The sequence below is a fragment of the Spirillospora sp. NPDC029432 genome (assembly GCF_040703975.1).
Taxonomy (GTDB): Bacteria; Actinomycetota; Actinomycetes; order Streptosporangiales; family Streptosporangiaceae; genus Spirillospora.
Genome location: NZ_JBEZWH010000025.1, coordinates 55,141 through 105,071 on the forward strand (window position 1 = coordinate 55,141; position 49,931 = coordinate 105,071).

General features: G+C 73.8%; 47 protein-coding genes and 2 rRNA genes (1 of these 49 running past the window's edge). 25 read left to right on the top strand and 24 right to left on the bottom strand.

Going from position 1 to position 49,931, the window contains the following annotated elements; genetic code table 11:
- Positions 1-143 carry the 3' portion of an NAD-dependent epimerase/dehydratase family protein gene (locus AB0881_RS21010; RefSeq protein WP_366618951.1) on the top strand. The gene continues 163 nt to the left of window position 1, outside the view, so only the last 143 of its 306 coding nucleotides appear in the window; its start codon lies beyond the left edge, outside the window; its stop codon occupies positions 141-143.
- Here AB0881_RS21010 and AB0881_RS21015 read toward each other — a convergent pair.
- The 4 genes from AB0881_RS21015 to AB0881_RS21030 form a co-directional block, all read right to left on the bottom strand.
- The gene (locus AB0881_RS21015) at positions 130-903 is read right to left on the bottom strand and encodes an ABC transporter permease (RefSeq protein ID WP_366618952.1); all 774 of its coding nucleotides are present in this window, start codon (positions 901-903) and stop codon (positions 130-132) included. The two genes, AB0881_RS21010 and AB0881_RS21015, sit on opposite strands and share 14 nt — an antisense overlap.
- Positions 900-1,859, bottom strand: coding sequence for an ATP-binding cassette domain-containing protein (locus AB0881_RS21020; protein WP_366618954.1), 960 nt, complete (start codon positions 1,857-1,859; stop codon positions 900-902). Before AB0881_RS21020 ends, AB0881_RS21015 begins: the two co-directional genes overlap by 4 nt.
- Before the next feature lie 39 nt (positions 1,860-1,898).
- Entirely contained in the window at positions 1,899-2,561 is a 663-nt protein-coding gene (locus AB0881_RS21025; protein WP_366618956.1) for a DUF4097 family beta strand repeat-containing protein, read from the bottom strand.
- Positions 2,562-2,785: 224 nt separating this feature from the next.
- Positions 2,786-3,703, bottom strand: coding sequence for a GNAT family N-acetyltransferase (locus tag AB0881_RS21030; RefSeq protein ID WP_366618958.1), 918 nt, complete (start codon positions 3,701-3,703; stop codon positions 2,786-2,788).
- A 199-nt stretch (positions 3,704-3,902) separates the two neighbouring features.
- Here AB0881_RS21030 and AB0881_RS21035 point away from each other — a divergent pair, with 199 nt between their 5' ends.
- Together AB0881_RS21035 and AB0881_RS21040 are read left to right on the top strand one after the other, a co-directional pair.
- Complete coding sequence (locus AB0881_RS21035) at positions 3,903-4,781, top strand: LysR family transcriptional regulator (protein WP_366618960.1); 879 nt, start codon at positions 3,903-3,905, stop codon at positions 4,779-4,781.
- A 193-nt stretch (positions 4,782-4,974) separates the two neighbouring features.
- On the top strand, positions 4,975-5,721 hold the full coding sequence (locus AB0881_RS21040; protein WP_366619032.1) for a helix-turn-helix domain-containing protein: 747 nt from the start codon (positions 4,975-4,977) through the stop codon (positions 5,719-5,721).
- 69 nt (positions 5,722-5,790) lie between these two features.
- Here AB0881_RS21040 and AB0881_RS21045 read toward each other — a convergent pair whose 3' ends face one another.
- The 3 genes from AB0881_RS21045 to AB0881_RS21055 form a co-directional block, all read right to left on the bottom strand.
- Positions 5,791-7,041, bottom strand: a complete 1,251-nt coding sequence (locus tag AB0881_RS21045) for an RNA polymerase sigma factor (RefSeq protein ID WP_366618962.1) — start codon at positions 7,039-7,041, stop codon at positions 5,791-5,793.
- A gap of 20 nt (positions 7,042-7,061) precedes the next feature.
- Positions 7,062-7,418 (bottom strand): YciI family protein, encoded by a 357-nt coding sequence (locus AB0881_RS21050; protein WP_366618964.1) that lies wholly within the window; start codon positions 7,416-7,418, stop codon positions 7,062-7,064.
- 87 nt (positions 7,419-7,505) lie between these two features.
- Positions 7,506-7,757, bottom strand: coding sequence for a hypothetical protein (locus AB0881_RS21055; RefSeq protein ID WP_366618965.1), 252 nt, complete (start codon positions 7,755-7,757; stop codon positions 7,506-7,508).
- Between the two features lie 30 nt (positions 7,758-7,787).
- Here AB0881_RS21055 and AB0881_RS21060 point away from each other — a divergent pair, with 30 nt between their 5' ends.
- Both AB0881_RS21060 and AB0881_RS21065 read left to right on the top strand, forming a co-directional pair.
- Positions 7,788-8,168 (top strand): VOC family protein, encoded by a 381-nt coding sequence (locus AB0881_RS21060; protein ID WP_366618967.1) that lies wholly within the window; start codon positions 7,788-7,790, stop codon positions 8,166-8,168.
- Between the two features lie 24 nt (positions 8,169-8,192).
- Positions 8,193-8,708 (top strand): GNAT family N-acetyltransferase, encoded by a 516-nt coding sequence (locus AB0881_RS21065; protein WP_366618968.1) that lies wholly within the window; start codon positions 8,193-8,195, stop codon positions 8,706-8,708.
- On the opposite strand, the gene AB0881_RS21070 is transcribed toward AB0881_RS21065, so the two are convergent.
- Positions 8,705-9,880, bottom strand: coding sequence for an MFS transporter (locus tag AB0881_RS21070; protein ID WP_366619034.1), 1,176 nt, complete (start codon positions 9,878-9,880; stop codon positions 8,705-8,707). The two genes, AB0881_RS21065 and AB0881_RS21070, sit on opposite strands and share 4 nt — an antisense overlap.
- 97 nt (positions 9,881-9,977) lie before the next feature.
- On the opposite strand from AB0881_RS21070, the gene AB0881_RS21075 reads away from it, so the two are divergent.
- Positions 9,978-11,867, top strand: a complete 1,890-nt coding sequence (locus AB0881_RS21075) for a RiPP maturation radical SAM C-methyltransferase (protein WP_366618970.1) — start codon at positions 9,978-9,980, stop codon at positions 11,865-11,867.
- Positions 11,864-12,379: a DUF5825 family protein gene (locus AB0881_RS21080; RefSeq protein WP_366618972.1), complete on the top strand. Its 516-nt coding sequence runs from the start codon at positions 11,864-11,866 to the stop codon at positions 12,377-12,379. Before AB0881_RS21075 ends, AB0881_RS21080 begins: the two co-directional genes overlap by 4 nt.
- Here the strand turns inward: AB0881_RS21080 and AB0881_RS21085 are convergent.
- Both AB0881_RS21085 and AB0881_RS21090 read right to left on the bottom strand, forming a co-directional pair.
- Positions 12,337-12,747 carry a hypothetical protein gene (locus tag AB0881_RS21085; protein ID WP_366618974.1) on the bottom strand — a complete coding sequence of 137 codons (411 nt, stop codon included), beginning with the start codon at positions 12,745-12,747 and terminating at the stop codon, positions 12,337-12,339. The two genes, AB0881_RS21080 and AB0881_RS21085, sit on opposite strands and share 43 nt — an antisense overlap.
- A gap of 44 nt (positions 12,748-12,791) precedes the next feature.
- A complete protein-coding gene (locus AB0881_RS21090) occupies positions 12,792-15,890 on the bottom strand; it encodes a BTAD domain-containing putative transcriptional regulator (protein ID WP_366618976.1) in 3,099 nt (1,032 codons plus the stop codon).
- Between the two features lie 68 nt (positions 15,891-15,958).
- Here AB0881_RS21090 and AB0881_RS21095 point away from each other — a divergent pair, with 68 nt between their 5' ends.
- Positions 15,959-16,975 (top strand): NADP-dependent oxidoreductase, encoded by a 1,017-nt coding sequence (locus AB0881_RS21095; RefSeq protein WP_366618978.1) that lies wholly within the window; start codon positions 15,959-15,961, stop codon positions 16,973-16,975.
- A 9-nt stretch (positions 16,976-16,984) separates the two neighbouring features.
- On the opposite strand, the gene AB0881_RS21100 is transcribed toward AB0881_RS21095, so the two are convergent.
- Complete coding sequence (locus tag AB0881_RS21100; protein ID WP_366618980.1) at positions 16,985-17,722, bottom strand: SDR family oxidoreductase; 738 nt, start codon at positions 17,720-17,722, stop codon at positions 16,985-16,987.
- Positions 17,723-17,816: 94 nt separating this feature from the next.
- Here AB0881_RS21100 and AB0881_RS21105 point away from each other — a divergent pair, with 94 nt between their 5' ends.
- From AB0881_RS21105 to AB0881_RS21120, 4 genes are all read left to right on the top strand, one after another.
- Positions 17,817-18,656, top strand: coding sequence for a LysR family transcriptional regulator (locus AB0881_RS21105; protein ID WP_366618982.1), 840 nt, complete (start codon positions 17,817-17,819; stop codon positions 18,654-18,656).
- Between the two features lie 63 nt (positions 18,657-18,719).
- Entirely contained in the window at positions 18,720-20,360 is a 1,641-nt protein-coding gene (locus AB0881_RS21110; RefSeq protein ID WP_366618984.1) for an alkaline phosphatase D family protein, read from the top strand.
- A gap of 377 nt (positions 20,361-20,737) precedes the next feature.
- Positions 20,738-22,258, top strand: coding sequence for an NYN domain-containing protein (locus AB0881_RS21115; RefSeq protein WP_366618986.1), 1,521 nt, complete (start codon positions 20,738-20,740; stop codon positions 22,256-22,258).
- A gap of 90 nt (positions 22,259-22,348) precedes the next feature.
- Positions 22,349-22,990: a tetratricopeptide repeat protein gene (locus AB0881_RS21120; RefSeq protein ID WP_366618988.1), complete on the top strand. Its 642-nt coding sequence runs from the start codon at positions 22,349-22,351 to the stop codon at positions 22,988-22,990.
- Between the two features lie 212 nt (positions 22,991-23,202).
- Here AB0881_RS21120 and AB0881_RS21125 read toward each other — a convergent pair whose 3' ends face one another.
- Positions 23,203-24,135, bottom strand: coding sequence for a hypothetical protein (locus AB0881_RS21125; RefSeq protein WP_366618990.1), 933 nt, complete (start codon positions 24,133-24,135; stop codon positions 23,203-23,205).
- A gap of 7 nt (positions 24,136-24,142) precedes the next feature.
- Here AB0881_RS21125 and AB0881_RS21130 point away from each other — a divergent pair, with 7 nt between their 5' ends.
- From AB0881_RS21130 to AB0881_RS21140, 3 genes are all read left to right on the top strand, one after another.
- Positions 24,143-24,295: a hypothetical protein gene (locus AB0881_RS21130; protein ID WP_366618992.1), complete on the top strand. Its 153-nt coding sequence runs from the start codon at positions 24,143-24,145 to the stop codon at positions 24,293-24,295.
- Between the two features lie 87 nt (positions 24,296-24,382).
- Positions 24,383-25,396 carry a hypothetical protein gene (locus AB0881_RS21135; RefSeq protein WP_366618993.1) on the top strand — a complete coding sequence of 338 codons (1,014 nt, stop codon included), beginning with the start codon at positions 24,383-24,385 and terminating at the stop codon, positions 25,394-25,396.
- Positions 25,397-25,410: 14 nt separating this feature from the next.
- Positions 25,411-27,489 (top strand): hypothetical protein, encoded by a 2,079-nt coding sequence (locus tag AB0881_RS21140; RefSeq protein WP_366619035.1) that lies wholly within the window; start codon positions 25,411-25,413, stop codon positions 27,487-27,489.
- Positions 27,490-27,496: 7 nt separating this feature from the next.
- Here the strand turns inward: AB0881_RS21140 and thpR are convergent, their stop codons facing one another.
- The 4 genes from thpR to AB0881_RS21160 all read right to left on the bottom strand — a co-directional run bounded on the left by thpR (position 27,497) and on the right by AB0881_RS21160 (position 31,595).
- The gene (thpR, locus tag AB0881_RS21145) at positions 27,497-28,075 is read right to left on the bottom strand and encodes an RNA 2',3'-cyclic phosphodiesterase (RefSeq protein WP_366618995.1); all 579 of its coding nucleotides are present in this window, start codon (positions 28,073-28,075) and stop codon (positions 27,497-27,499) included.
- Positions 28,076-28,181: 106 nt separating this feature from the next.
- Positions 28,182-29,417, bottom strand: coding sequence for an MFS transporter (locus AB0881_RS21150; RefSeq protein WP_366618997.1), 1,236 nt, complete (start codon positions 29,415-29,417; stop codon positions 28,182-28,184).
- Positions 29,418-29,437: 20 nt separating this feature from the next.
- The gene (locus AB0881_RS21155) at positions 29,438-29,923 is read right to left on the bottom strand and encodes a MarR family transcriptional regulator (protein WP_366618999.1); all 486 of its coding nucleotides are present in this window, start codon (positions 29,921-29,923) and stop codon (positions 29,438-29,440) included.
- Positions 29,924-30,062: 139 nt separating this feature from the next.
- A complete protein-coding gene (locus AB0881_RS21160; RefSeq protein ID WP_366619001.1) occupies positions 30,063-31,595 on the bottom strand; it encodes an NCS2 family permease in 1,533 nt (510 codons plus the stop codon).
- 149 nt (positions 31,596-31,744) lie between these two features.
- Between AB0881_RS21160 and AB0881_RS21165 the strand changes: the two genes are divergently transcribed.
- Positions 31,745-32,002 carry a DUF2530 domain-containing protein gene (locus AB0881_RS21165; protein WP_366619002.1) on the top strand — a complete coding sequence of 86 codons (258 nt, stop codon included), beginning with the start codon at positions 31,745-31,747 and terminating at the stop codon, positions 32,000-32,002.
- Between the two features lie 61 nt (positions 32,003-32,063).
- Here AB0881_RS21165 and AB0881_RS21170 read toward each other — a convergent pair whose 3' ends face one another.
- Both AB0881_RS21170 and AB0881_RS21175 read right to left on the bottom strand, forming a co-directional pair.
- A complete protein-coding gene (locus AB0881_RS21170) occupies positions 32,064-35,102 on the bottom strand; it encodes a hypothetical protein (protein ID WP_366619004.1) in 3,039 nt (1,012 codons plus the stop codon).
- Between the two features lie 10 nt (positions 35,103-35,112).
- A complete protein-coding gene (locus AB0881_RS21175; RefSeq protein WP_366619037.1) occupies positions 35,113-35,850 on the bottom strand; it encodes a DUF3027 domain-containing protein in 738 nt (245 codons plus the stop codon).
- Positions 35,851-36,150: 300 nt separating this feature from the next.
- Between AB0881_RS21175 and AB0881_RS21180 the strand changes: the two genes are divergently transcribed.
- Positions 36,151-37,629, top strand: coding sequence for an MFS transporter (locus tag AB0881_RS21180; protein ID WP_366619006.1), 1,479 nt, complete (start codon positions 36,151-36,153; stop codon positions 37,627-37,629).
- On the opposite strand, the gene AB0881_RS21185 is transcribed toward AB0881_RS21180, so the two are convergent.
- Both AB0881_RS21185 and AB0881_RS21190 read right to left on the bottom strand, forming a co-directional pair.
- Positions 37,514-37,909 (bottom strand): cold-shock protein, encoded by a 396-nt coding sequence (locus AB0881_RS21185; protein ID WP_366619008.1) that lies wholly within the window; start codon positions 37,907-37,909, stop codon positions 37,514-37,516. The two genes, AB0881_RS21180 and AB0881_RS21185, sit on opposite strands and share 116 nt — an antisense overlap.
- 200 nt (positions 37,910-38,109) lie before the next feature.
- Positions 38,110-38,784, bottom strand: a complete 675-nt coding sequence (locus AB0881_RS21190; RefSeq protein ID WP_366619010.1) for an HAD hydrolase-like protein — start codon at positions 38,782-38,784, stop codon at positions 38,110-38,112.
- A gap of 300 nt (positions 38,785-39,084) precedes the next feature.
- Here AB0881_RS21190 and AB0881_RS21195 point away from each other — a divergent pair, with 300 nt between their 5' ends.
- Complete coding sequence (locus AB0881_RS21195; RefSeq protein ID WP_366619012.1) at positions 39,085-39,534, top strand: hypothetical protein; 450 nt, start codon at positions 39,085-39,087, stop codon at positions 39,532-39,534.
- A gap of 67 nt (positions 39,535-39,601) precedes the next feature.
- On the opposite strand, the gene AB0881_RS21200 is transcribed toward AB0881_RS21195, so the two are convergent.
- Positions 39,602-40,105: a GNAT family N-acetyltransferase gene (locus AB0881_RS21200; protein ID WP_366619014.1), complete on the bottom strand. Its 504-nt coding sequence runs from the start codon at positions 40,103-40,105 to the stop codon at positions 39,602-39,604.
- Positions 40,106-40,273: 168 nt separating this feature from the next.
- On the opposite strand from AB0881_RS21200, the gene AB0881_RS21205 reads away from it, so the two are divergent.
- The 4 genes from AB0881_RS21205 (at position 40,274) to AB0881_RS21220 (ending at position 45,600) form a co-directional block, all read left to right on the top strand.
- Entirely contained in the window at positions 40,274-40,891 is a 618-nt protein-coding gene (locus tag AB0881_RS21205) for a helix-turn-helix domain-containing protein (protein WP_366619016.1), read from the top strand.
- A 108-nt stretch (positions 40,892-40,999) separates the two neighbouring features.
- Positions 41,000-43,360, top strand: a complete 2,361-nt coding sequence (locus tag AB0881_RS21210) for a helicase-associated domain-containing protein (protein WP_366619018.1) — start codon at positions 41,000-41,002, stop codon at positions 43,358-43,360.
- 73 nt (positions 43,361-43,433) lie between these two features.
- A complete protein-coding gene (locus AB0881_RS21215; protein ID WP_366619020.1) occupies positions 43,434-43,826 on the top strand; it encodes a hypothetical protein in 393 nt (130 codons plus the stop codon).
- 121 nt (positions 43,827-43,947) lie between these two features.
- Positions 43,948-45,600 carry a DNA repair helicase XPB gene (locus AB0881_RS21220; RefSeq protein ID WP_366619021.1) on the top strand — a complete coding sequence of 551 codons (1,653 nt, stop codon included), beginning with the start codon at positions 43,948-43,950 and terminating at the stop codon, positions 45,598-45,600.
- Between the two features lie 74 nt (positions 45,601-45,674).
- Here the strand turns inward: AB0881_RS21220 and AB0881_RS21225 are convergent, their stop codons facing one another.
- Positions 45,675-46,181: a hypothetical protein gene (locus AB0881_RS21225; RefSeq protein ID WP_366619023.1), complete on the bottom strand. Its 507-nt coding sequence runs from the start codon at positions 46,179-46,181 to the stop codon at positions 45,675-45,677.
- Between the two features lie 255 nt (positions 46,182-46,436).
- On the opposite strand from AB0881_RS21225, the gene AB0881_RS21230 reads away from it, so the two are divergent.
- The 3 genes from AB0881_RS21230 (at position 46,437) to AB0881_RS21240 (ending at position 49,526) form a co-directional block, all read left to right on the top strand.
- A complete protein-coding gene (locus AB0881_RS21230) occupies positions 46,437-48,128 on the top strand; it encodes a helix-turn-helix transcriptional regulator (RefSeq protein ID WP_366619025.1) in 1,692 nt (563 codons plus the stop codon).
- 92 nt (positions 48,129-48,220) lie between these two features.
- On the top strand, positions 48,221-49,060 hold the full coding sequence (locus AB0881_RS21235; protein ID WP_366619026.1) for an NAD(P)H-binding protein: 840 nt from the start codon (positions 48,221-48,223) through the stop codon (positions 49,058-49,060).
- Positions 49,061-49,160: 100 nt separating this feature from the next.
- Positions 49,161-49,526 (top strand): hypothetical protein, encoded by a 366-nt coding sequence (locus tag AB0881_RS21240; RefSeq protein WP_366619028.1) that lies wholly within the window; start codon positions 49,161-49,163, stop codon positions 49,524-49,526.
- A 42-nt stretch (positions 49,527-49,568) separates the two neighbouring features.
- Here AB0881_RS21240 and rrf read toward each other — a convergent pair.
- Both rrf and AB0881_RS21250 read right to left on the bottom strand, forming a co-directional pair.
- Positions 49,569-49,685 (bottom strand): 5S ribosomal RNA (rrf, locus tag AB0881_RS21245).
- A 154-nt stretch (positions 49,686-49,839) separates the two neighbouring features.
- Positions 49,840-49,931: ribosomal RNA gene (locus tag AB0881_RS21250) — 23S ribosomal RNA — on the bottom strand; the annotation flags it as partial.

Here is a 49,931-nt window from a genome sequence, read left to right on the forward strand (position 1 = left end):
GCGGACGTCCGCGGGGGCCGCGTCCACGCCCTCTTCGCCGTCCTGAATCCAGACAAGCTCACCCGCGTACAAAAGGGGTCAGGGCCGCCGGACCGGGTGGTCTGGCGGCCCTGTTCGGCCCGTTCATGGTCAGGCCTTGTTGAAGGTGTGCTTGGCCCAGAGGTAGGAGGCGAGTGCGATGGCGGTGCACCAGGTGGTGGCGATGGCGGCGCTGTTGCCGATTTCGGTGCCGAGGGTGAGGCCGCGGACGGTTTCCATGATGGGGGTGAAGGGCTGGTAGTCGGCGAACCAGCGCAGGGCGGTGGGCATGTCGTGGGTGGGGACGAAGCCGCTGCCGAGGAAGGGCAGCAGGACCAGCGGCATGGGGGCGTTGCTGGCGGCCTCGGGGGTGGAGGACTTCAGGCCGAGGGCGACCGACAGCCAGGTGATGGCGATGATGAACAGGGTGAGCAGTCCGGCGGTGGCGAGCCATTCGAGGGGGGTGGCGTTGGGGCGGAACCCGATCGCGAACGCGATGGCGATCAGGACAACCATGCCGAGTAGTTGCTGGACGACGCTGCCGACGACGTGGCCGGTCAGGACGGAGGCGCGGGAGATGCGCATGGTGCGGAAGCGGGCGATGATGCCTTCGGTCATGTCGGTGGCGACCATGACGGCGGTTCCGGTGGCGGCGGTGGCGGCGGCCATCAGCAGGATGCCGGGCAGGACGTAGTTGACGTAGGTGTCGCGGCCGCCGCCGATGCCGGCGCCGAGGGTGCCGCCGAGGACGTAGACGAACAGCAGCAGCAGGATCACGGGTGTGATGATCAGCTGGATGGTCATGGAGGGGTAGCGGATCAGGCGCTTGAGCTGGCGGCGGACCATGGTGGCCGAGTCGCGGGCGGCGAGGGTCAGGGTGCTCATCGGGTGGCCTCCTGCTTCTGGTTCTGCTGACCGGTCAGGGTGAGGAAGACGTCGTCGAGGTCGGGGGTGTGGACGCTCATCTCGGCGACGCCGATCGAACGCTCGTCCAGGGCGACGAGCAGTTCGCGGACCGCGTCCACACCGCCGTCGCTGGGGACCCGCAGGGTGAGCGTCTCGGGGTCGGCGATGCCGGTGCCGACGAGCACGTGGGCGGCGTCGAGCAGCCGCGCGTCGGCGAAGGTGAGCTGGATGTGGCCGCCGGGGATGAGCCGCTTGAGTTCGTCGGCGGTGCCTTCGGCGATCAGGGTGCCGTGGTCGAGCAGGGCGATGTGGTCGGCGAGCTGGTCGGCCTCTTCCAGGTATTGGGTGGTCAGGAAGATGGTGACGCCGGACGCGACCAGCTCGCGGACGATCTGCCACATGGAGCGGCGGCTGCGCGGGTCCAGGCCGGTGGTGGGCTCGTCCAGGAAGATCAGCCGGGGGTCCCCGACCAGTGTCATCGCCAGGTCCAGCCGGCGGGCCATGCCGCCGGAGTAGGTGGAGGCGGGCTTGCGGGCCGCCTCGACGAGGTCGAAGCGCTCCAGCAGCTCGGCGGCCTTGCGCTTCCCGTCCTTGCGGGACAGGTGGTGCAGGTCGGCCATCAGCAGCAGGTTCTCCTCACCGGTCAGCAGCTTGTCGACCGCGGAGTACTGGCCGGTGACGCCGATCGCGCCGCGCACGTCGTCGGCCTGGCGGGCCAAGTCGAACCCGGCCACCTGCACCTCGCCGCCGTCCGCCCGCATCAGCGTGGACAGGATCTGGACGGTGGTGGTCTTGCCGGCGCCGTTCGGGCCGAGCAGCGAGAAGATCGTGCCCTGGGGGACGTGCAGGTCGATGCCGTCGAGCACGACCTTGTCGCCGTCCTTACCGGGGTAGGACTTGCGCAGCCCGGTGGCTGCGATGGCCAGATTCGTCATGTTCCTGCTCCTTACGGGGGTGCGGGGGGTGCGAAGGGGTTAGAGGCTGCGGGCGGCGATGTCGCCGTGGGAGGTGGTGGCCCGGATGGTCAGCCCGGCGGCGCCGTCGTTCTTCAGGGCGTTGGTGACGCGGCCGTGGCCGGTGCCGGCGTCCATGGCGGCCGAGACGCCGGCCGCGGCGGCGACGGAGATGTCGCCGGACTGCGTGGTCAGCTCCAGGGTGCCGCCGGTGGCTTCGGCGATGCGGATGTCGCCGCGCTGGGTGCTGATCTCGGCGTCGCCGTCCAGCCGGCCGACCTCGACGTCGCCGTCGGTGGCGGCCAGGTGCACGCTCGTGGCCTCGTCCAGCTTGATCTGCCGGTAGGCGCCGTCGAAGGAGACCTCGCCGAGGCGTCCCACGGCGCGCAGTTCGGTGGCGGCCGCCTTCACCTCGACCCGCGAGCCGGCGGGCAGCTGAACGGTCACCTCGACCGCACCGCCGGAGCCGATGTACTGGTTCCTGACCGGAACCTTGACGCGCAGCACGCCGTCGGCGAAGTCGACCGTGCTCTCCTCGGCCGCCTTGACGTCGCGGCTCTTGGAGGGGCTGGCCGGCAGGACCTCGACGGTGGTGTCGGCGCGGTCGGCGGCGATGAACTGCACGCGGCCGGCGGGCACGTCCAGGCGGGCGGTGATCGGGGCGGGGGTGGCGTAGGTGTTCATTCTCGTTCTCCTTGTGGTGCGTTCGCTCTTTCTGACATCGCAAACGCTACGTTGCTTTTCTGGTTCCGACAACACTCACGTTGCGCTCGCACAGCATTTTCGCAGGTAGATTCCACTTAATCATTGCAACAACGCTGACAGATAATGCAACGATCAGGATCGTTCGTTGCATTGTGATGAAGGTGAAGGCTACGGGGAGGCCGCGGAGCGGGAGGGGCGGACGCTCAGGACGCGGGCCACGACTCCCTTCCGGACCCGACGTCGAGGCGGTACTCGTTGGTCCGGTGGTGCAGCCAGAACCCCAAGTGGCGGTTGACGGCCAGCAACTCGGCGTCGTCCCCGGGGCTGTCGGTGGCGACCTCGATGACCTGCGGGTACCGGTCGTACAGCAGGCGCAGCATCGTCGCCTTCACCCACAGATCCAGCCCCAGGCCGTGGTGGTCGCCGGCCGGCGGGCGGTCGTGCTGGGTCGCGCGGGGCCCGTCGCCGCCGGGGACCACCACCTCCGTGCAGCCGACGACCTTGCGGCCGTGCTCGGCGGCGACCGTCAGCAGCACATCGCCGGGAACGGCGCCGGCGCGGCCCGGTGGAGCGATCCGCGCGGCCCTGACCAGCCGGTAGCCCGGATGCTCGACCGCGACCATCTCGTCCAGCCAGCCCGGATGTAGCTCGCGCAGCGACAGCAGCAGATGGTGCAGCGTCCGTACGCGGGTCAGGCCGCGCCGCAGGCAGAAGGCGTCGCCGGTCCCGCCCACGGGAACGGCCGCGACGGCGCCGCGCAGGCCGCGGGCGCGCGCCTCGGCGGCCAGCGCGGCCACCAGTTCGTCCCCGACGCCCCGGCGCCGGTGCACCGGATGGACGTGCACGTACGCGCGTCCCGTCGCGGTGGTGGACGGCGGGCGCAGCACCGCCAGCCCGACGACCTGGCCCGCGCGGGTCGCCGTCCAGACGGCCGTCGCCCCACCGGTCAGGAGGGCGTGGAACCGCTCGGGGTCCACGGGCGCCGTACCGGGCGCGTCCTCGGCCATGGACGCGGTGACCACCGCGTGCCAGGCCCGCAGGCGCGGCCCGTCCGGCTCCTCCCGCGCCGGATCGGCCCGCGCGACGCGTACCCGCGCCGCCCGGTCAGCCGCCTTCGTCATCGGTCACGTCCCATCCCTGTCATCGGCCCGCCCGGCGTTCCGCCCGGTCAGCGCGTGGAGCGCCCGTCAACAGGCTGGCGGGACGGCCGCCGCCGAACAACGGCGAAGTCGGCAAGGCAGCGTTGCCCGGCCGGTCATCGATGCGAGTTGTGTCAACGCAGCGGTGACCGCTAGGTTCACGATCGATCCAGGGGGTTTCATGGAGCTTCGGGACATCGAGATCTTCCTGGCGCTGGCCGAGGAACTGCACTTCGGACGCACCGCCGAACGGCTGCACATCACCCCGTCCCGGGTCAGCCACGTCATCAAGAAGGCCGAACGCCGCATCGGCGCGCCCCTGTTCGCCCGCACGTCCCGGACCGTCCGCCTCACCGCGGACGGCGAACGCCTCTACCGGCTCCTCCGGCCCGCCTACCAGCAGATCATCGACGGGATCGAGGAGGTGTCGGACGCCGCCCGCGAGGTCTCGGGCACGCTCACGCTCGGCACCATGGGCCCCCAGGGCTGGATGCTCGACGACGTTCTCGACCGGTTCCGGACCCGCCACCCCGGTGTCCGGCTCCTCCACCGCGATCTCAACCCCGTCGATCCGCTCACCCCGCTCCAGGAGGGCGAGATCGATGTGGCCCACCTGTGGCTGCCGGTCCGCGAACCCGACATCACCGTCGGCCCGATCACCCACACCTCACCGATCGTCCTCGTCATGGCCGCCACCCATCCCTACGCCGACCGCGAATCGGTCGGCCTGGAGGACTACGGCGACCTGACCTTCGTGGCGCACCGGTCACCGATCCCGGCCTCCATGGAGGAGACCTTCCAGCCCTTCCGCACGCCGTCGGGGCGCCTGATCCCCCGCGGCCCCACCGTCTCCACCTGGGACGACCAGCTCAAGGCGGTCGGCGCCGGGGAGGCCGTCATCGCCACCCCCGCCGAGACCGCCCGGTTCTACCCCCGCCCTAACCTGGTCTACGTCCCCGTCCGCGACGCCCCGCCCTGCCGGTGGGCCTTCGCCTGGCACACCGCGAACGCCACCCCGCTGGTCCGCGCCTTCGCCGCCAGCACGGAAACTCATTTCTGACAGCAGAAACGCTACGTTGCCTTCATGGAAGCCGTAAGCTGTGCGTTGCACACGCTTGGCAACACCCCACACAGAAGCGCTGATTCATTGCAATGGATCGCCGCTTAACGCAATGCTCACCACCCTCCGTTGCAATGGAACGAGAGCGGGCGCTAGGCTGGCGGCCGCGCCGATGAGCACGGAGGAGATCGCGATGCCGGGAGGCAGGCTCACCCAGCAGGAGCGCCAGCAGATCGCGCTGGGGCTGGCCGACGGCCTCGCCTACGCGGAGATCGCCAGACGCCTCGAACGCCCCACCTCCACGGTCACGCGCGAGGTGATGCGTAACGGCGGACCCACCGGCTACCGCGCCGACCTGGCCCACCGCGCCACCGAACGCCGCGCCCACCGGCGCCGACCCGCCTCGTCCCGCGGGCAGGCGGCCGAGCCCCAGCCGTACGGGCGCGACGCCGACGCCGTACGCGACTACGAGGAGACCCTCGCCACCGTCTTCATGACCTCGGGCCTGCCCAAGATGATGGCCCGGGTGATGGCCTGCCTCTACACCACCGACAGCGGCAGCCTCACGGCGGCCGAACTCGCCCAGCGCCTCCAGGTCAGCCCGGCGTCCGTCTCCAAGGCGATCACGTTCCTCGCCGACCTCGACCTCGTCCGCCGCCAGCGCGACGAAGGCCGCCGCGAACGCTATGTCGTCGATGACGAGCTCTGGTACCAGGGCATGCTCCGCAGCGCCCGGGACAACGACCAGTTCGTCCAGGCCGCGCGGCAGGGCGTCGCCATCCTCGGCGCCGGCACCCCGGCCGCCACCCGCCTGGAGAACTCCGCCCGCTTCCTCGACTTCGTCACCGAGAGCCTCCTCCGCGCCGCCGAACAGGCCCGCGAAGTCCTCTACAGCGGACTCGATACGCCCCCAGCCGAGCCGACCCGAGCCCACGAATAACCCCCGAACGGCAGACCCCGTACTGGTGGGCCGGGGACGTCTGGAAGTGCCCGCCGAGCTCCGCACCCTCTAGGGACCTTCGTCCGGCTCCTCTAATTCGGTGAGGCGGCGTTGGATGAGGGCGCGTTCGGGGGCCGTGCCGGCGAGGGTGAGGGCCTGGCGGTACGCGGCGGCGGCCTCGGTGCGGCGGCCGAGGCGTTGGAGGAGGTCGGCGCGGGCCGCGGGGTACGGGTGGTGGCGGCGCAGGCGGGGCTCGGCGGCGAGTTCGTCGAGGAGGGCCAGGCCGGCCTCGGGGCCGTCGCGCATGGCGATGGCGGCGGCGCGGTTGAGGCGGACGATCGGGGACGGGACGAGGGTCAGCAGGACGTCGTACAGCGCGACGATCTGCGGCCAGTCGGTGGTGGCGACGTCGGCGGCCTCGTCGTGCAGGGCGGCGATCGCGGCCTGCACGCCGTACGGGCCGGGCGGGCCGCCGGCGAGGGCGGCCGGGACGAGGCGCAGGCCTTCCTCGATCATTGGGCGGTCCCAGCGGCCGCGGTCCTGGTCGTCGAGCAGGACGAGCTCGCCGGCCGGGCCGGTGCGGGCGTCGCGGCGGGCGTGGATCAGGAGCATCAGCCCGAGGAGGCCGGTGACCTCGCGTTCGGCGGGCAGGAGGCGGTGCAGGATGCGGGCGAGCCGGATCGCCTCGTCGGCGAGGTCGCGGCGCTGCAGGTCGGGGCCCGAGCTGGCGGTGTACCCCTCCGTGAAGATCGAGTAGAGGACCTGGAGGACGCCGGGCAGGCGTCCGGGCAGCTCGTCCGGGCCGGGCACCCGGAACGGGATCCGGGCCTCGCGGATCTTCTTCTTGGCGCGCACGATCCGCTTGGCCATCGTCTCCTGCGGGACGAGGTACGCCCGCGCGACCTCGGGTGTCGTCAGCCCGGCGAGGCAGCGCAGGGTGAGCGCGCCGCGGTCCTCGGCGGGCAGCGCCGGGTGGGCGCAGGTGAAGAAGAGCTGCAGCCGTTCGTCGGGGAGTTCGTCGCCGGTGGCGGGCGGGGCGGCCCGGTCGGCCTCCACCTGGAGGAGGGCGAGCCGGGCCGCGTACGCCTTGTCGCGGCGGAGCCGGTCGACGGCCTTGCGCCGGGCCGTGGTCATCAGCCAGGCGCCGGGGTTGGGCGGTACGCCGCGGGCGGGCCAGTGCACCAGCGCCGCCTCGATCGCGTCGGCGGCGACCTCCTCGGCCAGGTCCAGGTCGCCGAAGCGGCGGGCGAGCGCGGCCAGCAGCCGCCCGTGCTCCTCCCGGAACACCGCCTCCGCCGTGACGGCGGCCCCGTCGTCCATCGCCGGCATCGCCGCCCCGCTTAGAGGTCGCCGACCGGGCGGACGACGATCGAGCCGCCGTCGCGGGCGCCGGGGCAGCGCGCCGCCCAGTCGAGCGCGGCGTCGAGGTCGGGGACGTCGACGACGTAGTAGCCACCGAGGATCTCCCGGGTCTCGGCGAACGGCCCGTCGGTGGTGATGACGCGCTCGCCGGCCTCGTTCACCCGGACGGTGGTGGCGGTGGTCAGGTCCGCGAGCGAGGCGGAGTCGACGACGACGCCGGCGTCCGTGATCGCCTTGTCGAACTCGATCCACTTCTGGATCTCGCACGGGTCGTCCTCGGGGATCTGGCCCGCGTCGTCGATCGGGGCGCTGTTGATCAGCAGCATGTACTTCATAGGTCCGCTCCTGTATGTCTGTCGGGACGTCGTACGCCATGTCCACGAACGGGCCCCGCCCATATGGACACCCGGGCGGAGATTTTTTCAACGCAGCGCGTCGGTCGGGGGCAGGCGGGCGGCCCGCACGGCCGGGTAGAGGCCCGCCAGGCCGCCCAGCAGCAGGGTCGCGGCCGCCGCGGCGGCGAGCGCCCAGGCGGGCACCACCGGCGGCCAGCCCCTGGCCAGAGCGTACGCGAGGGTGGCGAGCGACCCCAGGACCAGGCCCGCGGCCCTGCCGGACCGCGCCGCGGACTTCTTCCGCCGCCGATGAGTTTCGCGGCCGCGCGCGGTCGTCATCCGGTGAACCCGGCGTACAGGAGGAACGAGATGGATCAGCAGGGCGTCACCGGGATCGGGGCCGTGGCGGTACCCGTGACCGATCAGGACAAGGCCGTCGCGTTCTACGTGGGTGTGCTGGGCATGGAGAAGCGGCTGGACGTGCCGCTGGAGCGGTTCGGGGGGCGCTGGATCACGGTGGCGCCGCCGGGGTCGGGGACGGAGGTCGCGCTCGTTCCGGAGAGCGCGGCGCAGCCCGCCGGGCGCGAGGTCGGCGTCCGGTTCAGCACCGGGGACGCCGCCGCCCTGCACGCCGCGATGAAGGCGCGGGGCGTCGAGGTGGACGAGCTGCTGGAGTGGGAGGGGACGCCGCCGATGTTCGCCTTCCGTGATCAGGACGGCAACGGGCACGAGATCGTCCAGTACGGGTAGCCGGGGCGGCGTACGGTCGGCGTCGTGGACCGAATCTCAACGCTGACCGGGTACGGGCTGACGCTCCGCGAGTGGGCCGACGACGATCTCGCGGCCATGGTGGAGCTGTTCGACGACAAGGACGTGGCCGACCGTACGCCGCTGGCCTCGCCGTTCGACCTCGCGGCGGCGCGCGAGTACCTGGCGCGCGCGAGGGAGGCGCAGGCCGCGCACCAGCGCGTGCAGCTGGCCATCACCACGGACGGGGCCGAGGTCAAGGGCGAGGTGCGGCTCAACCGGCTGAAGGGCACGATCAGCTACGTCGTCGGCGCCGCGCACCGGGGGCAGGGCCTGGCGGTGCGGGCGGTGCGGCTGATGACCGACCTCGCCCGCCGGGACCTGGGGTACGCGCGGGTGGCGCTGGAGATCGAGCCGGACAACGACCCCAGCATCGGGGTGGCGCGGGCGGCCGGGTTCCGGCTCACCGACGCGGAGCCCGAGGTGGTCGAGGGCGAGCGGCGCAGCTACACGCTCTGCACGTGGGTGCTGGACCTCTCCTAGGCGGGCGTCGAGAACATGGCCCCGCCCCGTACGAGGAGGGCGAGCGGTGCCGTGAACGCGACCGTGCACGCGGCCGCCACGAGTACGGGGGCGGTGCCGACGGCGGTCACCGCGAACCCTGCCAGCAGGTAGCCCACGGGGGTCAGCGCCTCGCTGCCGACCCAGTCGAGCGCCATGACCCGGCCGAGGAGGGAGTCGGGGACGTCCTGCTGTACGGCGGTCGTCCACAGCACTTCGTAGACGGTGATGCCCGCTCCTGCGACGCCCCAGAGGAGCAGGACGGCGGTGAGCGGCAGGGCGGCGAGGGCGAGGGGCGCGGCGGTCACGGCCAGAAGGCCCGCCACGGCGGCGACGCCCGGCCGGCCGGTGCGGAGGCGGGCGGCCAGGACCGTTCCGATGACGCAGCCCGCGCCGAGGGCGGTGAACAGGGCGCCGTACGCGCGGGGGCCGCCGGCGGCGAGCGGCGCGGCGAGCATCATCGGCGCGATGGCGAGGGTCATGACCAGCGTGGACGTGGCCATGGAGGCGGCCAGCCAGGGGCGTTCGAGGACGGCGCGCAGGCCGCCGGCGAGGTCGCGGCCGGTGCCCCTGAGCGTCCAGGGGGCGGCGGGCGGCCCGGCGCGGGGCTCGTGCAGCGGCACCAGCGTCACCAGGCTCGCGGCGAACGTCCCGACGTCGATCCACAGAGCGGCGGTCGTCCCCGCGGCGGCGATCACCGCACCGGCCAGCGAGGGGCCGACGATCATGGCGGTGTACTGCGAGAACGCCGTCAGGGAGTTGCCCTCCCGGAGGCGTCCGGCGGGCAGGACGCGCGGGAGCAGCGCCGCGTAGGCGGGCTGGAACAGGCCCTCCGCGAGGGCGATCGCCGCGACGATCGGGACCAGGGTGGGCTCGGGGGCGAACGTGAGCGCGGCGACGCCGAGCGCGCGGCCGGCGTCCGTCACGATCATGATCGTGCGGCGCGGCAGCCGGTCGGTCACGGCGGCGGCGGCCAGCGCGCCGGCCAGCAGGGCCGCGCCCTGGACGGCCAGCACCGCCCCCAGCGCGGCGGCGCCGTGCCGGTCGAGGACGACGAGGGCCAGGACGACGGGGAACATCCGGTTCCCGATCGCGCTGAGCGCCTGCCCGCTCCACAGCAGCGCGAATTGCCGGTGCCTGAGCGCCGCGAGCATGGTGGGCACCAGATCACGTCATGATCTTCAGGGCAAGGACATGACCTTATCCGGTCAGGGCATTTTCGCAGAATGGTAAATAACGGACACTGGCCGGATGATGCTCCCACTCACCCCGCCCGGCAATGGCGCCGGACTCCGCGTCACCCTCGTGTCCATGCCCTGGCAGTCGTTCGAACTGCCGTCGCTGCCCCTCGCCCTGCTCGCCGCGCGGCTCGCCGACGTACGCCCGATGGACACCGTTCGCGAATACCACGGCTACCTGCGCTGGGCGGAATACCTGCTGGCCGAGACCGGCGGCGAGATCACACCCGAGACCTGCGAACGGGTTTCGGTAGAAGACGTGTTCCACGGAATCGGCGACTGGGTATTCGCCGGCGCGCTTTACGACGACCCGGAATGGCGCACGGCCGAACTGGAGGCGTACGCGGCGCACGCCCGCGGCGGCGCGCTCGACACCTCCGCGGCCCGCCGCATGCGGCCGCTCGCCGCGGGCTTCGTGGAGCTGGCCGCCCGCGAGATCCTGGCCGGCGAACCCGACGTCGTCGGCCTGACCTCGACGTTCATGCAGAACGTCGCGAGCCTCGCGCTGGCGCGAAGGCTCAAGGAGCAGGCCCCCGGCCTGGTGGTCGTCATGGGCGGGAGCAACTGCGACGGCGCGATGGGGCACGCGCTGCACCGCAACCACCCGTTCGTCGACCTCGTCGTGCGCGGCGAGGGCGAGCGCGTATTCCCCGAACTGCTCGGGCGCGTCGCCGCCGGCCAGTCGCCCGAACACCTTCCCGGCGTCTGCTGGTGGAAAGGTGACGATTCCGTGGCCAATCCGCAAGCCACTCATCCCGTTCCTCCGGCGCTCATCCCGCGGCCGGATTTCGACGCCTGGCAGGCCGCGCTCGATTCGTCGTCCGTACGCCCCTACATCGAGCCGAAACTGCTGCTCGAAGGCGCGCGCGGATGCTGGTGGGGCGAGAAGCACCAGTGCACGTTCTGCGGCCTCAATGGCTCGTCCATCGCGTTCCGCGCCCATCCCGCCGAACGATTCCGCGCCGACCTGGAACACCTCGTCGAACGGCACCGCATTCTCGACGTCCTCACCGTCGACAACATCATGGACATGGGGTATTTCCGCGACCTGCTGCCCGGGCTGGCCGCGACGGGCTGGGACCTGCGCATCCACTACGAGGTCAAGGCCAACCTCCGCGCCGACCAGATCCGCCTGCTCGCCCGGGCGGGCGTGCACTGCGTCCAGCCCGGCATCGAGAGCCTCAGCACCCGCGTCCTGGAGCTGATGGACAAGGGCTCCACCGCCACGATCAACGTCCGCACGCTCCGCGACTGCGAGAGCGAGGGCATCACCGTCTCCTGGAACCACCTGTGCGGCTTCCCCGGCGAGACCGACGAGGACTACCTGGACGTCCTCGCCCAGATCCCCGCCCTCGTCCACCTCCAGCCGCCCGGCTCGGTCGGCCGCATCCTGCTCGAACGCTTCAGCCCGTACTTCGAGCGGCCCGAACTCGGCTTCCCCGACCGCCGCCCGCACCGCATCTACGACCACGTCTACGACCTGCCGCGCGAGGAGCTGGACGACCTGGTCTACCTCTTCGACGCCCCGCCCGCGGGCATCTCCGACGCCTTGGAGAAGCGCCTCCAGGACGTCGGCCTGCGCTGGCGCGACGCCTACCCCGCCTCGTCCCTCACCATCACCGAGGACACCCCGGACCTGCTGCGCATCGAGGACCGCCGCGTGGGCTGGCCCCGTACGGACCACGTCCTCACCGGCGCCGAGGCCGCCGCGTACCGCGCTCTGGAACGCGGCCGTGCCGCCGGGCACGTGGACGTCCCCGAGTCCTGGCTCGAAGAGCAGGTCGCGAAGGGCCTCCTCTTCCGCGACGGCCCCACCTACCTGGCGATCGCGACCCGCGGCGGCCCCGTCCACAAGGTCGCCGAATCCCTCGAAGAGACCGCCCGCTACCGGCCGCACGTATGAGCGGCATCGGCGAGACGCTGGAGCTCGGCGGGGATCCGGAGGCGACGGTCGAGGCGGTGGCGCGGTTGCGGGATCTGGCGCCCACCGGGCGGCAGGTCGCGTGGCGCGGGCGGGTCGGCGGGGAGATCGACCTCAGCCTGCTGCATCACCTGCCGCCGCCGGTGGAGCTGGAGCCGGGGACGGCGGCGGCCAAGGGGGCGAAGGAAGTGCTGGAAGCGATGGAGGCGTGGGCGCGGGCGTACGCGTTCGGGTCGCTCCACTACCGGATGGGGCCCGGGTTCCTCCAGGTCAAGGACGTCCGGGACGCGGCGTCGCCGGTCCAGACGGTCCTGGAGGACCCGGCGCTCATCGACGCGTTCACGGCCTGCCTCACGCCGGCGGCCGTACGGGACGTGGAGGCCCCCGCTCTCCGCGATCTCGTACGGCGCCGGCTGGTACTGCGGGTCGGTGACCTCGCGGTGACGCTTCCCTACCGGATGGGGAGGTGGCCCGTCCCGTTCTTCGCGATCTGACGGCGGCCGTTCCGGAGGAGGGCGGTCAGGCCGGTCGCGATGCCGCCGACCAGGAGGGTGCCGAACGTGACGAGTCCGGCGCCGATCAGCCAGAGGCCGCTGGCGTCGTCCGACCAGTCGGCGGCCGCCGCCACCGCCATGCCGGCGGTGCCGCCGAGGAGGCCGGCCGCCGCGTGGCCGTACCAGGCGGCGGCGAGGGCCAGCGCGAGCAGGACGAGCACCAGGCCGGCCACCTGCCAGGCCTCGTAAGGGCCGGTGGTGTGACCGTCCGGGTGCTCGTCGCGGCGCTGGTCCCAGCCGAGCCAGGCGTACCAGTTCAGCAGCGTCGCGGCGAAGGTCAGCGCGGCGGCCAGGACGTGTCTCGTCATGCGGACGAGTCTTCCCGCGCGGGCCGGCCCGCCCCAGGGCGCTGCTACTCAAGATCTCCTGAGTAGGAGAACGCGGCCGCGAAGGCGTCGTCGCCCAGGGCGCGGCGGGCGGCGGCGGTGATCCGGTCGACGTCGCCGCGCTCGGCGGCGGGGAGCGGGGCGCCGACCGAGGCGCGCAGGCGGGCGGCGGCGCCGAGCAGGCGGGCGGCCCGCACGGCGTCGTCCTCGGCGCCCGCGAGGCCCTCGTAGGCGAGCGCGACGGCGCGGGGGTCGCCGATGCGGCGGGCGGCGTCCAGGCCCTCCCGGTGGAGGGCGCGGGCGGCGTCGCGGTCGCCGCGCTGCTCGGCGGCGAAGCCCAGCTCGGCGAGTACGAGCGGCAGCCCGGGCTCGCCGTGGACCTGCCGGATCCAGCCGAGCCACTTGCGGAGGTGGGCCTCGGCGTCGGCGAAGCGGCCCTGCCTGCGGGCGGAGAGGGCGAGGCCGACCTCGGCGAAGTGCTCGGCGACCTTGTTGCCCTGCTCGGCGGCCAGCCGGAGGGCGCGGCGGTGGTGCTCGTCGGCCGCCGCGAAGTCCCGTTCCAGGAGGGAGACACGGCCGAGGCCGGAGTGGCGGAACGACTCCTCGGAGCGGAGCCCGAGCTCGCCGGCCAGGCGCAGGCCGTCGCCGTGCAGTTCCTTGGCGCGGGCATAGTCGCCCGCGATCTCGGCCAGTTCGGCGAGGCTGTTGGTCGCCTTGAGCATCCCCCAGCGGTCGCCCAGGGAGCGGAACAGCTCCTCGCTTTCGGACGCGTCGCGGTGGGCGGCGTCCAGTTCGCTGCGCGCGCGACTGATGGTGGCCCGTACGGCGAGTGCGGCCGCTATACCCCAGCGTTCGCCGCGCGTACGGAACTCGGCCAGCGCTTCGTCCATGAGGCGGCTGGTGATGGACAGGTCACCGAAGCCGCGGTAGGCGAAGCCCAGGAACCACTGCGCCCGCGTCCTCATGGCGGGGGTGCCGTGTTCGGCGATGAGCGTGACCTCTTCGCGGGATCGCGGATCGGTGCCGTCGCAGCCGAGCAGGGCGAAACCGGCACGCCACGCCCTGGCCTCGGGGTCGTCGGTCAGGGTGAGGGCGGTCTCGAGCGAGCGGCGGCCCTCGTTCAGGCGCCCGCGCAGGAACCAGTACCAGGCGAGGGCGTTCACCAGCCGCAGCGCGAGGTCGCCTTCCTGGAGGCGGACGGCGGCTTCCAGCGCGGCGCGGTGGTTGGGCGCGTCGCGGTCGAGGCGTTCCAGCCAGGCACGCTGGTCGTGCCCGTAGAGGTACGGCTCGGCGCGTTCGGCGAGGGCGACATGGTGGCGCAGGTGGCGACGCCGGATCTCGCCGGCCTCGCCGGCCTCTTCGAGGCGTTCCGCGCTGTACGCCCGGACCGACTCCAGAAGGCGGTAGCGGGGGCCGTCCGCCGCGCCGGCCGGGGGCACGAGGGAGACGAGGGAGCGGTCCACCAGGCGGGCGAGGGCATCGAAGACGTCCAGGCCGGGTTCGGCGCACACCTCCTCGGCCGCCGCCAGCGTGCAGCCGCCGGCGTGCACGGCCAGGCGGCGCAGGACGGTCCGCTCGCGCTCCGGCAGCGGCTCCCAGCTCCAGTCGATCATCGCACGGAGGGTGCGCTGGCGGGCCGGGGCGTCGCGCCCGCCGGACGTCAGGATGCGGAACCGGTCGTCCAGGCGCCGGGCCAGCTCGCGGACGCCCAGGGCGCGGACGCGCGTCGCGGCCAGTTCGAGGGCCAGCGGGATGCCGTCCAGGCTGCGGCAGACGGTCATGACGTCATCGAGGTTGGCGGCGTCGACGGTGAAGCCGGGCGCGGCGGAGGCGGCGCGGGCCTCGAACAGCCGGACGGCGCTGGACCTTCCGGCGGCGTCCAGGTCGAGCGGCGGCACGGCCCACAGCGCCTCGCCCGCGATGCCGAGGGGCTCCTGGCCGGTCGCGAGGACGCGCAGGCCGGGCACCGCGCGCAGCAGCGCGCCGGTCAGCGTGGCGACCGGCTCCACCACGTGCTCGCAATTGTCGAGGAGCAGGACGAGGCGGCGGTCGCGGAGCGCCTCCGCGAGCCGCTCGGCGGGGTCGGCGGGCGCGCCCGGCGGGAGGGCGTCGTCCCGTACGCCGAGGGCCGTGGCGACGGCGTCCGCCAGCGCGTCCCTGCCCGCCGTGCGTTCCAGGCCGGCCAGCTCGACCAGCCACACGTCGTCCGGGACGTCCCGCACGGCCTCCAGCGCCAGCCTCGTCTTCCCCACTCCGCCCGGCCCGGTCAGCGTCACCAGCCGGGACGTCTCCAGCAGGGAGCGCACCTCGGCGACCGCTTCGGAACGCCCGATGAGTTCGGTCACGGGCGCCGGCAGGTTGGAACGCCTCGGCCTCGGCAGGTCTTGGCGCAGGATGGACTCGTGGAGGGCGGCGAGTTCGGGGCCGGGGTCCAGGCCGAGTTCCTCCGCGAGGTGCCGCCGCAGTTCCTCGTAGGAGGCGAGGGCGTCGGTCTGGCGTCCGGACCTGTAGAGGGCTTGCAGGTGCGCGGCTCTGAGCCGTTCGCGCAACGGGTGCCGCGCTACGAGTCCGGTCAGTTCTCCGGCCAGCTCGCTGTGCTCCCCTAGGGCGAGCCGTGCTTCCGCGAGTTCCTCCAGTACGACCAGGCGCTCTTCCTCTAGGCGGGCCGCCGTGACTCGTGCGAACTCCTCGTCCGCGAAGTCCGCGTAGGCCGACTCGCCCCGCCAGAGCGAGAGCGCCTCGTTGAGGAGCTTCGCCTTGGCGCGCGGTTCATTCTCGGCGCGCGCGCCCGCGACGAGCGCCCGCCAGCGTTCACTGTCCACAGCCTGTGGACGAACCCGCAGCAGGTAGCCCGGCGGCTGCGACACGACCATCTCCCGGCCGCCGCTCTCCGCGCCTTCCAGGACGCGGCGCAGCTGCGAGACACGGGTCTGGAGGGTGCCCCCGGGGTTGCGCGGCAACCGCTCGCCGGCCCACAGATCGTCGATCAGCCGGTCGGCCGGAACGGCGCGCCCCTCGTGGACGAGCAGGTCGGCCAGCAGCGCCCGGACCTTCAGCTCCGGCACCTTCACGGGCGCGCCCTCGTCCGTCCACACGGCCAGCGGACCGAGCACCCCGAATCGCATGAGCGCAGGCTAACCGACCTACAGCGGACCTAAAGGAAGCCCGCAGTCCGTTCGCGCACTCTCCTCCCATGACTTCCACGAAGACCCGCGAGATCGTCCTGGCCGCCCGCCCCTCCGGGGAGCCCCGCCCCGAGGACTTCACCCTCGTCGAGACCGAGCTGCCCGCGCCCGCCGAGGGGCAGATCCTCGTCCGCAACACCTGGATGTCCGTCGACCCGTACATGCGCGGCCGGATGGACGACGCCCCGTCCCTCATCCTGCCGCCGTTCGAGATCGGCGCCCCGCTGGACGGCGCGGCGGTCGGCGAGGTGATCGCGTCCCGCGCGGACGGCGTCCCGGTCGGCGCGACCGTCTCGCACTTCCTGGGCTGGCGCGAGCACGCCCTGCTGGACGCCGCCGGCGCGACCGTCATCGACCCGGACCTCGCGCCCGCCGCCGCCTACCTCGGCCCGCTCGGCACGACCGGCCTCACCGCGTACGCCGCCCTCACCCGCCTCACCCCCGTCCGGGAGGGGGACGTGGTGTTCGTGTCCGCCGCCGCGGGGGCGGTCGGCAGCGTCGCGGGGCAGCTGGCCCGCCGGCTGGGCGCAGCCACGGTGATCGGCTCGGCAGGCGGCCCGGAGAAGGCCCGCCGGCTGGTGGACTCCTTCGGGTACGACGCCGCCCTCGACCACCGCGCCGGGCCGCTGGGCGAGCAGCTCGCCGCGGCCGCGCCCGGCGGGATCGACCTGTACGTCGACAACGTCGGCGGCGACCACCTGGAGGCCGCGCTCGACGCGCTGCGCGTGAACGGCCGCGCCGCCCTCATCGGCGCCATCAGCGGCTACAACGCCACCGCGCCGGTCCCGGGCCCCGCCAACCTCTTCAAGATCATCGAGAAGCGGCTCACGCTGCGCGGGATCCAGATCGCCGACCATCTCGACCTGTTCCCCGAGTACATCGGGCGCGCCGCCGGCTGGCTCGCGGACGGCGGCCTCCGCACGGAGGAGACCGTGGTGGACGGGCTCGACCGGGCGCCGGCCGCGCTCATCGGCGTCCTGCGCGGCGCCAACACCGGCAAGATGCTCGTCCGCCTGGACGGCTGATCACGGAGTTCACCAGGGCACCGCGCCGCCGTCGTCGTACGCCCCGCCGCTCTCCCCGCCCTCGGGCAGGGTGGCGAGGCGCACGGCGACGGCGGCGCCCTGCGCGGCCGTACGCGGGATGTCGAACCCGAGGTGCGCGGTGAAGTCGGTGGCGCACGCACCGGGGATCGCGGCGTTCACCAGGATCCCGTCCGGGCGCAGCTCCTTGGCGTACTGGACTGTCAGCATGTTCAGCGCCGTCTTGGACGCCGGGTACGCGGCGCCCGCGGGCAGCGCCGACATGTAGTGGCCGGGATCGGTGTGGTGGGCCAGGGAGCCGACGCCGCTGGAGACGTTCACGATCCGCGCCGCCGGCGACCGCCGCAGGAGCGGCAGCATCGCGTTGGTCACGCGCAGGACGCCGAGGACGTTCGTGTCGAACACGTCCCGCAGCTCGCCGGCCCCGCAGGCGCTCGGCGGCGTGCCCGGGCCGGAGATCCCCGCGTTGTTGACCAGGACGTCCAGCCGACCGAAGCGCTCCTCGACGTGCGCCGCCGCCGCGTCCACGCTCTCCTGGACGGTGACGTCGAGCGGGACGCCGTGCGCGGCCTTCAGCCGGGCCACGGCCGCGTCCCGGCGGCCCGCGTCGCGCGCGCCGACGAGCACGGTCAGGCCGCGCTCCTCCAGCTGCGCCGCGATCTCGAAGCCGATGCCCTTGTTCGCCCCGGTCACCAGCGCGATCCTCGTGCCGCCCGTGTTTTCGCCCATGTCTTCGCTCATGTCGTCGCTCATGGATCGAGCAGACCACCGCACCGCCCCGCTCGGACAGGACGTTCCGGGTCACGCGCCATACCCTGGCGGTATGGCCGACCGTGTGGAGACGCGCGAGCTGGAGTACTTCGTCGCGGTCGCCGAGGAGCTGCACTTCGGGCGGGCGGCCGGGCGGCTGGGGATCGCGCAGCCGCCGCTGTCGCGGGCCGTCCGGCGGCTGGAGCGCCGGCTCGGCGTCACGCTGCTCGACCGCGGCCCGCGCGGCGTCGCCCTCACCGCGCCCGGCGAGGTCCTGCTGCGCGAGGCCCGCCGCGCGCTGGAGTCGGTGGACGCCGCCGTCCGGCTGACCCGGCGGGAGGGCGCCGCCCGGCGCGGGCTCGTGCTGGTGCTGAAGCCCGGCGGCGACGGCGGGCTGCTCCCCGCGATCCTGGCGGCGTACGAGGCGTGCCCGGAGGCGGTCCCGGTCGAGGTGCTGATGCGCGGCATCGGCGACCGGGTGCGGGCGCTGCGGGACGGCTCGGCCGACGTGGCGCTGCTGCACGCCCCGTACGAGGACCTCGCCGGCCTCGACACCGAGGAGCTGATGACCGAGGGCCAGGTCGCGGTCGTGCCGCGGGGCCACCGGCTCGCGGCCCGCGAGTACGCCGCGATGGCCGACCTGGACGGCGAGCCGCTCTTCGACCGCGCCGTCGACGGCGCGCCCGAGGCCGGGCACCTCATGCAGCTGGTCGCGCTGGGCCGCACCGTCGTGCTGGCCCCCGAGTCGGTACGCGACCACCTGCGCCGCGACCTCGTCTGCGTCCCGGTCCCGGACGCCCCGCCGGTCACGGTCGTGCTCGCCTGGCCCGAACGGAGCACCTCGCCCACCCTGGCCGGTTTCGTGCGAACTGCCACAGAAATAGCCGGTTTGTATGGGAAATCGGAGGTATAGCACGCGGTACCAACCGCCGGAACGATGGACGCGGCCACCGCCGGTCCGCTAGAGGTACCTGTTATGACCGCATTGGTACTCGGGCCGCTCCTGCGCCACGTCAGCGATCGCACCGCCACCATCTGGGTGGAGACCGACCGCCCGTGCGAGGTCCGCGTCACGAGCGGCGGGAACGCCGCGAACGTCCGGGACGAGGTGGACGCCACCGCCCGGACGTTCACCGCCCATGGCCACCACTACGCGCTCGTCGAGATCGGCGGGCTGGAGCCGGGCGCCCGTGTCCCGTACGCGGTGGAGCTGGACGGCGAGCGGGTCTGGCCCGAGCCGGACTCCCCGTTCCCCGCCTCCCTCATCAGGACCATGGACGCGGCCGGGGCGGTGCGGATCTCGTTCGGCTCCTGCCGGCGGTCGCCCGACCGCGCCGGGCTGCACGGGCTCGACACGCTCACCGCGTTCGCCGGCAGGCTCGCGAACGACGCGGACGCGCGCTGGCCCGACGTGCTGCTCATGGTCGGCGACCAGATCTACGCCGACGAGCTGGGCGACGAGATGCGCGCCTACCTCGCCGGCCGGCGCGAGCCCGACGTGGAGCCGAAGGGCGAGGTCGCCGACTTCGAGGAGTACACCCAGCTCTACAAGCTCGCCTGGCACGAGGACCCGGCGGTGCGCTGGCTGCTGTCCACGGTGCCGGTGTTCACGGTCTTCGACGACCACGACATCCGCGACGACTGGAACACCTCGTACGCCTGGCGGCAGGAGATGTGGTCCCAGCCCTGGTGGCGCGCCCGGATCACCGGCGGCATCGGGTCGTACTGGATCTACCAGCACCTGGGGAACCTGTCCGCCGAGGAGCGCGCCGGCGACCCCGTCTACGAGGCCGTCCTCGCGGCCTCGGCCGATGGCGGCGACGCCGGGAAGATCCTGGACGAGTTCGCCGAGCGCGCCGACAAGGAACCCGCCACGATGCGGTGGAGCTACGCGCACGACTGGGGCGGCACCCGGCTGATCGTCGTCGACAGCCGGTGCTCGCGGCTGCTGACCGCCGACCGCCGCGGGATGCTGGACGACGAGGAGTTCCGCTGGCTGGACGGGCAGTGCCAGGGCGGCATGAAGCACCTGCTGATCGCCAGCTCGCTGCCGTACCTGCTGCCCCGCGCGATCCACCACGCCGAGACCTGGAACGAGGCGATGGCCGGCGGCGCCTGGGGCCGGCGGAGCGGCGCGCTGGGCGAGAAACTGCGGCAGGCGGCCGACCTGGAGCACTGGGCGGCGTTCGACTCCTCGTTCCGGGCGGTGGCCGAGGACGTCGTCGCGGTCGCGCGCGGCGAGCGCGGCGAAGCACCCGCCAGCATCTCCTTTCTTTCCGGTGACATCCACTACTCGTACCTGGCCCGGGTGACGGCGCCCGACACCGACACGACGATCACTCAGGTGGTCTGCTCACCGCTGCGCAATCCGCTCCAGGGCAAGTTCCGGCTGGCCAATAAGATCGCCTGCATGCGCGGCATGCCCGGACCGTTCCGGATGCTCGCGCGGCTGGCGAAGGTCCCGCCGCCGCCGCTGAAGTGGCGGATCACCGACGGGCCGTGGTTCGACAACGCGATCGCGACCGTCGAGCTGGCCGGGCCGGAGTGCGACGTCAGGTGGGAAAGCCCCCGTTCGGCGACCACTCTGGAACAGATCGGCGCTGCCAGGGTGTGCTGATCCGGTTTCACAGAGTTATCGCACGTGCGGCGGCGAACCGAACAACCGATTGCACTCGTAAAAATTCGCGGCCGACCATTATGGACCGACCAGAACGACTGGTAGCGTCCGCACTTGTCACGCTCGCTCACCGGCTCCCATCCGTATTTGCGCGCGCGGATGACTCGCGCCGGGCTAAGTGTCATGAAAGAGTGGCGAATCGCCGTATTGGCCTACGGGGCTAACGGGCTTCACTACGCTATAGAAGCCCGGGGTCTTCACTCCGGCCCGCGTCCCCGACAGCAGGAAGGGGAGGCCGCCCGTACATGGTCACCCTCGCGACCCTGAACCGAGGAGTGGGCTCCCAGAGGTCCCGTGTTGAGGAAGGGCGAAATGCCATGGATCGCTGCGCGCTGTTCGTAGACGCCGGCTACCTGCTGGCCGACGGCGCCATGGCGGTGCACGGCACCCGCCATCGGGAGACCGTCTCGTGGGACTTCGCCGGGCTGCTCCAGCTGCTCGGCGGCCTGGCCCGCGACCGCACCGGCATGCCGCTGCTGCGCTGCTACTGGTACGAGTCCACGGTCGAGGGCCGGCGCGCGCCCGAGCACGAGGCCCTCGCCGACCTGCCCGGCCTCAAGCTGCGCCTCGGCCGGGTCCGGCCCGGCCGGCGCGAGGGCGTCGACACCGAGATCCACCGCGACCTCATGACGCTCGCCCGCAACGGCGCGCTCGCCGACGCCGTCGTGGTCGCCGGCGACGAGGACCTCGCCCAGGTCGTGGTGGACGCCCAGGACCTCGGCGTCCGCGTCACCGTCCTGCACGTCGCCGTCGACGGCAACTGGACCATCTCCCGCGCGCTGCGCCAGGAATGCGACGACCTCGTCGAGGTCGACTCCGCGCAGCTCCGCCCGTACGTCAGCCTGCTCTCCGGCGCCGACACCGGGACGCCCGCGCTGCCCGCCCCGCTGTCCAACGGCCACGGCACGAGCGGCGCGCTGGGCGCGATCGGCGCCCTGGAATCGGCCGTGCCGCTGAGCAGCCCGCCGCCGTCCTCGCCGCTGACCCCGCCCCCGCCGTCCACACCCCTCACCGGGCCGCCGCCGTCGTCCTCGTCCTCCAGCGGCTCCAGCGGGAGCGCCGGGGGACCACCGCCGCTGGGCTCCAGCTTCAGCTCCAGCACCGGCTCGTTCGAGTCCAACTACGGGACGGGCGGCTACGACACCGGCCTCGGCTCCAGCGGTTACGGCTCGTCCTCGGGCTCCGGCTCCTCTTCCAACGGGTCGCTCGGGAACCTCCCGCCCGTACTGGGCAACGGCTCGTCCCCGAGCTACGGCAACGGCTCCTCATCGGGTTACGGCAACGGGTCGTCCCCGTCCTCCACGAACGGCATCGGCCCGGTCAACGGCTCCGGCCTGGGCGGCGGCAGCGGCGCGCACGCGTCCCCGCTGCACGCCGCCCCCACGCCGAGCCCGACCAGCACGGGGCCGATCAACCCCGGGCCGCTCGACCCCGGACCGTCCGCCCCGTCCTCGCGGCCCGGCACGGGCCCGCAGTACCTCCCGTCGTCGCCCGTACCGCCGCCCACCCAGCCCCCGCCGCCCGCGGCGCCGACGTCCGGCCCGTACACCGGGCCCCAGCAGATCGCGCCGCTCCCGTCCCAGCAGGCCTCGCCCACGCTCGCCGACGCCGTCAAGGCCGCCCACCAGGAAGGCCAGGACTTCGGCGAGTCCGTCGCCCGCGACGCGCCCGCGCTATGGCTGGAGGCCGTACTCGCCCGCAAGCCCCGGATGCCCTCCGACCTGGAGGCGCGGCTGCTCCAGGGCTCCTCGCTGCCCATCGACTTCCTGCTGCACGACGAGGTCCGGCACGCCCTGCGCCGCGGATTCTGGGACGCCCTCGAACGTTCCCGCAGGTGATCAAGGTGCGCCCCGAGCGTACGCGTAGGTAATTCACGATCCTCCTCGATTCACCCGCTTCGCTCGCCGGGCGGCGGGTAGCGTTGAAGCGTGACGCATGTGACGGAAGACGATCTCGACGACCTGGAGTTCGACACCCTGCGCACGGGCGATCACATCTCGGCGGCACGGCGGCTAGCGGAGCTCGCCGAGTCGGTGTCCGGCGGGGTGTCGCGCGCCAACGTGCTCCTCCGCGCGGGCGAACAGTGGCAGCACGCGGGCGACCACGCCCGCGCCGCCGAGCTCTACCGCTCGGCCATCGCCGACGGCGGCGAGACCTACGGCGATCCCCGCGCCTACCTGGCCGACGCGCTCTTCGAGCTCGACGAGGCCGACGAGGCCCGCAAACTGATCGAGCAGATCCGCGCCGACAGCCCCCGCGACCCGGAGGTCTACCGGGCCGTCGCCGAGGTGCTGTACGCCCAGAGCGACCCCCTCGGCGCCCACGAATGGGCCACCGCGGGCGCCGACGTGATCCTCGCCCTCCGCGACCGCGCCGTCGGAGTGGGCGCCGGCACCGACAGCACCCCCCAGGACGACGACGGATCCCTCACCCCCGGCCCCGACGACGTCGCCCTCGCCGAAGACAGCCTCGAAGCCCTCCTCCGCCTCCGCTACCGAGCCCGCATCGACCTCGGCCGCGAGGAAGACGACTACGACGCCCTCCTGGACGACCTACTGAAGAACGAATAATTGTGGAGGGGCTGTTTCATTGTGGAGGGGCGACCCTCCACACCACCCGGGACCCGGGGTGCGTGCCCTGCGCTCGTTCCTCGCTACGGACACCCTCCCCGGGGCAGGGGACTCCGTCCCCCGCACCCCCTGCGAGGGGGCTCCGCCCCCTCGACCCCTTTCTTGGGGCTCCGCCCCCTCGACCCTCTTCTTGAGGCTCCGCCCATGTGCGGCTACGCGGCGGCGGCGGGCACCGGCTCGTCGCCGCGTTCGGCCGTGCGGTGGCGGAGGAGGGCTCGGTCGCGGGCGGCGTCGGCCGGGGTGAAGCCGGTCCAGACCCGGTCGTCGACGTCCCACGGGCGGGCGGTGGGCAGGAAGCTCGCGCGGGACAGGACGCAGGGGCGGCCGCGGACGACGCCCGCCTGGAGGTACGTGCCCTCGCGGAGCATGACCACGGTCGCGAAGCGGACGCCGGTGTGGCGTCCGGCCTCGCGGAACCAGCGCGGGTTGGACGCCCAGTAGAGGTTGTGGTCGGTGTCCACGGCGACGCTCAGCGGGCTGAGCGCGGCGCGGGCCAGGTGGACGCGGTCGGGGCGGGCGCGGTCGGCCCAGGCCAGGGCGGCGCGGCCGGTCAGCGAGGCGAGCGCGGCGGCGATGCCGGCGGTGGTGCGGAGTCCGGCGAGGAGCTGGAAGAGCGGCTCGCTGTCGGTCGTGCCGGTCGCGGGCGGCAGGGCGTGCAGCGCGCGCAGCTCGCCGGCCTCGATGTCGCCGTTGTGGGTGGCGACGATGCCGGGGCTCCCGTGGGGGGCGGCGACGAGCAGGGGGCTGGCGTTGGCCAGCTCGTACGGGGAGCCCTGCGTGGCCCAGCGGGTGTGGCCGAGGACCGTGGGGGACGCGTCGAGCGCGGGCACGAGGCCGGGGCGCCAGACGCCGGCGAAACCGCCGCGGCCCTTGACCACGCGGCACCCGTCGTGGTGGAGGTCGGAGTACCGCTCGCCGGCGCTGCCCGCCGGCAGCTCGGGGCCGGGGGCGGCGGGACGGCCGGTGAGCAGGGCGATCCCGGCGGAGTCGCGGCCGCGCTCCTCGGCGAGCGTGCCCAGCACCACCAGCGCGTCCGAGGCCGGGCCGGGATCCCCGGCGCGGGGCGAGCGCAGCAACCCGAACAATCCGCACATGCTCGGTGAGATGCAGATCATCGGCGGCCGGTTCGAGCGTCCCGTCCGGGCGAATAAGCTCGGATCCGTGAATCGTGCGCCCCGCTGGCTGCTTCCCACCGTGCTGACCGCTCTGGTCCTGCTGGTGGTGGTCGGCGCGCTGCTCGGCTGAGGCCGGGCGGGCGGTGCCGGATCCGGCCACGCGGATCGCGGCGGGGGTGCACGAGCGGGCGGGCGGGGAACGGGAGATGATCAAAGGATGTCGCAGCGTCCGTCCCGTGCCGGTGGCCGAGCCCTGCTGAGCGGTGCCGCGGCGCTGGGGGTGCTGGCGGCCGGCGTCCCGTACGCGGCGCCCGCGACCGCCGACGACAAGGTCGCGTTCAAGATCACCGATGAGCGGATCACGGAGTCCAGCGGGCTCGCGGTGAGCCTGCGCCACAAGGGCGTCGTATACACCCACAACGACTCCGGCGGGGTCGCGCAGATCTTCGCGCTCGGCCCGGACGGGAGGACCCGCGCGGTGCTGACCCTGGCGGGCGCCGGAGCCCGCGACTGGGAGGCGATGGCGGTGGGCCGGGACGAGAAGGGCAGGCCGGCCGTCTACGTCGCCGACATCGGCGACAACCTGGGCGGCGCCTGGCCGTACGTGACCGTCTACCGCATCCCCGAGCCCGCGCAGCTGCGCACCCGGACGCTGCGCGCGACGGCGTTCAAGTTCAAGTACGAGGACGGCCCGCGCAACGCCGAGGCCATGATGATCAACCCGCGGACGAACCGGCTCTACGTCGTCAGCAAGCTGTTCAACGGCTCGGTGTACGAGGCCCCCGCGAAGCTGCGGACCGGCGGGTTCAACAAGCTGCGCCGGGTCGCGGACGCGCCGAGCATCGCGACCGACGGCGCGTTCTCGCCGGACGGCCGCACGTGCGTCATCCGCACGTACTTCGGCGCGCGCCTGTACGCGGTGGACGGCGAGGGCCGTCCCGGCAAGTCGCTCGGGTCGGTGGGGCTGCCCGCCCAGGAGCAGGGCGAGTCGATCACGTACACGGCGGACGGCCGGTCGCTGCTGGCCGGCTCCGAGGGCTCCGGCCAGCCGGTCCACCAGGTGCCGCTGCCGGAGGACGCGCTGCCGCCGAGCCCCTCGCCGGCCGCCGGGCGGGACGGCGCCGGGGACGAGAACGGCCGCCGCGACTCAGGGCCGGCGAGCCTGGGACTGTTCTTCGCGCTCGCCATCGCGGTCGTGGTGGGCTACGGGCTCGTACGAAGAAGATCATGAGAGGCTTGAGCGCCGTGGAACATGAGCTGATCGGCCTGCGCGGGCCCGGCGGCCGGTGGCGTCCCGTCGCGGCCGGGCCGTTCACGCTGGCGGCGGTGGCGCTGGCGCTGCTGCCGATCCACCCGGTGTGGCTCTGGGCGGTCCTGATCGTCGCCGTGGCGGCCGTTCCGTGGCTGCTGGGCGCGACCCCGGAGGCGCGGCGCCGGCGGCCCCGGCCGTACTGGCGGCTGTCGGCCGACGGGCTGGAGCGGATCGGGCCCGGCGGGCTCGGCATGGTCCGGTACGAGCGGTCCCGCATCGAGGCCCTCGCGATCACCACCGGCGACGGGGCGCTGACGGTCTTCCACAAGTTCGGCCGCGCGTCGGTCGGCACGCTCGACTCGATGGGGATGGAGCCGCTGCCGTTCTTCGTGACGGCGCGCCGGCTGGGCATCCCGATCCAGCTCCTGGACGGCGACTCCGCCGACCTCGCGGGGCCGCCCGGGGAGGGCCGGCTGGGCGAGCTGGGCGTCACGTCCCCCGGCCACGAGGACGATCCCGCGTCGGTGACGCTGCGGCTGCCCCGCCACCACACCGCCGAGCGGCGGCTGCTCGACCAGGAGGCGCGGCTGCTGGCCGCCGCCCACGAGCCGCCCGGCGAGGCGCCGGGGAGGCGTGCCAAGGCCGTCCGGCTGGCGACGCCGGCACCGCTGCCGAGCCGCCGCCGGATCGCGCTGCTGGGCGGGCTGAGCGCGCTGCTCGGCGCGTTCATGATCGCGCGGATCGCGGTGGAGGGCACCGACGGGTTCGGGGCCCGGCTGGCGGCCGGCTGCTGGGCGCTGGCGGCGGTCGCCGGGGTGCTGGCGGCGCGGCGGCGGCTGCTGACCTCGACCCGGGTGGAGTGGACGATCGGCGCCGACCGGCTGCGGGTGAAGGGCCGTCCGGGGCCGCGCGACACGCTGGACATCCCGGCCGCCGACATCGCCGCGCTGGTCGTCGGCCCCGGGCTGCGGCCCGACCCGCTGACCGGCGAGCCGCGCCGGTCCGAGCCCGCGGTGCTGGCGTTCGACCACCGGCTGCGGCTGCTGGCCCGGCTGCCCGCGCACGGGCTGGACGCGTTCCAGCTGGCGCACGCGCTCGACGACCACGGGCTGCACGTGATCACTCCGGGCGCGCGGCCGGCGCGCTCGCCCGAGTACGGCCTGGAGGGCCTGCCGGAGATCTTCGCGCAGGTGCCGGGCGGCCGGCTGGTGGTCGCCGACGGCGGGCTGGGCTGGGCCGACGCGGCGGGCGACGTGGTGCTGCGGATGCCCGAGGACCGCATCGGCGGGATCGAGCTGCTGACGATCGCCGGGCACGCCTGGGTGCGGCTGTACGACTCCGACGGCGAGGAGTTCTTCGCGGCGCCGCTGTCGGCGCTGCGGATCGCGCGTACCGATCTGCGCGAGGGGGCGCGGCAGGCCGGGCTGCCGGTGACGGACGCCGAGTACGACGCGTACCTGAGCGCCGCGTTCCACTCGGCGGTGTCGACGCTGTCGGCGCCGCAGCCGGAGACCGTCCCGGCGCTGGCGGGCCCGCGCCCGGCGGGGCCGGCGGCCGGGGCCGCGGAGCCGCCCGCGCCGGGCCCGGTGACCGCTCCCGGCACGCTGCTGGACGCCACCCGGCGCTCGCGGATCGGCACGTACGCGGTGAGCGTGCTGCTGTGCGAGATCGTCGCGGTGCTCGGGGCGGTCTGGCTGGGCCCCGAGCTGGGCGGCTTCTGGGCCACGGCGAGCTGGTCGATGCCGGCCGGGGTGCTGATCGGGATCGGCGGCTACTGGGGGTACGACCGCGACCGCGCCCAGCTGCGCGTGTCGGAGGCCGGGATCGCGGTGGTCACCCGCCGCGGCCGGGTCGAGTGGGACCTCACGCGGGACCGGGTCGGCGGCGTCGGCGTCGACGAGGCGGCCGAGCGGGCGCCGCGGCTGGTGGTGTGGAGCCCGGCGGGTCGGGTGCTGCGCCAGGTCGGCTTCCCGCCGGACCTGGAGGAGCTGCGCCGCGCGTGCGAGCGGTACGGGCTGCCCTGGGGCCCGCCGGACGCCGACCGTCCCGCGCCCCCGCCGCCGGAGCTCTAGAGCCCCCTCAGGGCTTGGGCTCGCGCAGCGACCAGGTCTTGATCGACTCGTACTCGACCTGGGTGCGGCCGCGGGCGGGCAGCCGGCTCTCCATCAGGTGGACCGTGCCGGCCGTCCACTCCCGGCTCGCGAACGCCGACAGCGGCTCCAGCAGCGGGCGCACGTCGACGGGCGCGCGGCGGCAGCGCGCCAGCGTCAGGTGCGGGCGGAACGAGGGGTGCTTGTCGGGCGCCATCCCGACCCGGCGGCGGGCCGCCGAGATGGACGCGGCGAGCTTGACCAGGTTGCGGCGGTCGCCGTACAGGCCGGTCCACAGCACCCGGGCGTGCGCGCCGGTCCCCGGGAACGCGCCCGCGCCCGCCAGCGACAGCGTGAGCCGGTCGTGCCGGGCCACCGCCCGCTGGAGGCGGGGCAGCAGCTTGTCGAGCGTGCGGTCGTCGGTCTCGCCGACGAAGGTCAGCGTCACGTGCAGCAGCTCGCGGCGCACCCAGCGGAGCGCGGGCGTGCCGGCCCGGTAGGGGGCGAGGAAGGCGTCGAGCTCGTCGAGGACGTCCGGTGGCGGCACCAGCGCCACGAACAACCTCACGGGAACGTCCTGGTGGCCACCCCATCAGCTTTCCAGGTGGTGCGGCGTCCTGTCACGCGAGTGCACCGGCTCGTCCACCCACGGTGACGGTTTTGATCGCCGCCGGTCAGGGACCGGCGGCGGGCGCGGGGCGGCGCAGGACGCGGCGGAGGGTGCCGGCCGGGGCGGCCAGGGCGCCGACGGCGAGCGCCGCGACCAGGGCGATCATGCCGCCGAGGACGATGCTCATCCGCGGCCCGAAGTGCTCGGCCATCCATCCGACCAGCGGGGCGCCGAACGGGTTGGTGCCCAGGAAGACGAACATGTAGAGGCCCATCACCCGGCCGCGCATCTCCGGCGCGACGCTGAGCTGCATGGTCGCGTTCGCGGCCGTCGTGAACGTCATCATCATGATCCCGGTGGGGACCAGCAGCACCAGGAACGACCAGTAGGACGGCATCAGCCCGGTGGCGATCTCCAGGACGGCGAACATCGCGGCCGCGCCGACCAGCACCCGCAGCCGGGGGCGGGTCGCGCGGCGGGCCGCCAGCAGCGCCCCCGACAGCGCGCCGAGCGCGAGCATGCTGGACGCCAGCCCGAACGAGGACGCGTCGCTGTGGAAGACCTCGCGGGCGACCAGCGCGGTCGTCATCTGGAAGTTCATGCCGAAGGTGGCGACGAAGCCGACGAGCACGAGCACGAGCATCAGGTCGCGGCGGCCGCGCACGTACCGCAGCCCCTCGCGCAGCTGCCCCTTCGCGCGCTTGACCGGCGCGGACGCGTGCAGGTCGCTCTCGCGCATCGCGTACAGGCCGAGCAGGACGGCACCGAACGACGCGGCGTTCAGCAGGAAGACCGGGCCGGTGCCGAGGACGGCGATCAGCAGGCCGGCCACGGCGGGGCCGAGCAGCCGGGCGCCGTTGAACGTGGCGCTGTTGAGCGCGATGGCGTTGGGCAGGTCGCGCTGCCCGACCATCTCCACCACGAACGACTGGCGGGTGGGGTTGTCGACGACGGTGGCCATGCCGAGTCCGAACGCGAGCACGTACACGTGCCAGACCTGGGCGGTGCCGGTGATCGCCAGCAGGCCGAGGACGAGGGCAAGCAGGCCCATCGAGACCTGGGTGATCATCAGTACCCGGCGCTTGGGGTAGCGGTCGGCGATCACCCCGCCCCAGAGGCCGAACAGCAGCAGCGGCAGGAACTGGAGGCCGGTGGTGACGCCGAGCGCGACGCCGCTGCCGTGGGCCAGTTCCAGGACGAGCCAATCCTGGGCGACCCGCTGCATCCAGGTGCCGGTGTTGGAGACGACCTGGCCGGAGACGAAGAGCCGGTAGTTGCGGTTGCGCAGCGACCGGAACATCCCGCCGGACCCCTTCCGCGTCAGGCCCGGCTGATCTTGTCCAGGATCGGTGCCGCCCTTCTCAGGATCTCCCGTTCCTCCGCCGTCAGCTCGCCCAGCCGCTGCGACAGCCACGCCTCCTTGCGGCGGCGCTCCTCCCCCAGCAGGGCGCTCCCCGCGTCCGTCGCCCGCAGCACCACCTGGCGCCCGTCCGTCGGATGCGGGGTCCGCGCCACCAGCCCCTGCTCCTCCAGGAAGGCGATCACGCGGGTCATCGAGGGCGGCTGCACCTTCTCGTGGTCGGCCAGCTCCCGCGGCGTCATCGTGCCGCGCCGCTCGATGGCCGCCAGGGCTGCGAACTGGGTGAGCGACAGCGGACCGGCGGCGCCGCCGGGACCGGGCGCCCTCAACGTGCGCAGCCGGCGCGACAGCCGCGCGATCGAGATGCGCAGGTCTTCGGCCAGGCCCGGCGCGCGTGCTCTCGCCCCCTGGGCCGGGCCTGGGCGTTGATTCGGTGGCGTGCTCATTGTCGTTCGCAGAAGTCATTGCTTTTGCTAACGATACGCCGCGGCGGCATATTCCGCGACGGGTCGCCGGCGGGCACGACTTCACCCTCCGATCGCTGGTCGGAACCCCTCCGGACCATCGTGCCATGCCCCTTCCGGGTCAGCCGACGCCCAGCGCCTCCTTCACCGGCTGCAACGTGAAGTAGAGGACGAACAGCACCGCGATCAGCCACATCAGCGGGTGGATGTCGGAGAACCTCCGGCGCGCCACCTTGATCGCGACGAAGCTGATGAAGCCCGCCCCGATCCCGGCGGTGATCGAGTACGCGAACGGCATCAGCACGATCGTGAGGAACGCCGGGATCGCCACGTCGAAGTCGTCCATGTCGATGTTCCTGATCTGCGTCATCATCAGGAACCCGACCACCACGAGCGCGGGCGTGGCCGCCTCGAACGGCACGATCGTCACCAGCGGCGCGAAGAACATCGCCACCAGGAACAGCACCCCGGTGACCACGCTCGCCAGCCCCGTCCGGGCGCCCTCGGCCACACCGGCGGCCGACTCGACGTAGGTGGTGTTGGACGACACCGAGCCCGCGCCGCCGGCCGCCGCGCCGACCGAGTCGACCAGCAGCACGTCGCGGATGCCGGGCAGGTTGCCGTCCTCGTCGAGCATCTTGCCCTCGGCGCCGACTCCGACGACGGTGCCCATCGTGTCGAAGAAGTCGGCCAGCAGGATCGTGAAGACGAACAGCAGCGCGGCCGTCACGCCGACCCGCTCGAACGAGCCGAACAGGCTGAAGTCGCCGAGCAGGCTCAGGTTCGGCTTGTCGACGATCCGGTCCGGCAGCGCGGGCACGTTCAGCTGCCAGCCGTCCGGGTTGATCTGCGGCTTGCCGTCCGGGCCCACGCCCTTGTTGTACGGGCCCGCCCCGACGATCGCCTCCACGATGATCGCCAGCACGGTGGTGCTCAGGATGCCGATCAGGATGCCGCCCTTGACCCCGCGGGCGACCAGCAGCACGGTCAGCAGCAGCCCGACCGCGAACACCAGCGTGGGCCAGCCGGACAGGCTCCCGGTCGAGCCGAGCTGGAGCGGCACCGAGCTCTCCCCGATCACGCCCGGGATGCGCCGCACGAAACCCGCGTCCACGAACCCGATGAGCGCGATGAGCAGCCCGATCCCGACCGCGATCGCCGTCTTCAACGCGGCCGGGATGGCCCGGAACACCGCCACCCGGAACCCGGTCAGCACCAGGATCGTGATCACGATGCCCTCGAGGACCACGATGCCCATCGCGTCCTCCCACGACATCCCGCTCGCCAGGGTGAACGCGACCACCGCGTTCAGCCCCAGGCCGGCGGCCATCGCGAACGGGTAGCGCCCGAACAGGCCCATGACCAGCGTCAGGATCCCGGCCACGAACGCGGTCGCCGCCGCCACCAGCGGGATCGCGGCCCCCGGCTCGGTCAGGTCGCCGAGGAACTGGCCGTCGTCGTCGGCCACCGTCCCGAGGATCAGCGGGTTGAGGACCACGATGTAGCCCATCGTGAAGAACGTGACCAGCCCGCCGCGGATCTCCCGGCCGACCGTGGATCCCCGTTCCGTGATCCTGAAGAACCGGTCCAGCCGTCCGGTGGGTTCGGGGCCGGGGCCGGCGGGTTGCTGAGCTTCATCGTTCGTGACCGTCACGGGCGCACTGTCCCAGACCAGGGCACGCAGGTGAAAGGCTTGATCGGCACCGGTTCGGCAACGGATGGGTAAGAACGATCACACTCGGCGCGCGAATGTGCCACCATCCGGGCGCGCAGGCCGGCGGGGCCGCCGACTACGCTGATCGCATGACCCGACCGCGCCGACCCGACCCGCCGCCGCTGCGGACCAACGACGTCAGGGTCGCCGCCGCGGGCACCGCGGCGTGGACGGTCGCGCTGGTCGCGCTGCTGATCGCCGACCTTCCCGAGCACAGCCGGTGGTGGCTGTGGGTGTGCGTGGCCGGCATCGTGATCGGGCTGTTCGGGACGTGGTACGTCCCGCGCCTGCAGGCGGGCCGCGCGCGGCAGCAGGCCGCCCGCGAGGCCCGCGACGGGTCCTCCTAGCCCGGCTCAGAGCGCCAGGCCCGAGCCTCAGGCCTCAAGTCTCAGGTTCGGGTCTCAGGTCTCAGGTTTCGTCGAGGTCGGACTCGGCGAGCAGGGCGGGCAAGGCGTCCGGATCGCGGAGCACCGCCTCCACCGGCAGCCGGTCCTCCCAGCGCTCGGCGGCCCAGGCCAGGCCGCGCGCCAGCCCCGCCGGGCCGGACGCGTGGATCTCGCCGTCGCCGGCCTCCCACCAGGGCACGGGCCGCCCGTCCACGACCAGCGTCCCGTGGGCCGTGTAGGACGCGGGAGCGCCCGGAAGGACGGCCCGTACGGCGTCCGGCACGGGACGGCGCTCCCCCGAAGACTCGATCTCGCCGGGGATCTCCTCGCTGACCAGCGGCAGGTCCAGCAGCTCCGCGAGCCGGCCCGCGCGGCCGCCGGCGGCGATGACCAGCGGCTGCCCGGCCAGCAGCGGCAGCGCGTCGGGCCGGTCGAGCACGAGCGCGTCGGCGGCCTCGGCCACCTCCACCTCCCCGTCCACGACCGCGCGCACGCGCTCGGGCGGGTCCGGGACCTCGGACCACTCGGTGTCGGCCAGCACCGTCCATAGGGCGCCCAGGCGCGCGCGAGAGACCGTGCGGGACGGGTCGGCGAGCCGCTCCAGGAGTTCCCAGGGGCCGTCGCCCTCGGCGAGCAGGGCGGCCAGCGACGTGCGCACGCCCATCGCGAGCAGGAGTTCGCGATCCTGGGGGGCGTTCGGGGGGAGGGGGTCGTACAGCCCTGCGAGCAGATCGTCCTCGTCGCCGACGTAGAAGTCCCCGGGGCGGCGGCCGTCCAGGACCGGATGCCGGCGCAGCCACCAGGCCGTGTACGACGGCACCGCCGCCCGGCGGCCGTCGTGCAGCGTCAGGTGCGCGGGCTCGACGATCGCGTTCCGCCACGGCGGGCGGGCCAGCAGCGGCAGCGCCGCGCTCCAGTCGTCCACCAGTTCCAGATCGCGGACGGCCAGGAACTCGGGCAGCGAAGGCGGGAGGTCCTGCGGCGGTAGGTGGTTGAGGACGTCGTCGGCCCAGCGGTCCTCGCCGTCCAGGTCGTGCGACTCGGCGCCGTCGGCGAGATCGGCCGGGTGGACGTCCTCGGCGCGGGCGAGCGCGAAGCCGTCCAGGACGCCGGCGGCCGTGAGGGGGTCCGGTCCCCAGCGTTCGACCAGCTCGCCGGCCACGATCCCGAAGGGGGCGTCGTCCGCCATCAGGTCGCGCAGCGGACTCGCGGGAAGCAGCAGCTCACCGGCCGCGTAGAGGTCGCCGTCGGCGCCCGGCAGGGCCAGCTCGGCGAGCCAGGGGCGCTCCCCTGGGTCGAGGCGGGCGGCGGCGACGAGCCCCAGCACGGCCTCGGCGATCCCGTCCGGGTCGTCGGCGTCGAACGAGTCCTCGACGGCGGCGCGCACGGCCGGGTCGGCGAGCACCTCGTGCGGTCCCGCCTCCACGGCCCCCAGGCGGCGCAGCAGCGGATGCACGGCCCGCGGATGGACGAACCGCAGGTCCAGGGCGTCCAGCCGGTCCGGCTCGACGCCCTCGGCCGCGATCAGGAGACCGCGCGGGCCGCGGACGACCCGGTCGCCGGAGGCCAGCGGTACGGGCAGCGCCCCCAGCGCGTCGGTGGGCGCGCCCGCGAACGCCTCGTACAGGTCGTGCCACCACGCGGGCGGCCGGTCGAGCCCGGCGAGCGCGTCGACGACGTCGGCCAGCTCCATGCGGCGCACGCCGAGGGCGTTGAGGGCCTGGTGCCGCACGGGCCAGCCCGCCGGCAGGAGCCCCGGGAGGACGCCGGCGAGCAGGCCGGTGAGCGCGGGCGGGGCGTCCACGGCCACCGCGTCCCGGCCCCGGATCCTGGCCTCCGGGTCCTCGGCGACCGGCAGCAGCGGCGTCTCGGGCAGGCGCGCGAGGACGGCGCGGCGGATGCGCGCGTCCAGCTCGCCGGCCGCGACGGGCCCGGGAACGAGGTCGAGCAGGCCCGGCTCGGCGGGCAGGCCCCGCAGCAGCTCGACGTAGGACTCGGCGGCGCGTTCGGCCAGGAAGTCCGTCAGCGGCCCGGGAGCGACGTGGCGGCGGTCGGGGGCCAGCGGGAACGAGGCGATCAGCAGCGCGGGCAGCCCGAGCCGCTCATCGCTGGGCGTCGGCGCGTGCACGACGCCGGGCGCCCCGTCACCGTGCGGCTTCCCGTCCTCGGGGACGGCCCAGCGGACCTGCCAGCCGGGACGCGCCCGCTCCTCGGTCGGCCGGTCGGCCAGCAGCTCGGGCGGGGTGGCGCCGGCGGCCCCCGCCGTCCGCCACGGCACGCCGTCGATCACGACGGTGCCGGGCGCGGCGCCCGGCTCGGCGCGCAGCGCGCGGACGGGCGTGCCGCCGATCTCGATCTCGACGGCCGCGAGCGCGGGCAGCGCGAGCAGGAGCGCGGGGCCGATCCGGTCGAGCTGCTCCCGCACGGACGCGGCCGCGGCCTCGTCGCGCAGCGGCAGCCGCACGACGGTGTCGTACCCCTCGGGGAGCCCGGCGGCCCCGGGCGCGGCGAACGGCAGCCGCAGCAGCGGGACGTGCCCTTCCCGGCGGTCCAGCTCCGCGGCGAGGGCCGGGACGCCGGCGGCCAGCCCGCGGGCGCGCTCGCGCGACCAGGCGACCCCGGCGGCGGCCGAGGCGATGGACGGCTCGTCGCTCACCGCCACCACGGCGGCGAACCCGACGCCGAACCGGCCCACCGTGCCCGCCCGGCCTGCCTGCCCCGCCTGGCCCGGTTCGCCCGCTTCGTCCCGCTTGGCGGAGGCGCGCAGCGTGGACAGCGCCTCCACCCCGGCGGCGTCGAGCGGCGCGCCCGCGTTGGCGGCCGTCAGGACGCGGCCGTCCAGCGCCAGCCGCAGCCGGCCGGGGACGCCCGCGCGGACGGCCGCGTCGGCGGCGTTCTGCGCCAGCTCGATGACCACCCGGTCGCGGTAGCCGCCGAGCGCGAAGTCCTCTTCGGTGTTGGCGTCCTCGCGGAACCGCGCCGGGGACTCCGCCCAGGCGCGCAGCACCCGCTCGCGGAGCGTCCCGGCGCCGAACGGATCGGTGGACGTGATCTCGGTCACCTTCCGGTGGTCAGCTGTGGCCCAGGGCCTCTTCCTCCGCGGGATCGCGGGCCGGCTCCAGCGGGACGATGTCGAAGTCGAGCTCGTCCAGCACCGGCGGGCCGTGCTCGGACGCCGGCGGGATCACCACCGCCTCGGAGTGCGCGCCGCAGCCGTGGTCGGCCGAGACCACCCGGCCGTCGTCGGGCGCGTACTCGTTGGCGCAGACCCCGAACACCTGCCGCAGCTCCCCCGCCAGCAGCCAGAAGAACCCGCACGTCGAGCACTGCGCCGGGGCGGCGGTCGCGATCGGCGCGCGCGGGCCGGCGATGCCCTCGTACCAGCGGGCGGCGGCCTCGTCGCGGCCCTCCCGGGACAGCACGCGGGGCCGGCCGAGGCCCAGCTCCCACTCGGCCTCCCGGTCGGTCGAATCGTCGACCTGGGTGTAGCCGGGCGCCAGCCGCACGTCGTCGGACGGCGTCGGCAGCAGGTCGCCGGGGCCGAGATCGCCGGGACGCAGCCGCTCCAGCCACGGCACCCACTCGGGCGCCAGCAGCGCCTCGTCGCCGGGGAGCAGCACGCACTCGTCGACCGTCACGTTCTTGGCGCGGGCGGCGCGCGCGACGGTGACCGCCCAGCGCCACCCCCGGTAGCCCGGATCGAGGCACTCGAAATAGTGCGTGACCAGGCGGTCGCCCTCGGCCCGCAGGCCGAGGTGCTCACCGACAGGCGCCGGCCGCGCCGTCTCCTCCGCCGCATCCCTGGCCAGGTCGACGGCGCCCGCGCAGGCGGGGTCGACGGCGGGGGGGCGGGTTCGGCGCGCGGGCCCCGTGCCGGCGATTCCGGTGGTGCGTCCGGTGGAGGTGCTGGGCTGACGGAGTGGGCTCACGCTCCAATTCTCGCCCATGGAACGGCATGGCCGTGCACACCACCCGTCCCTTCGGCACGGCTCGTCCCGGCGCGCCCCTCACATGCCCCGCCCGTGCCCTTCACATGTCCCCCGGATGTCCCTCCCGAGGTGATCCCGGGCGCGGCGCGGGAACGTACCAGCCATCGAGGGGGAGGCCGGATGGGACTGCGGTCGGGAGCCGGGGCGGCGGGACGCTCCACGCGCACCGCCGCGCGCGCCGCCGCCCGCGCCGTGCGCCGCGCGACCCACGCCGGCGGGGCGGGCCGCAGCGGCCTGGGCACGCTGATCGAGGGGACGGCGCTCAACTCCGCCGGGGACGCGATGGTCGCGGTCGCGCTGGCCGGGACGCTCTTCTTCGGCCTGGACGTGGCGGAGGCGCGCGGCCAGGTCGCCCTGTACCTGCTGCTCACGATGGCGCCGTTCGGGCTGGTCGCGCCGCTGGTCGGGCCGGCGCTGGACCGGATGCGGCACGCCCGCCGGTACGCGCTCGCCGGCACCCTCGCCGCCCGCGGCCTGCTGTGCTGGGGGATGGCGGGCGCCGTCCTGCACGGCGACGAGGTCACGTTCCTGCCGGCGGCGTTCGGCGTCCTGGTGCTGTCCAAGGCGTACGGGGTGCTGCGGGCCGCGGTGACGCCCCGGGTGCTCCCGGACGGGATCACGCTGGTGACGGCCAACGCGCGGGCGTCGTTCGCGGGCCTGATCGCCGCCGCCGTGACCGCGCCCGCCGCGGCGGGCTTCGCCGCGCTGGCCGGCGCCGACTGGCTGCTGCGGCTGGCCACGGTGCTGTTCATCGCGGGCGCGATCCCGGCCCTGCGCCTCCCCCGGCACGTGGACGTCCCGGAAGGGGCGGCGGGCAGAGAGCCCCTGACGGGCACAGAGACCCTGACGCACGCGGAGGGCCTGACGGGCGGGGACGGCCCGGCGGAACGGCGCGAGGAGGCCGGAGAACGGCCCGCACGGCGCCGGTTCCGGCTCTGGCGGCCGCCCGGCCTCGGTCCCGCGGTCACCGAGGCGATGCTGGCGAACGCGGCGCTGCGCGCGTTCTCCGGCTTCCTGGTCCTCTACCTGGCCTTCCTGCTGCGGGAGGACACGTTCGAGCCCGTCTCCGGCAACGCGGCGCTCGCCCTGCTGGCCGCCGCGGCCGGGGCCGGCGGGCTGGCGGGCACCGCGCTCGGCGCGCTCGCCAAGGCCCGGGCGCCGCGCGCCATCGTGCTCGGCACGCTGGCGTTCGTGACCGCCGCCGCGGCGGCCGCCGCGCTGTTCTTCGGGCTGTGGGCGGCGCTCGGCGTCGCGGCCGCCGCCGGGCTCGGCCAGTCGCTCGGCAAGCTGTCCATGGACGCGGTCGTGCAGCGCGAGATCGGCGAGGAGGCGCGCTCGTCCACGTTCGCCGTCACCGAGACCCTGCACCAGCTGGTCTGGGTGCTGGGCGGGCTGCTCGGCCTCGGCCTGTCGATCGTGGCCGGCGGCCGGGCGGCGATGACGGCCGTGGCCGCGGCGCTCGCGCTGGCCCTGGCCGCGACGATCAGGGGTGCAGGTCGTCGGCGACCGCGCGCAGCACGGTGGCGATCTTCTTGGCCTCGGCCGGCGCGGGATGCTTCCCCCGGCGGTAGGTCGTGGAGATCCCGTCGAGCAGCTTGATGAGGTCCTCGGTGATCAGCACCATCTCGTCGGGCTTCTTGCGGCGCTGCTTGGCCACCGACTTCTCCACCGAGGGCAGCGTCTCCAGGACGCGCACCGACAGCGCCTGCTGCCCGCGCCGGCCCTCGACCACGCCGAACTCCACCCGCTGCCCCGGCTTGAGCCCGGAGACCGCGCCGGGGAGCGCGGATGAGTGCACGAAGACCTCACCCCCGTCGTCGCGGGTGAGGAAGCCGAATCCCTTGTCGGCGTCGTACCACTTGACCTTGCCAGTGGGCACGGGAGACCTCGTTAGCTCTCGTCCTGAATTGGGCTAAAGATTAGTGCCTCGCCGCGAACCGGTGAACACGCCCGCGACTGCGGGCGACCTGTGCGAGCCAACGGACAGAAGCTACCGGCGCGGGCGCCTTCCGGCACCCGGATTTCCGCCGGAAGCGGGCTTTCCACGCAAGATCGCAGGCAGTGGGGCACAGTCGGCGATCAAGGCGCCGGTACGGCACCGCCCGCGAAACCGACCAGCCACTCCGGGAACGCCCACAGATCCGGCAGCACGACGTCCGCGCCGTACTCGGAGAGGGCCGGACCGTCGAACGGGCCCGTCGCCACCCCCACCGCCACCGCCGCGGCGGCCCGGGCGGCGTCCACGTCCCCGGTGTGGTCGCCGACGTACGCGCCCACCCCGTGCAGGCGCAGCGCGGCGCCCTTCTCCGAGCCGAACAGGCCGCCCACGACCTCGTCCACCGGAAGCCCCAGGTGGCGGACGGTGCGCTCGGTGTCGACCTGGTTCTTGCCGGACACCACGACCACGCGCGCGCCCCGCTCCCGTACGGCCGCCAGCGCCTCCGCGGCGCCGGGCATCGCCACGGTCGCCGGGATCGCGATGCCGGGGTACAGGGCGCGGTAGCGGTCGGCCATCGCCGGGATCTCGGCCGAGGGGAACCAGTGCGCCAGCTCCGCCTCCAGCGGCGGCCCGATCCGCCCCACCACGGCCTCGACGTCGATGTGGACCCCGGTCTCGGCGGCGAGCGCCGCGTACACGGCGCCGATCGCCCGGCGGGTGTCGGCGAGGGTGAGGTCGAGATCGAACCCGATCGCCGTACCGGTGTCCCCGGCGGAAGCGGGCCCGTTGATTCGCGTGACGTCTGGCTCCAGCACGCCCCACAGGGTAAATGGGGGTGTATGGCGGTTATGCCACGCGGGAGGGCGGGGCGCCCGGAAGGCTCCGGGCGTGCGCGAACCCGCGCTCCCCTGGTAGTGGCGATGCGACGGGATCCGAGTAGGAGAGCGCGGGCCTGGTGGCGAAATACCCGGGCCCCCTGCCGTGAACCTTGCCGCCAGGGAAAACGCGCGGCTTGAATGGACCACGGCAATGCCAAGCACCCGGACCCCCTGGAGCACCCGAACCGTCCCAGTGTCCCGTCCCGTCCCCCGCCCGACCCGGAGAGAGAGGGCGCAATGGCCGACGAACGCGTAGCCCCCGACAAGCCCCCCGCGCAGGAAGGGGCGGCGACCGGCCCGAGTGCCGGCCCGAATGCCGCCACGAGCACGACCGCGGGCGGCGGCCCGCCCCGGCGCGGCTCCCGGCGGGCGCGGCCCGGCGGGGACGCGCTCACCGCGTACCGCAAGCGCGCGGCCAGGGCGCTGGCCGCGATCGTCTCCGTGATCACCACGCTGGTGGTGGCGGTGCTCGCGGTGCACATCGTGTTCGTGGCCTTCGAGGCCAACACCGGCAACGACCTGGTCAGCACCACCGCCGAGTGGGCCGCGAACCTCGCCTGGCAGTTCGAGGACGTCTTCAAGCCCGCCGACCCCAAGGTGGAGGTCGCCGTCAACTACGGGCTCGCCGCGCTGGTCTACCTGATCGCCGGCCGGATCGTCACCGGCCTGATCCGCCGGCTGGCCTGACCCGGCCGAGGTCCGGCCGGGCGGCGACCGCCGTCCGGCCGCCCCGCCCTGCCCGCCCCGCGGGGCTTCAGCCGTCCCGCAGGTCGCGGCCCGGGAAGCGGACCCGCTCGAACGGCCACGCCGTCGTGACCCACTCCCGGACGAACTCCTCCAGCTCCTTCTCCACGCTGGAGTCCTCCTCATCGGCCCGTACCCAGAACACCACCACGGCGTCGCAGTTCTCGGTGCCGGGGACGTCGCAGGGCGCGACATGGATGCGGCCCAGCTGCCGCTCCTCGTCCGGGGTCATCACCACGTAGCTGAACGAGCGCCGCAGCTGCCCCTCCTTCTGCAGCCACGCGACGTCGATCAGCGCCTGCTCGAAGGTGAACTCGCTGTCCGGCCACCCCCACTCGGGCCCGAAGCGGCCCTCCAGCCGGTCCAGGCTGCCCATGACGGCGCCGTAGTCCTTCACGACGTCGTGCACGGTGATGGGGCGGATCCGGAAGCGCGGCCCGGCGACCAGCGTGGGAACGACGAAGTCGTCCGGCAGGAAGGCCCCGCGACCCCCCTTCCGCGGCGATACGAACATCGTCGAACCCTTCCGGCGACGCCCCCTCCGGCGTTGGGGGCGCGGAGCCATGAACTTTAGTCGCCCGGACCCGGGTGCGAGACGCATCACGAATTCGGGCGCGCCGGGCCGACGGCCCGGAAGCCCCGACGAACATGCCTTACTGTTCTTGCGGAGGAACACACGACCATGACGACATCCACGCGCGAACGGATCGTGAGCGAGTCGCTTCGGCTGTTCGCCGACCGCGGCTACGCGGCGACCTCGGTCGCGGAGATCGAGGCCGCGGCCGGGCTGTCGCCCGGTGCCGGCGGCCTGTACCGCCACTTCCGGTCCAAGGAAGAGGTGCTGGCCTCCGCCATCCGCGAGCACATCGAGCGGACCCGGCGGCAGATCAGCAACGTCCTCGAACACGCCGGCGCCTACGAGGAACGGCCGCTGGAGATCCGGCTCCGGATGACCTGCCAGGTGGGCCTGGCCAAGATGCGCGAGGAGCAGGACCTGGTCCGGGTGCTGTTCCGCGACCTCGACCAGTTCCCCAACCTGGTGGCCGAGATGCGCGAGGGGATCGTCAACCCGCTGTACGACGGCATCGCGACCTGGCTCTCGGAGCAGCCCGAGTTCCAGGGCGTGGACGAGGACTGGCCCGCGATCGCCTCGATCCTCGGCGGCGCGGTCGTCAACTACTGGCTGGCCAACGAGTCGATGTACGAGCCGCCGTCCCGGATCGACGAGGACCGCTTCGTCGCGAGCTGGGCCCGGCTGGGCCTCGGCCTGCTCCACCTGGACCGCGCGCCCGCCACCTGACCCCGGACGGATCAGTTAGCCCACCTCGCATCGGGTACGCCTACGGCTCTTACGCTGAAGGGTGCGTCCGATGGAACACACGCGATCGCCCGTGAGGTTGGGAGAGGGATGGAAACGTTCGCGGACTGGCTGCGCGCACGCGATGACGGGGCGTTGCGCGACCTGCTGTCCGCGCGGCCGGAACTGGTCACGCCCGTCCCCGCCGACCTGACCGCCCTCGCCACCCGCGCCGCCACCCCGGCCGCCGTCTCCCGCGCCCTGGACCGCCTCGACCGCTTCACGCTGGCCGTCCTGGAGGCGCTGCTCGTCCTGCCCCGGCCGCTGCCGCCGAAGGCGCTGGCCGAGGCCGTCGGCGCGTCGCCCGGCGAGGTGGCGGAGGCCGTCGAGCACCTCGGCCGGTACGCGCTGATCTGGGGGAACGGGTCGTACAACGTCGCCCCGGGCGTCCGCCAGGGCCTCCCGCACCCGGCGGGGCTGGGCCCACCCGTGCAGGAGGCGTTCGCCGGCTACACCACCGAACGGCTCACCGCGCTGGTCACCGATCTGGAGGGCGCGGAGCCGCGCGGCTTCCCCGACACCGGACTCCTCCTGGAACGCCTCGCCGCCGCGCTCGCCGAGCCGGAGCCGCTGATCGAGGACGCCGGCCCGGAGGCCAGGACCGCGCTCGAACAGCTCGCCTGGGGCCCGCCCGTCGGCCGCGTCGCCGACGCCCGCCGCCCGGTACGGGTCGGCACCGCCGCCACGCCCGTCGAACGGCTCCTCGCGCGCGGCCTGCTGGCCGCCGAGGACGACCGCACCGTCGCCCTCCCCCGCGAGGTCGCCCTCCACCTGCGCCGCGGCCGTCTCTTCCGCGACGTGCCCGCCCGGCCGCCGGCCCTGACGGGGCGCACCGAGGGGATCGGGACGGCCGACCTGGCGGTGCGGACGGCCGCCGGGGAGGCGTTCACCGCCGTCCGGCTCACCGAGGAGCTGCTGGAGCGCTGGGGCACCGACCCGCCGCCCGTCCTGCGCAGCGGCGGCCTGGCGGTGCGCGAGCTGCGCGGTGCCGCGACGCTGCTGGACGTGGACGAGTGGCAGGCGGCGCTGCTCGCGGAGGTCGCGTACGCCGCCGGGCTGCTGACCCGCAGCGGCGACCTGGACGGCGAGTGGCTGCCCACGCCCGCGTACGACCTGTGGCTCATGCGCGACACCGCCGGCCGCTGGACCGAGCTGGCCCGCGGCTGGCTGAAGACCGACCGCGCGCCCGGCCTGGCCGGGGAGCGCGACGACCGGGACCGGCTGATCAACGCGCTGAGCGAGGCGGTGGTGCGGACGAGCGCGCCCGCGACCCGGGCCGCGGTGCTGGCCGTCCTCGCCGACGCCGAGCCGGGGCTGGCGGTCGACGCCGAGGCCGTCCGGGCCCGGCTGGCCTGGCGGCATCCGCGCCGCGCCGGGCCGCTGCGCGACCGGATGGTCGGCTGGACGCTGCGGGAGGCCGCCGCGCTCGGGCTGACCGGCTTCGGGCAGCTCGTCCCGTACGCCCGGGACCTCGCGGAGGGCGGCGACCCCGAGCCCGGCCTGGAGAAGCACCTGCCCGCGCCCGTCGACCGGATCCTCATCCAGGCCGACCTGACCGCCGTCGCCCCCGGCCCGCTGGTCACCGAGCTCGCGCGGGAGCTGGCGCTGGCCGCCGAGGTCGAGTCCACCGGCGGCGCCACCGTCTACCGCTTCACCCCCGCGTCGGTCCGGCGGGCCCTGGACGCGGGCCGTACCGCCTCCGAGGTGACCGAGCTGCTGGCGCGGCACTCGGCGACGCCGCTGCCGCAGCCGCTCACGTACCTGATCGAGGACGTCGCGCGCCGGCACGGGCACCTGCGGGTGGGGGCGCTCAGCTCGTACGTCCGGACCGACTCGCCCGCCACCCTCGACGAGATCCTCGCCGACCGGCGCTCCGGCGCGCTGCGCCTGCACCGGCTGGCGCCGACCGTGCTGGCGTCCGGCCTGGACCGGGCGGAGCTGCTGGAGGCGCTGCGGCAAATGGGGCTGGCGCCGGTCGCCGAGTCGCCCGGCGGCGGGATCATCGTGACCCGGCCGGACGTGCTGCGCGCCGATCCGCCGCCGACCGCGGAGATCGTCCGGGTCCGGCCCGGCGGCGAGCCCGCCGACGACTCGATGATCGCCGCGGCCGTGCGGGCGCTGCGGGCCGGCGACGAGGCCGCCCGGCACGGCGCCGAGCAGGCCCGGCTGCGCACCGGCGAGCCGCCCCGCTCCCCGGCCGCCGCGACCGTCGACCGCCTCCGCGAGGCCGTGACGCGGGGCGTGCGGGTCTGGATCGGGTACCTGGACCAGCAGGGCCGCTCGTCCAGCCGGATCGTGGAGCCGGTGCGGGTGGAGGGCGGCTTCCTCACCGGGTACGACGCCACCAGGGCCGCCGTCCAGCGGTTCGCCCTGCACCGCATCACGGGCGTCGCCGAACTCGGCGATGAATGATCACATATCCGGTCGAACCAACCGATAGCCTGCAAAGTCCAAGTCTTCAGGGGCGTCGACGGGGAGGTGGCCCATGAGCGGACCCGGCTGGAACGACCCGTACAACCAGGGCTGGAACGACCCGAACCAGGGCTACGGCGGCTACGGCGGCCAGGGCCCCGGCTACGGCTACGGCCCGCCCGGCGTGCCCAACTCCGGCGGCGGCGCCCCCGGATCAACGATCGCCGCCCTGGTCTGCACCAGCGTCGCCACCGCCATGTGCTGCAACATCCTCGCCATCCCCGGCATCGTGACCTCCGCCATGGCGCTCAACCGCCACAAGACCGACCCGCGCTCGGCCCGCTCCCTCACCATGTGGAGCTGGGTGATCTTCGGTGCCGCGATGTTCGTCTACCTCGCCGCGATCATCGTGGCGGCCGTCATCGACGCCCGCACGCCCGACTACTACGACACCAGCGGCATCTGACCGATCCAGCGCGGGAAGACGCGCCGCCTTCCGGGCGTTGGTAAGGGAAGCGCCCGTCCCGCCGCGATACCGTGCACCTTCTGAACGGGCCTGCCACGACTCCTGATGGGGGCTGCCTCTCGTGTCCGACGGACCGCTGATCGTCCAGTCCGACAAGACCCTGCTGCTCGAAGTCGACCACATCCTCGCCGCCGAGTGCCGCAAGGAGATCGCGCCGTTCGCCGAGCTCGAACGCGCGCCCGAGCACATCCACACGTACCGGGTCACCCCGCTGGCCCTGTGGAACGCCCGCGCCGCCGGCCACGACGCCGAGCAGGTCGTCGACACGCTGCTGAAGTTCTCCCGGTACCCCGTGCCGCACTCCCTCCTGGTCGACGTCGCCGACACCATGGCCCGCTACGGCCGCCTCCGCCTGGAGAAGCACCCCACGCACGGCCTGGTCATGCACACCTCCGACCGGTCCGTTCTCGAAGAGGTGCTGCGCTCCCGCAAGGTCAAGGGCATGCTCGGCGACCGCGTCGGCGACGACACCGTCGCCGTCCACCCGTCCGAGCGCGGCGCCCTCAAGCAGGCCCTCCTCAAGATCGGCTGGCCGGCCGAGGACCAGGCCGGCTACGTCGACGGCGAGGCCCACCCGATCGCCCTCGCCGAGGACGGCTGGACGCTCCGCTCGTACCAGCGGGACGCCGCCGACGCGTTCTGGCACGGCGGCTCCGGCGTCGTCGTCCTCCCCTGCGGCGCCGGCAAGACCATCGTCGGCGCCGCCGCCATGGCCCGCGCCGCGGCGACCACGCTCATCCTCGTCACCAACACCGTCTCCGCCCACCAGTGGAAGCAGGAGCTCCTCCGCCGCACCTCCCTCACCGAGGACGAGATCGGCGAGTACACCGGCGCCAAGAAGGAGATCCGGCCGGTCACGATCGCCACGTACCAGATCATGACCACCCGCCGGAAGGGCGCCTACGCCCACCTGGAGCTCTTCGACGCCCGCGACTGGGGCCTGGTCGTCTACGACGAGGTCCACCTGCTGCCCGCGCCGATCTTCCGGATGACCGCGGACCTCCAGGCCCGCCGCCGCCTCGGCCTCACCGCCACCCTCGTCCGCGAGGACGACCGCGAGGGCGACGTCTTCTCCCTCATCGGCCCCAAGCGGTACGACGCGCCCTGGAAGGACATGGAGTCCCAGGGCTGGATCGCCCCCGCCGACTGCGTCGAGGTCCGCGTCACCCTCACCGACTCCGAGCGCCTCGCGTACGCCACCGCCGAGCCCGAGGAGCGCTACCGCTTCTGCGCCACCACCGAGACCAAGACCCGCCTCGTCAAGTCGCTCGTCGACCGCCACCGCGGCGAGCAGACCCTCGTCATCGGCCAGTACATCGACCAGCTCGACGAGCTCGGCGACCTCCTCAACGCACCCGTCATCAAGGGTGAGACCCGCGTCAAGGAGCGCGAACGCCTCTTCAACGCGTTCCGCGCCGGCGAGATCGACGTCCTGGTCGTCTCCAAGGTCGCCAACTTCTCCATCGACCTCCCCGAGGCGAGCGTCGCCGTCCAGGTCTCCGGCGCGTACGGCTCCCGCCAGGAGGAGGCCCAGCGCCTCGGCCGCCTGCTGCGCCCCAAGTCGTCCGGCCGGACCGCCCGCTTCTACGCGGTCGTCGCCCGCGACACCCTCGACCAGGACTACGCCGCCCACCGCCAGCGCTTCCTGGCCGAGCAGGGGTACGCGTACCGGATCGTCGACGCCGAGGCCGTCCAGTCCGGCGAGGACATCTGAAGGGCCGGTGACCGGGCCCGTCCGGCTCCCCGCGATACCGGACGGGCCCGGCCACCGAGTTCAGCGCGCCGGCATCAGCACTTGTAGGACTCGATGTCGACGTCGTAGTTGTCGGCGACCTTCACCCACCGGTTGTGGCGCGAGGCCTTGTAGGTCTTCATGTCGCCGCCCTCGGAGCCGTCCCGGTTCCACTGCACCTTCATCGTGCAGCCCTTGATGATCCCGAACGTGTCGGTGTCGGCGAAGTAGCCCTCCCACCCGGAGTGGTGGCCCTTCTGGAGCCACTTCTCCGGATGCGAGCCGGTGTGCCCGTCGCAGGCGGTCGTGCCGTTCTTCACCGTCCCGTTCGAGCCGGCCCCGCACCAGTCGCGGCCGATCCGCACCTTGCGGCCGGAGAAGTTCTCGACCTCGCTGCAGCCGATGATGCTGCAGTCCTTGCCGCGGGCCCCGGCGTCCCCGCGCGGCTGCGCCGCCTGGGCCGGCTCGGCGGGTGCCGCCTGCGCGGGCGCCGCGAGCAGCCCTGCCCCCGTCGCGAGTGCCGCTCCCGCCGCGGCCGCGCCCGCCATCGTCCTGATCCTCACGTGTAACTCTCCCCGTTCCCCGTTCTTCGCGTCGCCCCCCGTGGGCGCTTGCCCGTGACCGGGATCCGCGGCCCCGTCTGCTCCGCGTTCCCGGCGGTCTCCACCATGGGACGCGCCGCGACCCCGCGGCAACGGTTCGTGAGCGGAACGGGACACGCGGGACGTCCCACCCGTCCTGACCTGCGTGTTCGAGATGCCGCCGGGACGTGTGCCATGATCCTCGCGGCGGGCGGGACGCGACATACGGAGGACGCGTTGGGCAGCGCGGAGGAGATCGCTCACTTCGCCGGGCTCCTGCGCGGCCTCAAGCGCCGCAGCGGCCGGAGCTACGAGGACCTCAGCCGCCGCTCGCTCACCAGCCGGTCCGCGCTGCACCGCTACTGCTCCGGCCAGGTCGTCCCCCCGAACGTCGAGACCGTCGCCCGCATAGCCGACGCCTGCGGCGCCGACGACCACGACCGCCGCGCCCTCGTCGCCGCCTGGCTGGCCGCGACCGAGGACCGTACCGCCGGCGCCCCGGCCCCCGACCCACCGGAGCCCGAGCCACAAGAAGAGACCCCGCCGCGGCCGCCGGAGCCCGCCGTGCGCACCGGCGGGCCGGGACCACGGAGGACGGGCCTGTCCCGGCGGGCCGTCGCCGCGGCCATCGCGGTCGCGTGCGCGGCCGGCATCGCCTCACCCGGCTCGACGGCCTCCGTACCCGACCCCCGGACGGCCGCCTCGCCTCCCGGGTGGGTCTGGACGACCCACCCGCGGCCCGTACCGTCCGAGTCGTACGGCGTCACGATCAACTCGGACACCGGCATGCTGCCCACGTTCAAGGTCGGCTCGGTGCGGTTCTGGGACAGCGGGACGCGCTGGGCGTCCCTCGAACCCCGGCGCGGGGAGTTCGACTGGACGACCCTCGACCGCCAGATCGGCGCCGCCGAGCGCCGCGGCCTCGACAGCCTCTTCGTGATCGGCGGCACGCCCGCCTGGGCCGCGCCCGCCGCGCCCGCAATGGCGTACGCCGACGGATCCCGGGCCGCGGGACCCGACGACCTCCGCCTGTGGGACCGCTTCGTGACGGCCCTCGCCGAGCGCTACCGCGGCCGGATCGACGCCTACGAGATCTGGCCCCTGGGGAACGATCCGCGCTTCTTCGCCCGCGGCCCCGAGCGGCTCGTCGAGCTGACCCGCCGCGCGTCCGCCGCCATCCGCCCGGCCGATCCCGAGGCCACCGTCGTCTGCCCCGGCATGGGACGCCTCTGGGACCGGCACGGGCGCGACTACCTGCGCCGCTTCGCCGAACTCGGCGGGTACCGGCACTGCGACGCCGCCGGCGTCAAGCTGCACCAGCGCCGGGCCACCGACCCGCCCGAGACGATGCTCGAACCCCTCCGCGCCGCCGACCGCGCCATGCACGCAGCCGGGGTCCACCCGCCGCTCTGGAGCACCGGGACCACGTACGACATCCCGCTCCAGCGGCGCCTGAACGAGGCGAAGGCCGCCGACCACGCCATGCGCTTCTACCTGACCGGCATCCTGGGGTCGGAGCTGTACCTCCGCAGGATGTACTTCTACAACTGGGGCAGCACCCGGATCCCCGTCGTCCTCCAGGAGCCCGGCAGCGCCCCCACCAGGGCCGCACTGGCGGTGGAACGGCTCCAGCGGTGGCTCGCGCACGCCCGCGTCCGCTCCTGCGGGCACGGGACTCCGGCCGGGCTGCCGGCGAACGTCTGGCAGTGCGAGTTCGTCCACTCCGAACCGGCGGGCCAGGGCACGATCATCCGCTGGACCGACACCGGAACGGCCGACACCCCCGCCCCGCCCGGGACCACCGCGGTCGAGACCGCCACCGGCGCGACCCGCCCGATCCGGGAGGGTGAGCTCGTTCCGGTGACGGAAAGCCCTCTCCGCTTCCGCCTGCGTACCGCACCGGGATTCACGGCGTCCGCGCACCATTAGGAACGGAGCCTTCCTCTTGGGCTTCTACCGTTCAGGGCATGAGAGACGGCGGCCGGGCCGGGCGCCGGACACCTGAAGGGGAGAAGAACCAGATGATCCTTGTCGTCGGAGCCACCGGGCACTTCGGACGCGAGACCGTTCAGGCCCTCGTGGACGCGGGGCAGCCGGTCAGGGCCCTCTCGCGCACGCCGGAATCGGCCGCGCTGCCCGCCGAGGCCGAGGTGGTCGGCGGCGACCTCACGCGGCCGTCCACGCTCGCCCCCGCACTCGCCGGCGTGACCCGGATGTTCCTGGTCCTCCCGTACGGGATGGACACCGCCCCGCTGCTCCGGGCCGCCGCGGAGGCGGGCGTGCGGCGGATCGTGTTCCTGTCGTCCGGTGCGGTCGTCGACGGCGCGGCGGAGCAGCCCGACGTGATCGCCGCGTACCACCACGAGGTGGAGCAGGCCGTACGCGCGACCGGGGCGGAGTGGACGTTCCTGCGGATCTTCTTCCCCGCGATCAACTCGCTGTCCATGGCGATGCAGCTGAAGGGCGGCGACATCGTGCGGGCCCCGTACGGCGAAGCCACCAGCGCACCGATCCACGAGCAGGACGTCGCCGCCGTAGCCGCGGCGGCCCTCACCACGGACGGGCACACCGGAAAGATCTACGACCTCACCGGCCCCCAGTCCCTGACCCAGGCGGAACAGGTACGGCTCCTGGGCGAGGCGCTGGGACGCCGCCTCGGCTTCGAGGAGCTCGACGCGGGCCCGGTACGGGAGCAGATGAGCCGGTTCATGGACGGCGACTTCGTCAACGCGCTCTTCGACCTGATGGAGGCGACCGTCGGGAAGCCGGCGACCGTCAACGACGTCGTCGAGCGGATCACGGGCCGTGCGCCCCGTACCTACGCCCAGTGGGCCGCCGACCACAAGGCCGACTTCAGTTGACCAGCGCCCCATCAGCCTCACTGGCGGGCCCGCGCGACATAAGTCAGTGGAACGACCGGGGCGAGTCTGCCACGCTCAGCCGATGGGACCATTAGATGCCATGGCGGAAAGGGTCGCAGGCGGCACCACCGTGGAGTTCCGGCCCACCGGCACTTCGATGACCCCGCTGATCCGCAGCCGCCAGCGCGTGACCGTCGCTCCGGTCGACCCCGCGAAAGTCGAGGTCGGAGACATCGTCCTCGCCCGCGTGGCCGGAACGGTCTACCTGCACCTCGTGTCGTCCGTCGACACCGCCAGGCGAAGGGTGCAGATCAGCAACAACCGGGGCCGCATCAACGGCTGGACCAGCCACGATCGCGTCTTCGGGATCTGCGTGGCAGTGGACGGTGTAGCCCGCTCCGGCGCCGCGGAGAAGACTCGGGCGGCCCCCGAGGAAACCGCCCCACATACAGAGGCGCAGAAATGAAGAAGGCCCCGCCATCACTGGCGGGGCCTTCCCCTAATAAATGTCCGGCGGTGTCCTACTCTCCCACACAGTCTCCCATGCAGTACCATCGGCGCTGAAGGGCTTAACTTCCGGGTTCGGGATGGGACCGGGTGTTTCCCCTTCGCCATAACCACCGAACGACCCACGCACACACCCCAAAGAACCGGGATGTGGCAAGACTCGTCCGAACCGTCAAGGCTCGATATTCAACTTTTAAGCGGGTTCCCGTTTGTTCTCCGGGAACCGCACAGGGACGCGAACACTGCAGCAGACCTGCTGAAAGTCTATGTTGTGTGTCAAGTCGCTCGGCCTATTAGTACCGGTCAACTCCACACCTTACGGCGCTTCCATTTCCGGCCTATCAACCCAATAGTCTGTTGGGGG

Excerpts from the sequence above, each read along its gene's own strand:
- AB0881_RS21015 (WP_366618952.1), bottom strand. The coding sequence starts at position 903 with ATGAGCACCCTGACCCTCGCCGCCCGCGACTCGGCCACCATGGTCCGC.
- AB0881_RS21020 (WP_366618954.1), bottom strand. The coding sequence starts at position 1,859 with ATGACGAATCTGGCCATCGCAGCCACCGGGCTGCGCAAGTCCTACCCC.
- AB0881_RS21025 (WP_366618956.1), bottom strand. The coding sequence starts at position 2,561 with ATGAACACCTACGCCACCCCCGCCCCGATCACCGCCCGCCTGGACGTG.
- AB0881_RS21030 (WP_366618958.1), bottom strand. The coding sequence starts at position 3,703 with ATGACGAAGGCGGCTGACCGGGCGGCGCGGGTACGCGTCGCGCGGGCC.
- AB0881_RS21035 (WP_366618960.1), top strand. The coding sequence starts at position 3,903 with ATGGAGCTTCGGGACATCGAGATCTTCCTGGCGCTGGCCGAGGAACTG.
- AB0881_RS21040 (WP_366619032.1), top strand. The coding sequence starts at position 4,975 with ATGCCGGGAGGCAGGCTCACCCAGCAGGAGCGCCAGCAGATCGCGCTG.
- AB0881_RS21045 (WP_366618962.1), bottom strand. The coding sequence starts at position 7,041 with ATGGACGACGGGGCCGCCGTCACGGCGGAGGCGGTGTTCCGGGAGGAG.
- AB0881_RS21050 (WP_366618964.1), bottom strand. The coding sequence starts at position 7,418 with ATGAAGTACATGCTGCTGATCAACAGCGCCCCGATCGACGACGCGGGC.
- AB0881_RS21055 (WP_366618965.1), bottom strand. The coding sequence starts at position 7,757 with ATGACGACCGCGCGCGGCCGCGAAACTCATCGGCGGCGGAAGAAGTCC.
- AB0881_RS21060 (WP_366618967.1), top strand. The coding sequence starts at position 7,788 with ATGGATCAGCAGGGCGTCACCGGGATCGGGGCCGTGGCGGTACCCGTG.
- AB0881_RS21070 (WP_366619034.1), bottom strand. The coding sequence starts at position 9,880 with ATGCTCGCGGCGCTCAGGCACCGGCAATTCGCGCTGCTGTGGAGCGGG.
- AB0881_RS21075 (WP_366618970.1), top strand. The coding sequence starts at position 9,978 with ATGATGCTCCCACTCACCCCGCCCGGCAATGGCGCCGGACTCCGCGTC.
- AB0881_RS21080 (WP_366618972.1), top strand. The coding sequence starts at position 11,864 with ATGAGCGGCATCGGCGAGACGCTGGAGCTCGGCGGGGATCCGGAGGCG.
- AB0881_RS21085 (WP_366618974.1), bottom strand. The coding sequence starts at position 12,747 with ATGACGAGACACGTCCTGGCCGCCGCGCTGACCTTCGCCGCGACGCTG.
- AB0881_RS21090 (WP_366618976.1), bottom strand. The coding sequence starts at position 15,890 with ATGCGATTCGGGGTGCTCGGTCCGCTGGCCGTGTGGACGGACGAGGGC.
- AB0881_RS21095 (WP_366618978.1), top strand. The coding sequence starts at position 15,959 with ATGACTTCCACGAAGACCCGCGAGATCGTCCTGGCCGCCCGCCCCTCC.
- AB0881_RS21100 (WP_366618980.1), bottom strand. The coding sequence starts at position 17,722 with ATGGGCGAAAACACGGGCGGCACGAGGATCGCGCTGGTGACCGGGGCG.
- AB0881_RS21105 (WP_366618982.1), top strand. The coding sequence starts at position 17,817 with ATGGCCGACCGTGTGGAGACGCGCGAGCTGGAGTACTTCGTCGCGGTC.
- AB0881_RS21110 (WP_366618984.1), top strand. The coding sequence starts at position 18,720 with ATGACCGCATTGGTACTCGGGCCGCTCCTGCGCCACGTCAGCGATCGC.
- AB0881_RS21115 (WP_366618986.1), top strand. The coding sequence starts at position 20,738 with ATGGATCGCTGCGCGCTGTTCGTAGACGCCGGCTACCTGCTGGCCGAC.
- AB0881_RS21130 (WP_366618992.1), top strand. The coding sequence starts at position 24,143 with ATGCTCGGTGAGATGCAGATCATCGGCGGCCGGTTCGAGCGTCCCGTC.
- AB0881_RS21135 (WP_366618993.1), top strand. The coding sequence starts at position 24,383 with ATGTCGCAGCGTCCGTCCCGTGCCGGTGGCCGAGCCCTGCTGAGCGGT.
- AB0881_RS21150 (WP_366618997.1), bottom strand. The coding sequence starts at position 29,417 with ATGTTCCGGTCGCTGCGCAACCGCAACTACCGGCTCTTCGTCTCCGGC.
- AB0881_RS21155 (WP_366618999.1), bottom strand. The coding sequence starts at position 29,923 with ATGAGCACGCCACCGAATCAACGCCCAGGCCCGGCCCAGGGGGCGAGA.
- AB0881_RS21165 (WP_366619002.1), top strand. The coding sequence starts at position 31,745 with ATGACCCGACCGCGCCGACCCGACCCGCCGCCGCTGCGGACCAACGAC.
- AB0881_RS21180 (WP_366619006.1), top strand. The coding sequence starts at position 36,151 with ATGGGACTGCGGTCGGGAGCCGGGGCGGCGGGACGCTCCACGCGCACC.
- AB0881_RS21195 (WP_366619012.1), top strand. The coding sequence starts at position 39,085 with ATGGCCGACGAACGCGTAGCCCCCGACAAGCCCCCCGCGCAGGAAGGG.
- AB0881_RS21200 (WP_366619014.1), bottom strand. The coding sequence starts at position 40,105 with ATGTTCGTATCGCCGCGGAAGGGGGGTCGCGGGGCCTTCCTGCCGGAC.
- AB0881_RS21205 (WP_366619016.1), top strand. The coding sequence starts at position 40,274 with ATGACGACATCCACGCGCGAACGGATCGTGAGCGAGTCGCTTCGGCTG.
- AB0881_RS21210 (WP_366619018.1), top strand. The coding sequence starts at position 41,000 with ATGGAAACGTTCGCGGACTGGCTGCGCGCACGCGATGACGGGGCGTTG.
- AB0881_RS21215 (WP_366619020.1), top strand. The coding sequence starts at position 43,434 with ATGAGCGGACCCGGCTGGAACGACCCGTACAACCAGGGCTGGAACGAC.
- AB0881_RS21235 (WP_366619026.1), top strand. The coding sequence starts at position 48,221 with ATGATCCTTGTCGTCGGAGCCACCGGGCACTTCGGACGCGAGACCGTT.
- AB0881_RS21240 (WP_366619028.1), top strand. The coding sequence starts at position 49,161 with ATGGCGGAAAGGGTCGCAGGCGGCACCACCGTGGAGTTCCGGCCCACC.